Origin of the sequence: Erythrobacter donghaensis, from assembly GCF_002155425.1 — a bacterium.
In the GTDB taxonomy this organism is placed as follows: domain Bacteria; phylum Pseudomonadota; class Alphaproteobacteria; order Sphingomonadales; family Sphingomonadaceae; genus Erythrobacter; species Erythrobacter donghaensis.
This window is the reverse complement of the sequence record NZ_MUYG01000010.1, coordinates 57,672-115,342: the sequence shown is the minus strand read 5'-3', so window position 1 is coordinate 115,342 and position 57,671 is coordinate 57,672. Positions and strand designations below refer to the sequence as shown.

Below are 57,671 nucleotides of genomic sequence, written 5' to 3'. Positions count from 1 at the left end.
TTCACCGATCCCAAGGGCAAGTGGCAGCACCTCACCATGGTCGCCAGCATCATGGGCGAAGATGAACTGGAAGACGGCCTCATGTTCGACGGTTCGTCGATCGCCGGCTGGAAGGTCATCAACGAATCCGACATGATCCTGAAGCCCGACCTCAGCGAGACCTGGGTCGATCCCTTCAGCGCCACCCCGATGCTGATCATCAACTGCGACATCGTGGAACCGTCGACCGGCGACTGGTACAGCCGCGACCCGCGCACCACGGCGAAGCGCGCCGAGGCCTATCTCAAGTCGACCGGCCTGGGCGACACCGTCTATGTCGGCCCGGAAGCCGAATTCTTCATGTTCGACGACGTGCGCTTCGAGGATGGCTACTCGGGCTCGGGCTTCTCGATCGACGACATCGAACTGCCGACCAACACCGGCAAGGAATATGACCAGGGCAACATGGGCCACCGCCCGCGCGCCAAGGGCGGTTACTTCCCGGTCGCGCCGGTCGACAGCGCTGTGGACATCCGTGCCGAGATGGTTTCGACCATGCTCGAAATGGGCCTGCCCTGCGACAAGCACCACCACGAAGTCGCCGCCGCCCAGCACGAGCTGGGCCTGACCTTCGGCACGCTGGTGCAGACCGCCGACCGGATGCAGATCTACAAGTATGTCGTGCATCAGGTCGCGCATGCCTATGGCAAGACTGCGACCTTCATGCCCAAGCCGATCAAGGCCGATAATGGCTCGGGCATGCACACCCACATGTCGATCTGGAAGGACGGCAAGCCGATGTTTGCGGGCAATGAATATGCCGGCCTGTCGGAAATGTGCCTCTACTACATCGGCGGCGTGATCAAGCACGCCAAGGCGCTGAACGCCTTCACCAACCCAACCACCAACAGCTACAAGCGGCTGGTGCCGGGCTTCGAGGCGCCGGTGCTGCTGGCCTATTCGGCACGCAACCGCTCGGCCTCGTGCCGCATCCCCTACGGCAGCGGTGACAAGGCCAAGCGCGTCGAATTCCGCTTCCCCGATGCGATGGCCAACCCCTACCTCGCCTACTCGGCGCTGCTGATGGCGGGTCTCGACGGGATCGAGAACAAGATCCACCCGGGCGAGGCGATGGACAAGAACCTCTACGATCTGCCCCCGGCCGAACTCGCCGAAGTGCCGACCGTGTGCGGTTCGCTCCGCGAGGCGCTCGACAGCCTCGCCGCCGATCACGACTTCCTGCTCAAGGGCGACGTGTTCACCAAGGACCAGATCGAGGCCTATATGGAACTCAAGTGGGAAGAGGTGATCCGCACCGAAACCACCCCGTGCCCGGTCGAATTCGATATGTATTACTCGATGTAATACGCTCGGCCTCGCGCCAAAATTCAGAGCCCCGATCGCAAGGTCGGGGCTCTTTCCTTTTACAGAACCGAAGCTTCTGCTTTGACGCGAAATGCCTTTCCCGGCAAACCCTGATCGCATCGGCGATTCCCGATACCGTAGAAAGGCGGTGAGCGGTGGCAACTGGATTTCGATTAGTGTGCGGCCTCCTCGTGCTCGCTCTCGCCGTCACGCTTCGCCCCGCGCTGGCGCAGACCGCAGAGCCTGACGCTGCCCGGCTCGCCGCGCTCGAGGCCGGATGTGCGCAAGGCACCAACGCCGATTGCGAGGCGTTGCGGGTTCATTTCGGCCGTGGCATGGACACGCGCGAGAAGTTCGCCTTCTACACGCGCCGTGCGTGCGAGACGGGATCGGCACGTCAATGCACCGTCTATGCCGCCCGCTCGAGCGTGGGAGCCACGGGCTTTCCGCCCTCCAACCGCGCGCTTCAGGCCGAGTTTGCGCTGCGCGCCTGCCGGGGCGGTGACGCCGATGGCTGCGGCCTTGCCGGGCTCATGGCCAATCGGTCCAACCCCTATTCCGAAGCCGACCGCACCTTCATCCACAATCGCGTCTGCGAGATCGGGACGGCCAGCGACTGCGGCAAGGCTGCCTATGCCATGGGCGAAGCGCAGCAGTGGGAACGGGCCTACACGCCCGCCCAGCGCGCCTGTTCGCGCGGCGATGCCAATTCGTGCACCAATGTCGGGGCCTACCGTGCGCGTTCTGACAACGCGCAGCGTGCGCTCGCCCGGCGCGAGCAGGAACGGGCGCGCTCCGCGGCTCAATCCGCACCGCCGCCGCCGCCGAGCACAGCCAACACGGCCCCCAGCAGCAATGCCGCGGCCGGGATCGAATCCTGCATCACGCCGGCTGGCACACGCGGCACGCGTGCCTTTTCAACCTCCAACGGCCAGAGGATCCACGGCCGCTGTTCATGAATGACTGATCGATGCCTGGCTGGCTGTTGGCAGGCATACGCGTCTTGACTAGTCGTGTGATCGGCACCGGGTTCGTACGGCGGATGTGACCCGTGCATTCGCAAGCCGGAGGGAATGTGTCGCCATTCCCGCTCGATGGAGCAGCTTTGCAATGGCTTATCTTCTTGTTCTCGGTGGCCTCGTCCTGCTCGCGCTCGGCGGCGAGTTGCTGGTGCGCGGCGCGGTCGGGATGGCGGCGCGGATCGGGATTTCGCCGCTGCTGGCGGGGCTCACCATCGTCGGCTTCGGCACCTCGATGCCGGAACTGGCGACCAGCGTGCAGGCGGCCATGGCCGGAGCGCCGGGGATCGCGATGGGCAATGTGGTGGGATCGAACATCGCCAACATCCTGCTGATCCTCGGCGTGTCAGCGTTGATCGCCCCGCTGGCGGTGAACCCGCGCTCGTTCAAGCGGGACTCCATTGCGCTCGGCGGTAGCGCCTTGCTGTGCACCGGGGCGGTGCTGCTCGGCGTGATCGGGCGGCTGCCGGGGGTGGTGCTGCTCGCCTGTCTGGTCGGCTACATCTGGTATGCCTACAAGTCCGAGGCGGCGGCCGACGACGACGAGTGCCACCGCCACGAGGCCGAGGCCGAAGACCGCCCCGTGCCGCCCGATACCGGCCCGGTGGTGCTCGGCGCGATGATCGTCGCAGGGCTGGTGGCGGCGATTTTCGGCGCGGGCTGGCTGGTCGACGGGGCGACCGTGCTCGCCAGCGCGGCGGGGGTCTCGGAGAGCGTGATCGGGCTGACGGTGGTGGCGATCGGCACCTCCCTGCCCGAACTGATTGCCTGCGTGGTCGCGGTGATCCGCAAGCACGCCGATGTGGCGCTGGGCAATGTGGTGGGATCGTGCATCTACAACGTGATGGGCATTCTCGGCGCGACTGCGGTGATCCAGCCAATCGCCGTGCCGGCCGAGATCGCGGCCTTCGACATCTGGGCGATGCTGGGCGTGACCGCGCTGCTGCTGGTGCAGTTGCGGAGCGGATGGAAGCTCTCGCGGGGCGAAGGGGCGCTGCTGGTGGTGCTCTATGCCGGATACACGCTGTTTCTTGCGACACGCTGAGGCATTATTGCAACGCTACGCAATCAGATGTGACAAAGTCACAAAAGCGAATTGCCAGAACGGGTTGAGACGCTAGCGTGCAATCCATCGGCTGGCAGGGCAGCCACCCCTAATGGAGAGACGCACATGATATCCTCGCAGAATTCGCGCCGCAGCTTGCTGACCGGATCGGCTCTGGCTGCGCTGTCGCTGGCGGCTGTCGCCACACCCGCCATGGCCGTGGTGCCGAACGAGAACACCACCTCGGACGAAATCGTCGATACCGATGACGAGTTTCGCGGTGTCGGCATGTTCTTCCGCGCTGACGGGTTTGTGTGCTCGGGCACGCTGATCAACCCGCGCACCGTGCTGTTTGCCGCGCACTGCGTGAACGACCTGCCTGAAGAGGCCTACAACGCCGACGACATTCCGGCCGCCTGGTCGTTTAATGTCAACGCCCTGCCCGGCTTCCAGAACTGGTTCGCCAACAACTTCGCCAGCAACCCCAACCTCGGCGTGTTCAACATCAACCGCATCTTCTGGGATCCGCGCTCAACGCAGGACGCCTTCGGGCTCGGCTTCCTCGAAGCTGACATTGCGCTCGCCAGCCTCGATACCCCGGCGGCCGGCATCCCGACCTGGGCACTGCTGTTCACCACCCTGCCCGCGCCTGAAACCAGCGATCCTGTGCTTGGCACGGGGTATCACGTCAACATCGTCGGCTACGGCGCCACCGGCAACGCGGTTCAGGGCCCGGTCGGCGGCATCGACTTCCGCCGCCGCGCGGCCGAAAACATGCTGGGCGGCTTCTTCTCGCTCGATGACCAGGACGAATATCTGTTCGGCCCGGGCGATCCGACCTTCCCGCAGAACCTCTATCAGCTCGATTTCGACTCGCAGGATCGCAGCTTCTTCCGCGACATCAACATCCACCGCGACGATGCGCTGCCCAACGAAGGCACCACCGCAGGCGGGGACTCGGGCGGTCCGCTGATCCTTGATGCGGCCAACAACACCCTGTCGAACGAAGATCTAGTGATCGGCGTGCTGTCGGGCGGCTCGCGCATTCCGCAGCTCGGGCAGGCATTCAGCACGCTCGGTACCACCAGCTTTTATCAGCCGCTGTCGCTCTACTGGCAGTATATCGTCGAGAACAATCCCTACCGCTATGTCTCGGCCAAGGCCGGGAACGGCAACTGGGAAGATGCCAACCACTGGCAGACCGACCTCGACCCGATGTACCGGATCATCAATTCCGCCGGGCAAGTGGTGAACGGCCTGCCGACCACGCCCGAGCTCGGGCCGGATGGCACCGACGGCAAGTTCGGCGCGTTCTGCGTCGAATTCGAAGAGCCGGGTGACGAATGCTTCAACATCGGCACCGGCGAAATCATCGACACCTCGCCGACGCCCGCTGGCGGCAACCAGGCCGCCACGGCAACCGGCGAGCTGACCAGCGGCCGCGCACGGGTGTCGCTCGATGCCATTTCCGGCGGCGCCGCGATTACCGCGCTGCCGGGTGAAGTGGCGGCGCTCGACGCTGCGCTGGCCGGGCAGACTTCGAGCCGTCCTGACCGGGCCAGCAATCTTCAGGCGCAGAACGGCGCCGCGATGTTGCCCACCCCGACGCTGGCCAACGGCCTGCCGGGTGCGAGTGGCTTCGTGCCCAACAACATCGACGCGGTCACCACCGCCGAAGTGCGCGTCGATCCGCGCTACTTCGACGTGACCCTCAGCCGCGACGGCACCACCACGCTGAGCAGCGACGTCACCATTGACCGGCTGACCATCCGCGGCAATGCCGGGCTGACGGTGGCTGCGGCGGGCGATCTCACCTCGCTGATCGACATCAACCAGTTCGGCGGCCGGGTGAACGTCAATGGCGGCCTCACTTCGGTCGGCGATTACACGCTGTTTGCCGGGATGCTCGAAGGCACCGGCACGGTCACTGCGCCGTTCCTGACCAGCATCACCGGCGTGTTCTCGCCCGGCACAATGGGCACCACCGGCACGCTGACGATCGACGGCAATCTGGTGATGTCCTCGGGCACCCAGTTCAATGTCGACCTGGGCACCGGCAATATGTCGGATCGCCTCGCGGTGACCGGCATCGCCAATGTCGGCGGGATCGTGAACCTCGGCATGGGTGTGACCCAGCGGGTCAACGGCAACGGCCAGACCTACACCATCGTCACCGGCACTGATGGCGTCAGCGGCACCTTCACCGCCCGCCAACTTTCGGCGATCCTCAGCCAGCGCTTCATCTATCAGCCCAACGCGGTGCTGATGGAAGTGCGGGCGGAGAGCTATTCGTCGGTGATCGATCCGAACAACCCGGTGCAGGATGCCTATGCCCAGCTGTTCGACCAGAACCGTCCGAACGCGGCGCTCGCCGATCTCTACGGTCTCGACTTCGCTTCGGCCGATACCATCCGCAGCACCTTCGACGGGCTCGCCCCGGTGAACGAGCAGGCGGTGCGGTCGGTCTCGCAGCTGTCGGTCAACCTGCTCCAGAACTTCAACGATGCGCGGATGCGTGAGGCTGACAAGTCGCGCGCAGGCGGCAAGATTGCCGTCACCGGGCGTCCGCTGGATCTGGCGCAGATGAGCCTGGCGCCGGTGGGTGCCCCGCTCGGCGGTGCGATGATGGCGCTGCAGGACGGCGGCGAAACCGAAATGACCGAGAGCAGCCTGCCCGACAATGTCGGCATCTTCCTCTCGGGCGGCTATGTCAGCGGCGAGGCGGACAGCCTCCCCGGCTTCGCGCAGGAAACCGACATCACCGGCCTGTTCATCGCCGGCGGGATCGAGTTCTACCCGGGTGAAAACACCATGGTCGGCCTCTCGGGCTACTACAACGACCTCGAAGCCGACGTTCCGCTCGGCCAGCGGGTCGACAGCCAGACCTATGCCGCCTCGCTCTACCTGCGCCATGCCTTCACCGATGGTCCGGTGCTCGATGCGCAGTTCAGCATGGGCAGCCTCGGGCTCGACACCACCCGCGCGGTGCAGTTCCTCGGCGCGACGCAGACGCTGACCTCGTCGTCCGATGACCGGCTGATCTCGGGTGCGCTGGGCCTGTCCTACGACATCACCAGCGGCATCGGCACCATCTCGCCGGGGATCGAGGCGCGCTATGCCAGCGTCGACCTCAGCACCGTGCGCGAAACCGGCGGCACCACCGCGCTCGCCGTGTCGCGGGAGAATTACGAGAGCAAGCAGGCGCGCTTCGGCTTCGATTACGAAAAGCAGGGCAAGGGCGTGTCGATCAACGGCTCTGCCCAGCTGGTGTGGGAGTTCGAGGACGGCCCGCAGCTGCTCGGCGCCAACTTCGCGCAAGGGGTCGGCCCCAACGCCAACTTCGTGCTCGATCAGGGCGATCACACCTGGGGTGAAGTCGGCATCAGCGCGACCGTGGGCGATGGCCCGCTGCAGTTCAGCGTCGGCGCAGACACCACCATCGGCCGCACCACCGCCGATGCGCAGGTCTATCGCGGGACGATGACCTACCGCTTCTGATCCTCACCGGATCGCAGCCAAACGAAAGGGCGCCTGCCACGCGGCAGGCGCCCTTTTCATTGCCGACCGGGAGGCGCGCCCGTCAGCGCGGCCACAGCATCCCGCGCCGTCCTGCTGTGATGAAGGTCGCTGCGAGCACGAGCACATAGAAGGCGGTCAGCAGGTCAAGCGGCGCGGGCGCGGGCGCATAGCCCAGATGTGCGGCCATCGCCCAGCCGCCGACCCCCACCAGCACGAGGCCGTAGGTAAGCGCGCCCGCCTCGATATTGGTCGCCAGCATCAGCTCGTCCGCCGCGCGGTAACTCCGGATCGCGAACCACAGGCCCGCCAGCAGCCCGATCGCGCCGATCGCCAGCGCGGCGGGGGCCGCCAGCGGCCCGACGGGGACGGCGCAGGCCAGCGCCAACAGGGCAATCCCCCACAGCAGCATCGCGACCCCGGAATCGACGAATTGCGACTGCATCTCGCGCACCTCGTCGGCATCCTCGACGTTCAGCATCTTCGCGCCGAGCGAAGGGCTCGATGCGCCCACCAGCACGATGGCGGCGATCAGGATGTAGATTACCGCGACCAGTCCTGCGATCTCGACCGACAGCGGCAGGCGCTCAAGGCCGCGCGCAGCGGCGAAGTCGCCCGCGAAATGGCCCGCGCCATAACCGACAGCCCCGCCGAAAATCAGGCCGCCGGTCAGCTGCAAAAGCACCTTGCGCCACTTGGCCGGGGCGCGCGGGGGTGTGGTATCGCTGGTCATGCGTCGGGCTCCCAATGGTCGATGAACAGGTCAGGCACCGCCACCTCGAACAGGCGCGCCATGCGCAGCGCGAGCGGCAGCGAAGGATCATACTTGTCGGTCTCGACCGCGTTGATCGTCTGGCGCGACACGCCGAGCCGCCGGGCAAGCTCGCCCTGGCTCCAGCCGCGTGCCTCGCGGTAATGTTTCAGACGGTTTTCCAAGCGCGGGCAGACCTGTGCAGCGGTGGTTGGCATCCGGGCGGCGGGGATGCGGGTCGCCTGCCGCCCTGACAAGAGCTCTTTACAGTCAAGTACTCTTGTCAGTCAAGAGCTCTTGTCACCCCCGCGCGCGTTTGGGGTTTTCCTACTTGCCCGAACTGTGCCTAATTGTCCGGCCTCGCTGTTCCGCCAACCGCACCGGAGGCCCTGCCCCATGATCTTTCGCCCCGCTTCCTCGCTGCTGACGCTGCTGCGCCGGCTTCAATCCTTGTCCGCCGCCACAGCGCCGGAGTCCGCGCAAAGCCCCGCCGCGCCGGGCGAAGATTTTGTGCCTTCAGGCACTGTCTCATCTGTCTTCAACACGGCGGCGCCCACTGCTGTCGGCCCCGCGGGGATCGCGCTGATCAAGCGCTTCGAAGGCTGCGCGCGGCTGCGGAGCGACGGGCTGGTGGAGGCCTATCCCGATCCCGCCAGTGGGGGCGAGCCGTGGACCATCGGCTGGGGCGCGACCGGGCGTGACGGCTTCAACGGGGGACGGATCGGGCCTGCTACCCGCTGGACGCAGGCGCAATGCGATGACCGCTTGGCCGAGGATCTCGCGCGCTATGCCGCCGACGTCGCCGCCGCGCTGGGCAGCGCGCCCACCACCCAGAACCAGTTCGATGCGCTGGTCAGCTTCCACTACAACACCGGGGCGATTGCGCGCGCGACCCTTACCGCAAAGCATGTTGCAGGCGATCACGAAGGCGCGGCGCGCGAATTCGCCCGCTGGAACCGCGCCGCCGGACGGGTGCTCAAGGGCCTCGTCAACCGCCGTGCGGCCGAGGCGGAATTGTATCAGAGCGACAGGTGAGGGAATGCGCTGAAACGGCGGCGCAGCCGCCGCAAGCGCGACCGCGCGCCCGCAGCGCCGCAGGCGCGAGGAAACCGCACGCCGGATGGCGTGCGCAACAATCAGTAATCCCGGCTCACCTGCAACAGCACCGAATCGCGTCCGATGGTCGACACCGTGCCGAGCAGCGCCAGCCAGCTGGTGATCCGGTATTCGACCTGAGTCGCGCTGTAGCCGCGCCCGTCGGTGATCAGCTCGACGTAGATCTGGCGCGTGATGTTCTTGCCGATCGCCACCCCCGTCTCGCGGCCGATCAGTGGGTCGGCGCTGACGATGCGCAGCTGATCGAGCCCGATCGAGCGGCGCAGCTCGCCGATCGGGTCAATCCCTCCGCCCCCGCCCTGCAAGGACGCCAGCGCAGCGGCAAGCTGCACCGCGTCGGTCGCCGATAGCGAGGTGACCGAACCGCCGAACAGCAGCCGCGCGAGGATCTCCTCCTCGGGCAAGGCCGGGTCGGAGGAGAAGGTGATGGCGGGCGCGAGCGCGTTGCCAGTGATCGCGATGTCGACAATGGTGCCGTTCTTTGCGGTCTCGGCCAGCACGTCGAGGCGCGGGTTGATCGGCTCGTTCACGTCGAACAGGATGCGGCCGCGGGTGAGTTCGAAGCGGGTGCCTGCGAAGGTGTAGTCGCCGCGCACCAGTCGCGCGGTGCCGCCGATGCGCGGATCGGTGACGGTGCCGCGCAGCGCGATGTCGATGCCCCATTCGCTTTCAAGCCCGAGCCCTTCGACCGCGACCCGGCTGGGCGCGCTGGCGTTGACGAGGTAGCGCCAGCTGGCATCGCGGGCCGAGGCCTGGGTGCGGGTGCGCCCGCCCTCGCCATTGATCTCGCGGGTGGCGATCCGCGGCAGAGCGACATCCTCGGCCGCGGTGCCCAGCGCCCAGCGCGCCCGGTCGAGCGTGACGCGCCCGGCGATGATGCCGCCGCTGCCGTCGGAGACGATCCGCAACGGGCCGGTGATGGTCGCCTCGAGCCCGTTGCCGTCGAGCAGCCGCGCCCGGCTGGCCGCCGCCCGCAAATCGAGCGCGGGGCCGCGTGACGCGCTCATCCCGGCAAGGTCGATAGTGCCGCTGCCGCTGATCGACCCGCCGCCCGCGGTCGATCCGGCAAAGCGCACCAGCTCCAGCCGCGATCCGGCAAAGCGGCCGCGGGCGTTGACCTTGGTGATGCGGGTGCCGGTCAGCCCGCTCGACACCGTCAGATCGTCACTGGCGAGCGAGCCGTTGATGCGCGGGTCGGCGAGCGTGCCGGTGGCGCGTGCGGCGATGCGGACCGGGCCGGCGAGGTCGAAGGCCTCGACCGCGGCGAGCCGCCACAGCGTCTCAGCCGCACCGTCGAAGGCGAGACGCGCATCGAGCGACCCGCGCATCAGCCGATCGGTCAGCGCGCCATCGGGGGCGAGACCGGTGATCCCCACCGTCACATCCCCGCGCCGGTCCTCGCCCTCGAACAGGCGGGCCGCAGCGGTCAGGCGCTGCGGGCCGAGGTTGACCACGCCGAGCACATTGATCGGCTTGGACGAGACCACCAGCCCCGCGCGACTGAACCGGTCGATCCGCCCGCGCGCGCTGGCGGTCGGCGGTTCGCGGCCCGACTGGCGGTAGTCGATGACCCCGGTCAGCCGTCCGCCCAGCCCGAGATCCGCTCCCGCCAAATCGAGCAACCGCAAGGGCATACGCGACAGTTTGAGCTCTACCGCGGTCTCTCCGCCGCCGAGCTCGCCCGAGGCGATGGCGAAGCCGCCGCCGAAGCCGAACTGGGTCGGCGCGAGCGCCCAGCCGCCGTCGTCCTGCGCGGTGAGCACGGCACGGCGCGGCATGGTGATCTCGGCCCCGCCATAGCTCCCGCGCGCCACCGCAGCGATCCGCGACGGCGCGACATCGGCATCGAAGTTGAGCGCGAAGCGATCCGCCCGCCGCCCGGCGACATTGCCCGTCACCTTGCCCCGGCCATTGGTGATGGCCGCCTTGGCGGTAAGATTGGCAAGGCTGAGACTGCCGTAGCTGAACCCGGCAGCGGTGATGTCGGCCTCGACGCTGGTGTCGCCCTCGGCGACGCGCCCGGTCGCGGCGATATCGGCGCGGGCGATGCTGATCGGGGTTGCCCCGCCAAACTGCGCATCGCGCGCGGCCAGATCGACCGCGAAGCCCGTCGCCCCGCCGTTCTGCGGGCGGAAGCCGATGGTTCCGCTGACTCCGCCCCCCGCCAGCCTGAGATCGCCCGCAGGCCCGGCCTCGCCCAGCACAACGTCGCCGGTCACGGTAGTGCGATAGACGTCCAGCCGCTCGATCGCGATGCGGGTCGGTGCGTCCTCGGGCAGGAACAGCGCCAGCCGCCCGTCGAACGGCCCGAGCGTCGATCCGCCGCGCACGTCGAGCCCGAAGCCCTGCTCGCTCGGCGCGAGCGCGATGCGCACGTCGGTGAGCCCGGCGGCAGGATAGGGATCGGCCAGCACCAGCTCCCCGCTCGGCCCGTCGGCGGTGAATTCGGCGGCGACGGTGAAGGGGCCATACTGCGCCTGCCGCCCGCTGCCCGACAGCGCAGTGCGGGTGCCGCCGGTGCCGGGCACTACGCGGGTATCGAAGGTCGCCGTCAGCCGCGGCGCGGTGATCGCGGTGTTGCGCAGCACGATCGGCTGATCCGCGCCCATCCCGAGTTCGCCGTTGAACCGCACCTGCTCGCCCGCGAGATTGACCAGCGTGGTATTGCTGATCCCGCTCAGCACGCCCGCGAGATTGGCACGCAGGCTCCACGGCACGGCAGGGCCGAACTTGGCGAGGATCTTGGCATTGGCGGTGACATTGCCCGCGCCCTCGACCTTGAGCCCGCGCGCCGTGATCGGCCCGGCGATGGCATAGGCCCCGGCGGGGATATCGCCGCGCAGCGACAGCTCGGCCTCCAGCCCCCGGAAGGTGATCCGGGTCTGATCGGCAGCGAGCTTCTGGCCAGCGAAGTCATAGGTCAGCGCGCCATTCATCCGGCCCCGCATGAGGCGCGGATCGGCAAAGGCATCGCCGGTCACCACCTGCTCGGCGGTCAGCGCCAGCGGCACGCGCAGCACCGCGCCGTCCAGCCGGGCCGCGCCTTCCTGCGCGAGGCCGGTGGCGGTCACGCCCAGCGCGGTGAGGCGGCGCACGTCGATTTCGTGCCGGATCGCCAGATCATCGAAGGCGCCCGAGAGGCTGGCGACCAGCCTGCCGCCCTCGATCCGCACGGTCTCGCCCAGCAGATCGGGATCGCGCAGGGTGAAGGACACGCGCGCGCCATCAACCGCCTTGTCGGCGAGATCGGCGACCCCGGCGGCGCGCAGGTCGATCCCGCGCGACACGGCTGCGGCGCGCCCCTCGATCACGCTGTTCACCAGCGTGAAGCCTGCCGCGAGCGAGGTCGTCTCGCCCAGCGCGCGGCCTGTCACCGTGTCGGGCCCGAGCCCGGCGCGCAGCTGGCCGAGCACGCCATAAAGCCCCGCGTCATTGGTGATGCGGAAGGCAGCGACCGGCGGACCGGCCACGCCTTCTTGCCGCGCCACCGCCGCGCCGCGCCAGCGCTTCCAGCTGCCATCGCCGACGATCCGGCCGGAATAGCCCGCTTCCAGCCCTGCCAGTCCGGCGATCACGCCGCCTGCCGGGGCCATGGCATCGCCCGCCAGCACGAAGCGGTCGCCATCGGGCTCGGCATCAAGCAGCAGCGTGATGCGGTCGCGCGCGCCCAGCCGCGCCTTGGCGTCGATCAGCGCGCGGCCCTGACGGATATCGACCCCCGCGGTGAGATTGGCCCGCTCGTCACGCGCGGTGGCGAGGCCCTTGGCGATCACCAGATCCTCGATATTAAGCTGGTCCACCCGGATATCGAAATCGGGCAGCAGCGGCGCATCGGGATCGCCGGGCAGCAGTTCGGGCAACCGCGTCAGCCGTCCGCGCTTGGTGGTGATCTCGCGGATGTCGAGGCCATTCCACAGCCATTTGAGCGGTCGCCAGTCGAGCCGCACCTCGGGGATGGTGAGGAACGCGCCCTTGGGGTCGCTGACCGTCACCGTGCGCAGCACCGCCTGCGAATAGATGTCGCCCTCGATCCGCCCGACGGTGAAGCGCAGGCCCGAGGCTGGGGCCGCCGCCGCGATCTGATCGGCGATGAAACGTTTGCCGATCGGCGTCGCGAGGAAGCCTGCGACCAGCAGCACCGGGGCGAGCAGCAGCGCCAGCGCCCAGCCCAGCCGCTTGGCCCAGACGCGATTGCGCCGACCGCCCGGTGCAGGCGGGGGCGCTGCCTCGGGCGCAGGCGGCAGGGTCACCTCCTCGGCCATCAGAACGCCTGACCCAGACTGACATAGACCACCACCGGGCTATCGAACTGGCCGGGATTGATCGGGGTTGCGACATCGACGCGGATCGGGCCGAAGGTTGTCTTATAGCGGATGCCGATCCCCGCCCCCCAGCGGATCTCGTCGAAATCGGGTGTCGATCCGCGGCTGACCGAGCCGGCGTCGATGAAGGGCACGACCTCAAGCGCACCGTCGAACAGCGGGGTCTCCACCCGCGCCTCGAGTGCGAATTCGACCAGCGAGGCGCCGCCGGTGGGATTGCCCACGGCATCGCGCGGGCCGACACCCTGGAAGCCATAGCCGCGCACCGAGGCCCCGCCGCCGCCATACAGCCGCCGCGAGGGCGCGATCGCGTCGATTCCGGCGCCCTGAATGGTCGCCGCGCGCACCCGCCCCGCCAGCACCGCGGAGCCGAGCGACTGATAGTAGCTCGCATCGCCCTGCGCGCGCAGATAGAAGCTCTCCGACCCGCCCTGCCGCGAGACCTCGGGCGCGAGGAACACCGTGGCGCGATAACCTTGCGTGGGATCGAGCAGATCGTCGCTCTGGTCGAGGGTCAAGCTGCCGAACAGCCCGCCGATGAGGAAGGTGCGGCGCGGCAGCGGTGCGCCGGGCGCGATCCGCACGTTGCGGTTGCGTTCGTCGGTGTACAGCAATTCGGTGCCGATCTGCCAGCTGATCGGCTTCTGGAACAGGATGTTCGACACCTTCTCGAAGGTCGCGCGCATCCCGCCGCCGCGTGAATCCACCGCCTGCGTGGTGATGTCGCTGGCGAACAGGTCGACCGTCAGCACCTGATCGCGCCCGAGGAAATTGTTGCGCCGCACGCCCACGCTCGCCAGCGCCTCGCGCGTGCCGAGTATGCCGCGCAGCCGCAGCGCGCCTTCGGGTGGGAAGAGGTTGCGGTGTTCCCACCGGCCTTCGAGTTTGAAGCCGTCCTCGGTGCCGTAACCGATCGCCCCGGCGATGGTGCGCAAGGGTGCGCGTTCGAATTCGACATCGAGCGCGACTTCGCCGGGCTCGCCCCCTTCCGGCGGGCGAGTTTCGCGCGGGGTCACGGTGACGCTGGAGACGAGCCCCGTGGCGATGATCGCGCGCCTGAGATCGGTTTCGAGGCTCTGCTGGAACACGTCGCCGGCATCGAAGCGGGCGATGCGCGACAGGTGGCGGCCGGAGAGGAAGCGGTCATCGCTGCTGACCACCGGGCCGAACACGTATTTCCCGCCCGGCTCGACATCGAGCGTCAGATCGCCCTCGATCCGGGCGTGGTCGATCAGCAGTTCGGGCTCGCCGACCTCGGCGAAGGGATAGCCGGTCTCGCCCATCGCAACGCGCAGCTCCAGCTCGCGCTCGACGATGCGGTCGGCATAGAGCGGATCGCCCGGCTTGATCCCGAAGGCGGCGATCAACCGGCTGGCATCGGGTTCGGGCAGCGCGGGGAGCGCGCCGAGGCCGACCCGCCCGAAGCTGTAGCGCGGGCCGGGAAGGATATCGAAACGCACGCTCGGCTCGGCGGCGACGTCGGAACGCGGACCGTCATTCTCGTCATCGCGCGCGCGGCGGCCGCCCGACAATTGCCGCACCACCTCGCCGCTGTAATAGCCATAGGTGCGCAGGATATCGCCGAGCAGTTCCTGATCGGCGCGCGCGCGGGCGGCGATCTGCGGCACCGATTCGCCATCGTCATCCAGCGCGCGCAAGGTCGACAGCTCCCTGAAGCGCTGAATGAATTCGTCTTTTTCAGGGAAGGCCTCGGGGGCCTCGGGCAGCGCCAGCACCAGAGTCTTGCCGACCTTGGTTTCGGCCAGATCGGGCAGTTCGGCCATCACCGGCGCTTCGATGCTGGCGAGCGCTTCGAGCGCGGGATCGGGGGCGAGCGGCTGGGGATCTTCGAGCGCGAAGCCGGCAAAGGCGTCGCCCGCCATCGAGGGGGCCGTTGGGTCAATGCCGAACGGCGGTGCATCGGGTTCAAGCCCGGCTTCGGCCAGCGCGCTGTCGGCAAGCGGATCGTCGGGCACCACGACTGGCGACTGGTCCGCGACCCCGCCAGCGGCCCAGACTTCGGGATTGGCGAGTGCGTCTTCGGGGATCAGTGCGTCGAGATTGTCGGGCACGGCCTGGGGTTCGGGCGCGGGTTCGGGCGCCGGATCAGCCTGAGCAGGTGGCGACGCGGCTGGCGGCGGCGTGGCCGCGTCCGCTTGCTGATCCTCGCGATCGGCCTCTTGTTCGTTCTGTTCCTGAGCCTGAACGGGCGCAGCCGCCAACGCCAGCGCGCCGTGACCCAGTCCGGCGAGCAGCGCAATACCGAGCGTGAGACGTCGCCGGGCCCTAGCTGGCCGTGAATTTGACAGGCTGTCCATCCTTGCCCCGCGCGCCAGCGGGGATTTCGTCGGCGGTATTCCGCGGCGCCGTGGCGGCTGCGGTCAGGCGGCGCTGCTCCTCGGGATCGAGCAGCTGCCAGCCTTCGCGAGTCAGCCGCTCAAGCGGGCGATAGCGCACCTTGTACTGCATCCGCGGGCTGCCTTCGACCCAGTAGCCGAGATAGACATAGGGCAGCCCTTCGGCCGCCGCGCGGCGGATGTGATCGAGAATGATGTAATTGCCCAAGCCCGCACGACCGGGATGATCGGGTTCGTAGAAGGAATAGATCATCGACAGGCCATCGCCCTGCCGATCGGTCAGGCAGGCACCCACCAGCCGCCCCGGCTTGCCGTTGGGGCCGGGCTCGCGATATTCGGTGACCACGCTGTTGACCGGCGTGTGTTCGATCATATCGGCGTAGTCCATCTCGTCCATCGCCGACATCCCGCCATCGGGGTGACGCTGGCCAAGGTAGCGGGCGAGCAGCCCGAATTGCTCGTCGGTCGCCCAGGGGCGGCATTCATTGACGATGAGGTCGCTGTTGCGCTTCAGCTCGCGCTTCTGCGTGCCCGAGGGCTGGAACTGGTTCGCCAGCACCCGCACCGAGACGCAGGCCTGACAATCGAGGCAGGACGGGCGATAAGCGACCGTCTGGCTGCGCCGAAAGCCGATGCGGCCCAGCGCTTCGTTGAGCTGATCGGCGTGCGGGCCCTTCAGTTCGGTGAACACCTTCCGCTCGCTGCGACCCGGAAGATAGGGACAGGGCGCGGGGCTGGTCACGAAAAACCGAGGGAAGCGGATCGGTGCCGTCACGGGTGGGACCTGTCCTTGCTGCGAATGAATCGCGGTGGGCGAAAGTGTTAAGAAAATCTTATGCCCGCACAGGTGTTCCGGTAAAAGTCCCTTAACCATGAAAAAGTCGCGAAATATGCAGACACCCGCACGGCTCGCCGCAAAAGCGGGTCCGCTATGGTGCGAAAGGGGACTTTTGCACGCGTCATTGAAAAGGTGATCGGACGATGTCGGAGGCCGTCAGGGCCGAATGCCGGATGCAGCCTAGCCGAGTTCGACCAGCTGGACGGTATAGCCCTTGGCGCGCAGCCCCTCGACCAGCCGCTCGACCTGCTCGGCATCGCGCGCTTCGCATTCGATGTCGGTGATCAGGCCCTTGGCGGGCAGCGTGGTGAAGATGCGCTGGTGATAAATCTCGATGATGTTGACGTTGTGCTCGTCGAACAGGCGCATCACCTTGAACAGCGCGCCGGGTCGATCCTGCAAGGTGATCCTGAGCCGCGCGAGCCGGCCTTGCCGCGCCAGATCGCGCAGCAGCACATTGGCGAGCAGCCGAGTGTCGATATTGCCGCCGCACAGCGCAAGGCCGATCGACTTGCCCGCAAACCGCTTGGGGCTGCCCAGCACCGCCGCGAGGCCCGCCGCGCCTGCACCTTCAACCACGGTCTTTTCGATCTGGAGCAGCAGCGCCACCGCTTTCTCGAGCGCGGGCTCGTCCACCAGCAGGATGTCGTCGACACGCTCGGCAATCACCTTGGCGGTGAAGTCGCCCGGCACCTTGACCGCGATGCCTTCGGCCAGCGTGTCCCCGCCGCAGGGCAGGCTGCCGCCCTTGATCCGGTCGAACATCGACGGGAACAGCCCCGCCTGAACGCCGACGACTTCGATGTTCGGATTGAGCGCCTTGGCGACCGTCGCCATGCCTGAAATCAGCCCGCCCCCGCCGATCGGGGTGACGATGCAGTCGAGATCGGGCTTCACTTCCAGCATCTCTAGCGCAACCGTGCCTGCGCCCGCCGCCACATCGGGATCGTCGAAGGGGTGGACGAAGGTCAGGCCCAGCTCACCTTCGAGCTTTCTCGCATGGGCATAGGCTTCATCGAAGGTTTCGCCTTCCAATACCACCGTGCCGCCGACGCTTTCGGTCTGCATCACCTTCACCGTCGGCGTGGTGCGCGGCATGACGATGGTGACGGGCACGCCCAGCCGGGTGCCGTGATAGCTGAGCCCCTGCGAATGGTTCCCCGCCGAGGCCGCGATCACGCCGCGCCCGCGCTGTTCCTCGTTCAGCAGCAACAGCGCGTTCAATGCCCCGCGCTCCTTGTAGGCGGCGGTGAACTGGAGATTCTCGAACTTCAGCCAGATGTCCGCGCCGGTAATCTCCGACAGCGTGATCGAGTGCATCATCGGGGTCTTGACCACCGCGCCTTCGATCCGCGCGGCGGCGGCGCGGACGGTGTCGAGGGTCAGGTCGGCCGGGGTGGCGGCGGCGCCCTTGGGGCTCTGGGATGCGACGTGCGTTGCCATGGTGCCAGGGCGATTAGAGGCTTGCAGCCGTAAGGGCAATCAGCGCTGCGCCGATTTGGTCAAAAGGATTTCCTCGTGTCCGGAAAGTTGGCAATGCTGCGCGAAGGCGATAGGCATCGCCGCCGATCCCTTTGGCCTTCCTATCAAGGACCTCCATGCTGCTGACGCTCGCCCGCTCGCTTGCTGCCGTTTCCGCTCTGGCGCTCGCTGCCCCTGCCCTTGCCGATACGCTGGTCGACAATGTCGACGGGCTGACCATCGACGATAGCGGCGCGGTCAAGCGCTTCACGGGCCTCGTGTTCGATGATGACGGCAAGGTCACCACCTTGCTCGCGCGCGGCGAGGCGCGCCCGCGCACCGATTTCCTGATCGATGGCGAAGGCCGGGTAATGATCCCCGGCATGATCGACGCCCATGTGCACGTGATGGACATCGGCTTCGGCGCGCTGACGCTCGATCTGTCGGACACCACTTCGCTCGAAGACGCGCTGGCGAAGATCAAGGCCTTTGCCGAGGAGAACCCGGGCCGCCCGTGGATTCTCGGGCGCGGGTGGAATCAGGAGAAATGGGGCCTCGGGCGCTTCCCCACCGCCGCTGAACTGGATTCGGTGGTGGGGGACCGCCCGGTGTGGCTGGAGCGCGCGGACAATCACGCCAATTGGGGCAACACCCTCGCCATCACTACCGCAGGCGTCACCGCCAAGACGGCGGACCCTGCGGGCGGCAAAATCATCCGCGACTCCAAGGGCGCACCGGCAGGCGTGTTTGTCGACTATGCCGTGCAACTTGTCGGCAAGGTCGTCCCCCCGCCCCGACCCGAAGACCGCGACCTCGCCTTCATCAAGGCGCAGGAGGTGCTGCTCAAGTACGGCGTCACAGCGGTGGCCGACATGGGCACCGAGCTGGTCGACTGGAACACCTTCCGCCGCGCGGGCGATGCGGGGCGCTTGCAGATCCGCATCATGGCCTATGCCGATTCATTCGAGACGCTCGACACCGTCGCCGGGCCGGAGCCGACCGTGTGGCTCTATGACGACCGCCTGAGGATGGGCGGGATCAAGCTCTATCTCGACGGCGCGCTGGGATCGCGCGGGGCGACCCTCAAGGCGCCCTATCACGACGATCCGGGCGCGAAGGGCCTGCCGCTGCTCAGCCCCGCGCAGCTCAGGAACCTGATGAGCCGCGCGGCGATGGACAATTTCCAGACCGCCGTCCACGCGATCGGCGATGCCGCCAACAACGAGGTGCTCGGCGCGGTCGAGGAACTGTCCGAGACCTACAAGGGCGACCGGCGCTGGCGGATCGAGCATGCGCAGATCATTGATCCGGTGGACATCGCGCGGATGGGGCAGAACGGGGTGATCGCCTCGATGCAGCCGCTCCACCAGACCAGCGACCGGCTGATGGCCGAGGCGCGGCTGGGGCCCGACCGGCTGGAAGGCGCCTATCCGTGGCGCTCGGTGCTCAATGCGGGCGGGCGGCTGGCCTTCGGCTCGGATGCGCCGGTGGAGCCCGCCGACCCCTTCGCCGGGATGGCCGCCGCGATCAGCCGCACCGATGCGCAGGGCCAGCCCTTCGGCGGGTGGTTCCCGCAGGAAGCCGTCAGCCGCGAAACCGCGCTGGCAGGCTTCACGTCCGATGCCGCCTATGCCGGATTTGCCGAAGGGCGGTTCGGACGTCTGCTGCCGGGCGAGCGCGCGGACTTCCTGCTGGTCGACCGCGACCCGCTGCTCGCATCGCCCGACGCGCTGCGCCAGACGAAGGTGATCGGGGTGTGGATCGGTGGGGTCAAGGTGAAGGGGGAGTAATTACTCCGCCGCCGCGCGCTCGGCTGCTTCCTCGGCTTCGCGCGCGGCCTTGTCGGCCTCGACCGCCTTTTCCTGGAACCGCATCATCACCAGCGCGCCCTCGAACAGCAGCCACAGCGGCAACGCAAGGATCACCTGCGAGCCCGGATCGGGCGGCGTCACCACCGCCGCAATCACGAAGATCGCCACGATCACATAGCGCCGCGCCGCCGACATCTGCGCGCGGGTAATGATGCCTGCGCGGTGCAGCAACAGCAGCAGCACTGGCAGCAGGAAGGTCAGCCCGAAGGCGAGGATGAACTGCATCACCAGGTTGAGATATTCGCCCGCGCTCGGCAACGCCTCCAGCTTCATGCCCCCCGCCTCCCCGCCGAAGCCGAGGAAGAAGGTGAAAGCGATCGGCATCACCACGAAATAGGCCAGCGCCGCACCCGCACCGAACAGCACCGGGGTCGCCAGCAGAAACGGCAGGAAGGCCTTCTTCTCGCGCGCATAGAGCCCCGGCGCGACGAAAGCCCAGAGCTGGTTGGCGATCACCGGAAAACTGACCATGAAGCCCGCAAACAACGCGACCTTCAGTTCGACGAAGAACACCTCCGGCAGCTTGGTGAAGATCAGCTGGCCCTCGCCATTGGGGAAGGCCTGCTTGAGCGGCCAGACCAGCATCCCGAGGATTTCGTCGGCGAAATAGAGGCACACCCCAAAGCCCACCCCCAGCGCCAGCAACGCGCGGATAACGCGGGTGCGCAGTTCGATCAGGTGGTCGAGCAGCGGGGCGCGGGTCTCGTCGAGATCGTTGATTTTAAACATCGCCATTGCCCTTGGCGAGCGGCAGTTGCGGCTGCGCTTCGTCGGTATCTGGGGCGGTTGCGGGCGGCTCGGCGGCGGGCGGCGGAGGCGACTCGGGGGGCGAGAGTTTTTCCACCGGTGGCGGCCCCGTCATCACCGGCGCACCGGCTTCAGCCTCGGTCAAGGCGGCGGAGCGGCGCATGATCTCCTCGTTCTGCGCCTTCCACTTCTTTTCCATGTCCTCAAGCTCGGCCTCACGCACCATAGCGTCGATGCCGGAGCGGAAATGGGCCGAGACACGCCGGATCTTGCCGATCCAGCGACCAGCCGTCCGCATCGCCAGCGGCAGGTCCTTGGGCCCGATCGCCACCACCGCGACGATCAGGATGACCAGCAATTCTCCGATGCCGAGGTCGAACATAGGGGGGTGCGGTCAGCCCGCCTCCTTGGCAGGGGTCAGGCGCCGGGGGTGTCGGACTTGTCGAGCGTGGTCGGAGCCGGCGCTGCCGTCGGCGCGGGATCGGCGGCGGGCGGCTCGATCTGCCCCTTGGCCGGGGGATCTTGCGTCTCGCTCATCCCCTTCTTGAAGCTGGAGATGCCCTTGCCGAAATCGCCCATCATTTCCGAAATGCGCCCGCGGCCGAACAGGACCAGCACGACCAGTGCGATGATGAGAATTTGCCAGATACCGGGTTGCATAGTCCGAGACTCGTGTTGCTGTGGAAGCCCCATATAGGAGCCTTGGCGCGCCGATGCCACCCGGTGCGACGGATCAGGATGGGTCTTCGTCGTCGCTCTCGGCCTCGTCGGGCTCGTCGGGGTCGAAGCGCATCGCGGCCTCCATCGCCTCGTCCACCGGATCGAGCAGCCCGGCGGCGCGCAATTCGTCGATTCCGGAAAGATCGCGGCGGCTGGCGAGGCCGAAATGGTCGAGGAATTCGGGCGTCGTGGCGTAGATCACCGGGCGGCCCGGCACCTCGCGGCGACCGGCGGGCTTCACCCAGCCCGCCTCCATCAGCACGTCGAGCGTGCCTGCGCTGGTCTGCACGCCGCGGATCGATTCGATTTCCGCGCGGCTGACGGGCTCGTGATAGGCGATGATCGCCAGCACTTCGGTCGCCGCGCGGCTGAGGCGGCGCACCTGCTCCTTCTCGCGGCGCAGCAGATGGGCGAGGTCGGGCGCGGTTTCGAAGTGCCACCTGCCGCCGCGCTCAACCAGGTGCACCCCGCGCGGGCCATAGCGCGCTGTCAGCGTGGCCAGCGCCGCGCGCACATCGCCGGGGGCGGCATCGCCGAGATGGGCAGCGAGCGCATCGACCGTCATCGGCGCTTCGGCGGCGAACAAGGTCGCCTCGATTGCGCGTTCGAGCGGGTCGGGCTCGGCTTCGCTCATGCCCCCAGCCCTTGTCCTGTGCCGTCCTTCAGACGACGGATGCGCAGGGGGGCAAAGGCTGCTTCCTGCTCCAGCTCCGCGCGTCCGCGCTTGGCCAGCTCCAGCGCCGCGACGAAGCTGGAGGCCAGCGCCGAGCGCTTCAGTTCGGGCGAGGCGTGGGGCGGCAGGAAATCGCGGATTTCCATCCATTCGAGCGTCACGCCGAGCATCGCCGCGACCCGCTCCAGCGCCGAATCGAGCGTCATCACCGGGCGGTTCGCCACGTGATAGATGCGCGGCGCGGTGCGCGCCTTGACCTGCCCATAGGCCTGGATGAGGCTGAACAGGTCGGAGCGCCACACGGTCTTGCGGTCGGTGCGCAGGCCCTCGGGGCTCCCTCGCAGAAACACGTCGCGCCCGATCCGGTCGCGCCCCATCAACCGCCCCGCCGCCTCGCGCATCGCGCCGAGGCGCTGCAGCCGCAGTTGCAGGCGCAGCGCCAGTTCCTCGGGCGACGGGTCTTCCTGCTCCTCCTTCGGCAGCAGCATCGCCGACTTGAGGTAGGCGAGCCAGGCTGCCATCACGAGGTAATCGGCGGCCAGCTCCAGCTTCATCGCCCCGGCGCGCTCGATATAGGTGAGGTATTGATCGACCAGCGCGAGGATCGAGATCTGCCTGAGGTCGACTTTCTGCCGCCGCGCGAGATCGAGCAGCAGGTCGAGCGGCCCTTCCCACGCGCCCAGTTCGAGATAGAGCGCATCCGAATCGGGCCGCGACGCCTCGGGCGGGAACATGAAGGGCTGATCGGCCTCGCTCATGCCGCGGCTCCCGTCAGCGCCAGCAGCGCATCACGCTTGGACAGCAGCGCACCCGCCTCCGGGGCGAGCGTCGGGGCGATGCGGGTGCCTTCCAGCGCCCGCTCGAGCCGTGCGGCGGTGGTGGGAGGCATGGTGGGCAGCACCTCGCAAATCCCCTCCATGTCGTCCATCTTCGCCCAGCAATTGAGGATGATGTCGCACCCCGCCGCATGGGCCCGCGCCGCACGTTCGGGGATCGAGCCGCCCAGCGCCTCCATGTCGATATCGTCGGTCAGCAGCAGGCCATCAAAGCCGATTGCGCCGCGGATCACGTCGCGGATCACGGTTTCGGAGAGGGTCGCCGGGTTGTCGGCATCCCACGCGGTGAAGACCAAATGCCCGGTCATGCCGATCAGCGCATGGCTGAGCGTGCGGAACGGGGCGAGGTCGTCCTCAAGCTCCGCAGCCGAGGCTGTGACGGTGGGCAGCGCCTTGTGCGTGTCAACATCGGTGCGGCCGTGGCCGGGCATGTGCTTGACGCAACCGGTCACGCCGCCCGCCGCCAGCCCTTCGAGCACGGCGCGCCCGATCGCGGCCACGGCCACCGGGTCGCTGCCGAAAGCGCGGTCACCGATCACATCATGCGCGCCGGGCACGCGCAGGTCGAGCGGAGGGTGGTAATCGACCGTGATGCCCATATACGAAAGCTCCAGCCCCATCGCCGTGGCATTGGCCCGCGCCGCCTCGATCGCGCTGGCGGGCGCGATGGCATAGAGCCGTTCGAAGGCGGCCCCTGCGGGATAGCTGGCCCAGTGCGGCGGCCGCAGCCGCGCGACGCGCCCGCCTTCCTGATCGATCGAGATCAGCAGCCGGTCGCGCCCGTGGATGCTCCTGAGATCATCGGTCAGTGCGCGCAGTTGCTCGGGATCGACACAATTGCGCCCGAACAGGATGTAGCCCGCCGGATCGCAATCGCGGAAGAAGGCGCGCTCGTCAGGGGTAAGCTGCGGGCCGCCGAGGCCGAAGATTGCCGGAATCATGGTGGTGCCAGACTCGCACCCAAAGCCGGGGCTCGCAAGGGCAAGAGGGGCTCAAGACGGGGGCAGCACCCCGCCAATCCCCATCTATTTGACCTGACACTCGAGCCCGTCGGCCTTGATCGCGGCGCACAGGCGGTCGGCTTCGGCCCGGCTGCCGGTGACGGCCTGCAGGCGATAGACCGTGCCGATATCAACCTTGCCTTCGACCACGCGGTGCTTGATCCCGGCGAGCTTGTCGGTGCGGCGTTGCGCGTCGACCCAGCCCTGCTCGGCCCGCGCGCGGGTGCCATAGGCGGCGAGCTGCACGGCCGTGCCTGCCGCCGGAGCGGGTTCTGCCGCGGGCGTGACGGGCACCGGCTTGGTTGCGCCTGCCGAGGGCGTGGGCGCAGGCGCAGGCTTGCTGCCCGGCGTCCCGCCCGGAAGCGGCGGAAGGTTGGTATCGGCGACCACCGCGGGGCGCGATCCGCCCTCGCCCACGACGGGCGCGACATTGCCCGTGCCCGCGAAGGTCTTGCCGCCCGGATCGTCGGGCTTGGTCTTGACCGGCCCTTCGGGCGCGGAAATCACGCTGCCATCGGCGACCACATCGCCGCTTGCCGCACGATGGGAGACCCACCACACCCCGCCGACCACGACCGCGAGCAGCGCGACCATCAGGGTGAAGAACCCCGCGATCTGCATCATGTCGAAGCCGCCCGCGTCCTCGTCATCCTCGTCGGATTCTAGCCAGGGGAGATTGTCCGTGTCGGCCAGATCGAGCTCGTCGCCGAGCCCGTCGTTGCCGCCGTCCATCCCTTCGTCCAGTTCCTCGTATTCGGCGTCGATCATGGCGAAATTCCGGGCCCCCAAATGGCTCACATGCGCAAGATTACATGCTTTCGACCGCCTCGACACCCAAGACGCCGAGACCGCCGCAGATTACCTGCCCGATTGCGCTTGCAAGGAAAAGCCTTGCTGCCGTCAGAGCGGGGTCCTGTTCCACGATGAAGCGCTTTTCGGGCCGGTCGTTACCGAGGTTCCAGTAGGAATGGAGGTCGCCCGCCAGATCGTAGAGATAGAAAGCGATCCGGTGCGGTTCGCGCGCGCGGGCGGCGGCTTCGATCTCGCGCGGGAACTGCGCGGCGCGGGCGATCAGCGCCAGCTCCTCTGTCCCGAGCTTGTCGAGTGCCGCATCGGACGGCGTGATCCCCATGTCGGCCGCCTTGCGCAGGCTCGAGCGGATGCGCGCATGGGCATATTGCACGTAGAAGACAGGGTTGTCCTTCGAGGCTTCGACCACCTTGTCGAAGTCGAAATCCATTTGCGCATCGGGCTTGCGGGTCAGCATGGTGAAGCGCACCACATCCTTGCCGACCATGTCGACCACGTCGGCGAGCGTCACGAAATTGCCCGCGCGCTTCGACATCTTGAACGGCTGGCCGCCCTTCATCAGCTGCACCATCTGGACCAGCTTGACCTCGAAGGGCTTCGGGGAAGCGCCATCGGCACTGGTCAGCGCGGCGACTGCGGCCTTGATCCGCTTGACGGTGCCGGCATGGTCCGCGCCCCAGATGTCGACCAGCGCATCGGCGGTCTGGGCCTTCTGGAAGTGATAGGCGAGGTCGGCCCCGAAATAGGTCCACGCCCCGTTCGATTTCTTGATCGGGCGATCCTGATCGTCGCCGAACTTCGTCGAGCGGAACAGCGGGAGTTGGACGGGCTCCCAGTCCTCGGGCGGGGCCTTGCCCTTGGGGGCTTCGAGCACGCCGTCATAGACGAGATCGTGGTCGCGCAGCCACGCCTCGGCGGCATCGACCTTGCCCGAGGCCTGCAATTCGGCCTCGGACGAGAACAGATCGTGCGCGATGCCGAGCGTCGCGAGATCCTCGCGGATCATGTCCATCATCGCCGCCACCGCGCGGGTGCGGAACAGGATCAGCCATTCTTCTTCGGGGGCAGCGGCATATTTGTCGCCGAACTCGGCGGCAAGTTTCTGGCCGATATCGACAAGGTAATCGCCGGGATACAGGCCTTCGGGAATGGTGATACTCTCGCCAAGCGCCTCGCGATAACGCAAGTGCACCGAGCGGGCGAGCACATCGACCTGCGCGCCCGCATCGTTGACGTAGTATTCCTTGATGACCCTATGCCCGGCGAACTCCAGCAGCCCGGCGAGCGCATCGCCCACAACCGCGCCGCGGCAGTGGCCCATGTGCATCGGCCCGGTGGGGTTGGCCGAGACATATTCGACATTGACGGTCGCGCCCCCGCCCATCTGCGAGCGTCCGTAATCCGCGCCGAGGCTGGCGATGGCGCGCAGCTCGTCGAGCCATGCCTCGCCCGCGAGACGCAGGTTGATGAAGCCCGGCCCGGCAATGTCGGCGCTGGTGATGGAGGGCTGCACGGCGAGCTTTGCGGTGATCGCCTCGGCCAGCGCGCGCGGGTTCATGCCCGCAGGCTTGGCCAGCACCATCGCGGCATTGGTCGCCAGATCGCCGTGGCTGGGGTCGCGCGGCGGCTCAAGCGTGACATTGGCGAAGGAGGTGCCTGCGGGCAGCACGCCCTCGGCGACCAGATCGGTCAGCACGGTTTCGATCAGCGCGGTGTAGGCTGCGTAGAGGGTCTTGGGTGTGGTCATCGGTGTCTCGTGCGGTGTGCGCGGAAATATCGCGCGTGCAAGATAGGAAGCGGGGTCCCGGGTCAAGCCCGGGACGGGGGAGGAAGACGACTGCCCCACCTCACGAATGGCGCTGGCACGACGCCGACGGCGTCGCAAGCGCGACCGCGCGCCCGCAGGTGCTCTTGCGCGCAGCGCCGGAAACGCGCCGAGGATGCGGGCGCGGATGCGCCCGCACAAACTATCTCGTCACATTATACTTCAGCTGGTCCTCGGTCAGCTGGAAGCCGACCAGCATTTCGAACCGGGTGCGGGCGACGGCGGCCTTGACCTCGGGATCGGCCAGCGGATCGAGCGCCGCTTCGGCATCGCCCGCGCGTCGTCGCTTGGTGATCTTCTGGCGGATATCCTCGGGCAGCGCGGCGTCGGCGCGGTTGACGTAGCTCGCTGCCTTGCCGCTGGCGACCGCGCGGTCCTGCCCGTCGGCAAAGGCGATCGTCACCATGCCCACGCGCTTGCTGACCACGGCATTGCCGCCGCGCAGCACGGTCACGAAATAGGGCAGCTCGACCGTGCGCGCGCCGCGCGTGTCGCTGCGGCGGGCGTTGATGGTGAAGGTCGCCTCGGAATAGATCTTGTCGGTGCTGTCATTGCAGGTCGAGCGCAGATCGGTCATCGCCGCGCTCACATCGAGGCTGGCGACGGTGGTATCCCCGCCGGGGCGGAAGGTGGTGATATCGCCCGTATAGTCGGGAATCCCGACCGAGGGGCACAGCGTCAGTACGCTGGCAATGCCGACGCCCTGGTCGATCACCAGCTCGCCCTCGTTCGAACAGGCCGCAAGGCTCGCCACCAGTCCCAGAGCCACCAAGCCGCGCGCGCGAAGCATCATCAAAAGCCGTCCTTGCATATTCCGATCCCGTGCGCCCTAGCGAGGACGCGCACAAAGCGCTAGGGGGAGAGACATGAACGCGCCCTTTCCCGCCTCCGCCGCCGCGACCGCCGAGCGCCCGCAGCTCAACCTGTTGATTGCCGCCCCGCGCGGCTTCTGCGCCGGTGTCGACCGCGCAATCGAAATCGTCGAGAAGGCGCTCGAACGCTACGGCGCGCCGGTCTTTGTGCGGCACGAGATCGTCCACAACAAATATGTGGTCGAGCAGCTGAAGGCCAAGGGCGCGATCTTCGTCAAGGAACTGGACGAGGTGCCCGACGATGCGCCGGTGGTGTTCAGCGCCCACGGGGTGCCGAAGGCGGTCCCGGCTGAGGCGAAGCGCCGCCAGCTGCTCTATGTCGATGCCACCTGCCCGCTGGTGAGCAAGATCCACCGTCAGGCCGAACGCCAGATCGAAAAAGGCCGCCACATCATCTTCATCGGCCACGAGGGCCACCCCGAGGTGATCGGCACGATGGGTCAGGTCGAACCGGGCCAGATGACGCTGGTCGAGACGATCGAGGATGTCGACAAGCTGCCCTTCGATTCCGACGAGGAGCTCGCCTACCTCACCCAGACCACGCTGTCGGTGGACGACACACGCGAGGTGATTCAGGCGCTCGAATGGCGCTATCCCAACATCTCGGGCCCGCGCGCCGAAGACATCTGCTATGCCACCTCGAACCGGCAGGCGGCGGTCAAGGAACTGGCGCATGACTGCGATCTGGTGTTGGTGATCGGCGCGCCCAATTCGTCCAATTCGCTGCGGCTGGTCGAAGTGTCGGAACGGCTCGGCACTCCTGCCAAGCTGATTCAGCGCGCTTCGGAAATCGACTTTGCATGGCTGGAAGGCGTGGAAACGCTGGGGCTGACCGCGGGGGCCTCCGCACCCGAGATACTGGTGCGCGAAGTGGTCGCCGCGCTGGCGACGCGCCGCACGATCCAGGAAAAGGAAATCACCGCCACCGTCGAGAAGATGGTGTTCAAGCTGCCCCGCCAGCTGACCGAATAGGCTTTTCGGGCGGGGCGCATGGCGGTCTATACCCATCTCGGGGCAGAGGATCTCGCCCGGCTGATCGCGCATTACGATGTCGGCGCGCTGGTTTCGGCCAAGGGGATCGCCGAGGGCGTGTCCAATTCCAACTGGCTGGTCGAGACCACCGGGACGGCAGGATCGGGAACGCGCTTCATCCTGACGCTCTACGAACGGCGGATCGACTATGCCGATCTGCCCTATTTTCTGGAACTGCTGGATCACCTCGCCGCCAAGGGCTGCCCGGTGCCGCGCACGATGCACGACCGGACAGGCGGATCGTGGCGAATGGTCGAGGGCAAGGCGGCGGCGCTGATCGAGTTTCTGCCCGGCGTTTCGCCCACCCGGCCCACGCCGGAACAGGCCCACAGCGTCGGCGAGGTGCTCGCGCGGTTGCACTTGGCCGCGCAGGATTTCCCGCGCACCCGCGCCAATGCGATGGATTTCGCCGCCAGCGCCGCGATCCTGCGCGCTTGCGGGGCCGAGGCGCTGGCGACGATCGACCCCGCCCTCCCCGCGCTGCTCGCCGAGGCCGAGGCCGCCGCCGCGCTTGATCTCGCCGCGCTGCCGCGCTCGCAGACGCACACCGACCTCTTCCCCGACAATGTGCTGATGCTGGGCGACCGGGTGACCGGGCTGATCGACTTCTACTTCGCCTGCACCGGGCCGATGGTGCTCGATCTGGCAGTGACCCATGCGGCGTGGAGCTTCGATGCGGCGGGCGTGCATGACCCCGCCATCGGCAGTGCGCTGATCGCAGGCTATGAAAGCGTGCGCCCGCTGGAGCCGGCCGAGCGCGCGCTCTTCCCCGAAGTCGCCAAGGGCGCGTGCCTGCGCTTCGTCGCGAGCCGCGCCGAAGACTGGCTCGACACGCCCGACGATGCGCTCGTCACCCGCAAGGACCCGATGCAATTCGCGCGGCGGTGGCAGTTCTACGACGAAACCGGCTCCGCTCTGCTTGCAGGCTGAGCCAAGCGCGGCCAAGGTTGACGGCGATGAAACAGGTTCAGATCTTCACCGACGGCGCGTGCAAGGGCAATCCCGGCCCCGGCGGCTGGGGCGCGCTGCTGCGCATGGGCCCGCACGAAAAGGAACTGTCGGGCAACGAGGCCGACACAACCAACAACCGCATGGAGATGACCGCAGCAATCCGCGGCCTCAGTGCGCTGATCGAGCCGTGCAAGGTCGATCTCTATTCCGACAGCAAATATGTGCTCGACGGGATGCAGAAGTGGATTCACGGCTGGCAGAAGAACGGCTGGCTCAATGCCAGCAAGAAGCCGGTGCGCAATGCCGATCTGTGGCACGACCTGATCGAGGCCGCGCGCCCGCACCAGATCACCTGGCACTGGGTCAAGGGCCATAATGGTCACCCCGAAAACGAACGGGTCGACGCGCTGGCCAGTGCGGAGGCGGAGAAAGCGCGGGGTTGATTTGGATCAGCGGCCCGAAGTTTCGTCATTGCGAGCGAAGCGAAGCAATCCATGGACGAACCGCTCCGCGAGTGGGTGGCCCAGATGATGGATTGCTTCGTCGCCTCCGGTTCCTCGCAATGACGAGGTGCGGATCAATCAGGAATTATCTTCGACTTCCGCGCCGGGGCCGTTCTTCTTGATCGAATCGATGGCGTTCTGCGCACTCGCCTTGCTCGAATAGCCCTGGGTCGAGAACATCACTTCGGAATTGTACTTGAACCGCACCCGGAACTCGCCGGCGTTGTCCTTGTAGATTTCAAACTTGTGCGCCATTGCGGCCCCTCTCTTCTGGTTAATCCCATCGCAGGGATGGCAGATCAGCGGGCGCTTTTCCAGACCGATTGTTGCGCAAATGCCCGCTGAAATCGCTCAGGCGCATAGGCGGAGGCGTCGATCGGGGCGGTCATCGCGTCGGGCCCGGTTCCCAGCAGCAGCTGCGAGGCGAGCCGTGCGGCGGCAGGCGCGGTCTGGATGCCGAAGCCGCCCTGCCCGGCGAACCAGAAGAAACCAGCGGCCTCGGGGTCGTAGCCATAGACCGGCAGCCGGTCCGGTGCGAAGCTTCTGAGGCCCGCCCAGCGCCGCTCGACCGCCGCGATCCGCCAGTCCGTCACCTGCTGAAAGCGGTCGATGGCGACGGCGACGTCCAGCTCTTCGGGCGCCGCGTCGCAGGGGGCGGAGGGGATTTCGTCGTGCGGGCTGAGCCAGAGCCGCCCGCCATCGGGCTTGAAATAGAAGCCGCCGTTGATGTCGATCACCAGCGGCAGATCGGCGGGTGCGGGCGGATCGACCCGCAGCACCGCGACCGTGCGGCGCAGCGGCGCAATCCCGATGGCAGGCACCCCGGCCAGCGCCGCGATGGCATCTGCCCAGGCCCCGGCGGCATTGATGATGGTGGCCGCGCGCCATGTCTCGCCGCGCTCGGAGGTGATGGTCCAAACGCCGTCCGCCCAGTCGAGCCCGGTGATTCGCGCACGGCACACGGTCTCGGCCCCGTGGCGGCGCGCGAGGACGAGGTAATGCTGATGCAGCCCCGCCACGTCGATATCGGCCGAGGCGGGCTGATGCAGCCCATGGCTCCACTCGGGGCGAATCTGCGGCACCATCGCCGCCAGCGCCGCCCCTTCGAGCGGGGTGATCGCCACCCCGGTGCCTTCGTAACTGGCCCGGAACGCCGCCATCGCCGCCACATCCTCGCTCCGCCCGACATAAAGCGCGCCGCGATGGGTGAGAAAGCCGTGTTCATCAAGATAGGCGCCCGAAGCGCGCGTCAGCGGCACCACGCCGGGGCCGCCGTAGCATTCCTCCCAGAACGCCGCCGAGCGCCCGGTGGCGTGATAGCCCGGCGCGTCCTCTGCCTCCAGCAGCAGCACGCGGGCGTGGGGCGCTAGCTCGGCGGCAAGGCTCGCCCCGGCCATGCCGGCCCCGATGATGGCGATATCGTGGATCATGCGTCCTGCGAAACTGGCGGCGCGACTTGGGCGAGGAAGGCCTCGATCCGCGCCATGATCGGATTACGGACAGCGTCCGCCTCGCGCAGCACTTCGTGCGCAGCCTCTTCGCCCAGCGCCATGATCTCAGCCCTCGGCAGGCGGGCGGCGGCGCGCAGGTTGGCCGGGTGGCTCACCAGCTTGTCCGCCACGGTCGAGACGATCAGCACAGGCACCTCAACCGCCTCGAGCGCGCCGGGGCGTTCCAGCCCGATCCACGAGGCATAGGCCTGTTCGACCCAGCGCCAGCTCGCCGGGCCCATGACGAGCTCGGGGCGATGATCGCGCCACCATTGTTCGTCGGCATAGCGATCGGGATCGTGGGTGAGCAGCGTTGCGCGGCCCGTGGGCAACTCGCCCGGCTTCTCGCTCCACTTCCACGCCTGCCGCATCGGATCGCCGATCCGGCACATGGTCTGCGCGACCTTGTGCAGCAGGCCGAGTGGCAGCGGCGGGCCGGCGATGCCGGTCATCGGCGCGCTCAACACCACCGCATCGGGTGTGATGCGGCCCTCGGCGAGCGCGCGCAGCACCAGATGTCCGCCCATCGAATGGGCTGCCAGCACATGCGGCCCCGGAGTCGTCTCCACCCAGGCCGACCACAGCGCGGTCAGATCGTCGATCCAGATCGCGAAATCCTCGATATGCCCGGTGACCGCGTCGTTCCCGAGCCGCCCCGAGCCCGCCTGCCCGCGCCAGTCAGCCGCCGTCACCCGCCAGCCGGCGCGGTGCCATTCTTCCAGCGTTTCGAGGTATTTCTCGTAGAAGTCCCCGCGCCCGGGCAGGAACAGGATCGACCCGCGCAGAGGTGTGCCGCCCGGCCAGTCGATCCGGCGGATGGCATGACCATCGGCTGCGGCCCACACGCTCTCGCGCGCGTCGGCGGGGATCGCCCGGCGGTCGATCACCATCGCTTTCCCATCCGGGTCGGTATTGGTGCCGAGGGGCGGGCTTGGAGTGTGGTTACTATTTGGTAAGTCATGTTCTGTAGGTGTGTCCCAATCAAGGACGGCCGCTGCATCGTGCAGAGCCTTCCACGGGGCACGATGTCGATGAGTTTGATTTCCTACGGTCTGCTGGCGGGCTTGGCAATTGCGCTGGTGTTTGCCGCGCTCAGCGACATTCGCAGCCGCACGATCGCCAACCGTCTCAACCTCGCCATTGCGCTCGCCGCGCCCGCCTTCTGGTGGGCGAGCGGCCTGTCGCTGTGGCCGGGCGTGGCGATCCAGCTGGGCGTGGCGCTGGCGGCCTTCGCGGTCTTTGCCGGTCTGTTCGCGCTGAACATGATGGGCGGCGGCGATGTGAAGCTGCTGACCGCGCTCGCGCTGTGGGTCAGCCCTGCGCACTTCATGCAATTGCTGCTGGTGATGGCGCTGGCCGGCGGGGCGCTGACGATCGTCATGGCGGCCTGGCACGTGATGCGCCGCCAGAAAGACAAGCTCAAGATTCCCTACGGAGTCGCCATCGCATTCGGCGGCCTGTGGGTGCTGGCAATCAATTATCTGCCGCAGGGGCTCAACGCCGTTCAGGCAGCATAACCCGATTTTAACCAGTCAGGACTTACGAACTGCAACCATACCTGCCCGCTAACCAACCAAGGGCGATTACGAGGGGGCTTATTGAGCCATGGATAGGAAGAAACTGGTTCTGCTGCTCGGTGCGCTGATCATTGCGATCGGGACCGCTTTTGCCGCTCGCAGCATCTTCGCCGGAGGCGCTGCCCCCGATGCAGAAGCCGCTGTGCCCACCGGGCCGCGCGTGCTTGTCGCCAAGCGCGCGCTGACCGCGGGCACCATCATCACCGCCGATGCGCTGGGCTTCCAGCCCTGGCCCAAGGAGCTGGTGCAGGACGCGTACTTCATCGACGGCGAGGCCGACATGAACAAGCTGCTCGGCACCGTCGTGCGCTACCCGATCACCGCAGGTGAGCCGGTCACGCAGGGCTCGCTGGTGGCACCGGGCGACCGCGGCTTCCTTGCCGCTGCGCTCGGGCCGGGCATGCGGGCCGTGACTGTGCCGGTGTCGGCCCAGTCGGGCGTGGCAGGCTTCGTCTTCCCGGGTGACCGTGTGGACGTGGTGCTGACCCAGCAGGTCGAGGGCGCGTGTGACGATTGCACGCTCAAGACCGCTGAAACCGTGCTGCGCAACCTGCGGGTGCTCGCCACCGACCAGACCACCGAAAAGACCACCGACGAGAACGGCAAGACCGTGGTCGAGCAGTTCAGCACGGTGACTCTCGAAGTGACGCCCAAGATCGCCGAGAAGATCGCCGTGGCCCAGACCATCGGCACGATCAGCCTGGTGCTGCGCTCGATCGCCGACAGCCAGTCGGAGCTTGAGAAGGCGGTGGCTGCGGGCGACATCCAGATCCCGGCGGGCGCAACGCCCGAAGAGGAAGAAAAGATGCTCAAGGCCGCCATGGCGCGCCCGCTCGACAAGGGCACGACCTTTGTCACCGGCGGTGACGTGTCGCGCTTCCAGCGCTCGACGGTGCCGCCCAAGACCCGCCAGCAGGAAACGCAGGTGGCAGCGGCCCAGTCCGCGCCCCGTGCAAGCGGCGGTGGCGGTGCGGCAGCGCCGGTCTACACCGGGCCGAGCGTGCGGGTGACCCGCGGCAAGGAAACCACCGACACTCCGGTGAGCGCCAAGGCCAATGCCGGTGCCGTGCTCTCCGGCCAGTCGAGCGGCGTGCGCCGCGCCGGGCAGACCGTGCCCGCCGCCGGCATGACCGTGATCAACTGAGGGGCTGAAAGACCATGTCTGTGACCAACACCCGAAGTGCGCCTGCAATCCAGGCAATCCGTGGCAAACCCGAGGGGGGCCAACCCATGACGTCCAAGTTCAAGATCAAGCTGCTGCTGGCCGCCATGGCCGCCGTGCCGACGGCCGCCATGCCGGCCGCCACCGCCACCGCCCAGTCGGTTGCCAAGCCTTCGCAGGAAATCATCCTGTCGATCGGCAAGGGCGAGCTGGTGACGGTGCCCGGCACGATGGCCGATGTCTTCGTCGCCAACGAAGAAGTCGCCGATGTCCAGGTGAAGTCGCAGCGTCAGCTCTATGTCTTCGGCAAGGCCGGCGGCGAGACCACCATCTACGCCAGCAATGATCGCGGCGACGTGATCTTCTCGGCCAACATCCGGGTCGGCTCGAACATCGGCAGCATCGATCAGATGCTGGCGATGGCGATGCCCGATGCCAAGGTGAGCGTGTCGACCATGGGCACCAACACCGTGCTGCTGACCGGCACCGTGGGCGCTCCGGAAGATGCAGCCGAGGCCGAGCGTCTGGTGCAGGCCTTCCTCGGCGATGACGCCAATGTCATCAGCCGCCTGAAGACCGCGACCCCGCTGCAGGTCAACCTGCACGTCAAGTTCGCCGAAGTCAGCCGCAGCCTCGTTCGCGAGATCGGTGCCAACCTGACGACTGCGGATTCGACCAACGGCTTCCAGTTCGGTGTCGGCAACGGCCGCGGCGCGGTGGTGCAGTACAATCCGGGCGGCCCGGTCGGTGTGAACGTCACCGAAGGCGCCGACGGCACCTCGGTCATCACCAGCGCCGGAACGACGCTTGCCGGTCTGGGCAAGCTGTTCGGGATCGACATGGCGGGCACGCTCGACCTGTCGGAACGCCTCGGCCTGGTGACCACTATTACCGAACCGAACCTCACCGCGCTTTCGGGCGAAACCGCGACCTTCCTCGCGGGCGGTGAATTCCCGATCCCGATTTCGCAGGGTCTCGGCCAGGTTACGGTGCAGTTCCGCCAGTTCGGCGTGAGCCTCGCCTACACCCCCACCGTGCTCTCGAACGGCCGCATCTCAATGCGCGTGCGTCCGGAGGTCTCCGAACTGTCGACCCAGGGCGCGATCACGCTCAACGGGTTCCAGGTTCCGGCGATCACCACCCGCCGCACCGAAACCACCATCGAGCTGGGTTCGGGCCAGAGCTTCATGATCGCCGGGCTGATGAGCGCAAACGCGCAGAACCAGCTGGAAAAGGCGCCGGGTCTTGGCGACGTGCCGATCCTCGGTAACCTGTTCCGCAGCCGTCAGTTCCGCAAGGGCGAGACCGAGCTGGTGATCATCGTCACCCCCTATCTGGTCAAGCCGGTGGACGCCAAGGACATCAAGCTGCCGACCGATGGCTATGCCTCGGCCAATGAACTGCAGCAGCTGCTTGGCTATCAGAACCACGCCGGGGTGTCGGGCGCCGAACGTCCCGGCCCGACCGCGGCGGGCGGCGAGGATGCCCCTGCCCCCAAGGTGAGCCAGGCCGACCCGGCCGCGATCAGCCCGACCCAGCCGGAACAGCCGCGCCGGGCCGAAAAGAAGCGCCGCAAGGATGACCGCGCGGCCAGCGCCGATCCGGTCGCTGCGCCCGGCTTCAGCCTCTAACGTGAGAAAGGTGACTGTGATGCCGCATGCACAAGAAACCCGGCAGGCCAGCGTGCCCGCCTCCACCTTCGGGCGAGCCTCGAAAATCGCGATCGCGCTGGCGCTGGGCCTTGGCCTTGCCGGTTGCGGCGGGATGCCGATGAACAACACGCTCTACAGCGTCAAGCAGCCGGTGGTCGAACGCACCAACATGGTGCTGGATGTGACGACCAGCAGCGCGGGCCTGCCGATCTCCGAGCAGCAGCGCCTCAACGGCTGGTTCGAGACGATGGATCTGCGCTACGGCGATCGTATCGCGATCGAGAACCCCGGCCAGAACCCGGCGGTGACGGGCGCGATCCGCGATCTGGCGGCGCGTTACGGCCTGATGATCAGCGACACCGCGCCGGTGACGCCGGGATATCTCCAGCCGGGTCAGGCCCGTGTGGTGATCACCCGTGCCACCGCCAGCGTGCCGGGTTGCCCCGACTGGTCGGCGACTTCGGACATGAACTACAGCCATGGCCTCAGCCCGAATTTCGGTTGCGCCAACAACGGCAACCTGGCGGCGATGGTCGCTGATCCGATGGATCTGCTGGAAGGCAAGAAGGGTTCGAGCGAGACGGTCATCGCCACCTCGAACAAGGCGATTTCAACCTATCGCCAGGCAGAACCGACCGGCGCAGCCGGCCTGATGGAAGCTGGCGCGGCCGCTGGCGGCGGAGGAGGTAACTAAGCCATGAATGCTCCCTGGAAATCGGGCTTGCCCGGCAATCGCGATCCCTTTGCGGCCTATATCTGCGATGACAACGCGCTGGACGTGATCCGGCCCGTGGTGATCGAGCTCGGCTGGCAGCCCGAAAAGTGCAACAAGGGCGGCCTGCGCAACGCGGTGCAGTCGCTTTCGGTCAGCGCCTCCCCGGCGATCCTGCTGGTTGACCTGTCGGAAAGCGGCGATCCGCTAAACGACATCAACGCGCTCGCCGAAGTGTGCGAGCCGGGCACGGTGGTGATCGCGGTCGGCCAGGTCAATGACGTGCGCCTCTATCGCGACCTGCTCGCCAGCGGGATCCACGACTACCTGCTCAAGCCGCTCTCGCCGCAGCAGGTGCACGACGCGCTCAATCAGGCGCTGGCCGTGTTCATGAGCCCCAAGGGCGGCGACGGTGACGGGGTCAAGCGCCACGTCTCCACCGCCGTGGTGGGCACCCGCGGGGGTGTTGGCGCCTCGACGCTAGCGACCTCGCTCGCCTGGCTGTTTGCCGAGGCGCACAAGGCCCCGACCGCGCTGCTCGATCTGGATGTCCACTTCGGCACCGGCGCGCTGGCGCTCGATCTCGAACCGGGCCGCGGCCTGACCGACGCGATCGAGAACCCCAGCCGCATCGACCCGCTGTTCATCGAACGTGCCATGGTACGCGCCGGTGACAACCTGTCGATCCTTTCGGCCGAAGCCCCGATCAGCCAGCCGCTGATGACCGATGGTGCGGCTTTCGTGCAGCTGGAGGATGAATTCCGCCAGGCGTTCGAAATGACCGTGATCGATCTGCCGCGCAACATGCTGATCAACTTCCCGCAGCTGCTGGCTGACGTGAATCTGGTGCTGCTGACCTGCGAACTGACGCTGGCCTCGGCCCGCGACACGATCCGCCTGCTCTCGTGGCTCAAGACCAACGCCGCGCACGCGCATCCAATGATCGTCGCCAACAAGGTGCAGCCGGCGCTGGCCGAGATCAGCAAGGCCGACTTCGAAGCCTCGATCGAACGCAAGGTTGATTTCGTGGTGCCTTACGACATCAAGGCAGCCTCGAACGCGGCCAAGCTGGGTCAGGTCTTCGTCGACGCCAACCGGTCGAGCAAGGCCACAGCCGCGATCCGCCACATCGCCGAACGGGTGATGGGCGCGAGCGAGGACGAGCAGTTCGACGGCGGCAGCGGCGAAAAGAAGTCGCTGCTGGGCAATTTCGACTTCAAGTCGATGCTGTCCAAGAAGCCCAAGGTTGACCTCTCAAAGGTCGACTGAACCGATTGCCGCACGCGGGGAGCGGTCGCTGACAAGCCGCCCCGCTCCCCGCGCGGCACCCTTTGTTGATGTAATCCGCCGCTCGCCGGCGCAGCCAGGCAGGACATACCGAGATGGACTTTTTCCAAACCCTGCTGATCACGCTCGTGATCTTCGCCGTTCTGGTGCTGGGCTATTCGGTCATCGCCGGATCGGGCGCGACCAAGGCTCAGAAGCGCCGGATGGAATCGGTGCGTCACCGCCACTCGGAAAGCCTCGACGCCAAGGTCGATGCCCAGTTCAAGCGGGCGATCGCGGCGCGCAAGCCCAAGACCTATCGGGTCGCAGGCTCCGGTTCGCGGACCGAAGCCCTCGCCATGCGGCTCAACCGCACCGGCAAGGACTGGACGGTGTCGCAGTATATCTACGCCTCGATCGGTCTGGCGCTCGCGGTTACGGTGGTCATGTTCGTGCTGACCAAGTCCGCACTGCTTTCGGCGGGCGTGGGCCTGTTTCTGGGCGCCGGGCTCCCGCACCTGGTGGTCGGCAGCCTGATCAACAAGCGCACCAATGCCTTCGTCTCCAAGTTCCCCGACGGGATCGAGCTTCTCGTGCGCGGCCTGCGCTCCGGCCTGCCGGTGACCGAGACGCTCGCAATCGTATCGACCGAAGTGCCCGGCCCGGTCGGCTTTGAATTCAAGGCCGTGATCGACCGGATCAAGGTCGGCAAGACCATGGAAGACGCGCTGCAGGACACGGCCGACAAGCTCGGTATCCCCGAATTCAACTTCTTCACCATCACGCTTGCGATCCAGCGCGAGACCGGCGGTAACCTTGCCGAAACGCTCTCGAACCTCGCCAACGTGCTGCGCCAGCGGGCCCAGATGAAGCTGAAGATCAGGGCGATGAGCGCCGAATCCAAGGCCTCGGCCTATATCGTCGGCTCGCTGCCGTTCCTGGTGTTCGGGATGATCCTCTACATCAACCCGGAATATATGAGCGGGTTCTTCAACGACGACCGCCTGATCGTGACCGGCCTCGGGGCCGGGGTGTGGATGGCAATCGGCGTCGCCATGATGGCCAAGATGGTCAACTTCGAAATCTGATCGCGGGGGCAAGAGAACCATGATCCAACAACCCAGCGGCCCGACGCTCCTCGGCTTCGACGTCATCCTTGTCGGCTCCCTGCTTGCAGGTCTGGCGGCCTTCGCGGTGATGCTGGCGATCTACGCCGCGGTCACCATCCGCGATCCCATGGCCAAGCGCGTCAAGGCGCTGGAAGCCCGGCGCGAACAGCTCAAGGCCGGGATCGTCACCGCGGGCACGAAGAAGCGCACCAGCCTGGTGCGCCGCACCGACACGACCGACAAGGTCAAGAGCAGCCTCGGGCGCCTCAACGTCCTGCAGGAAAGCCAGATCAAGGACATCCAGCAGAAGCTGGCGCACGCGGGCTACCGCAACAAGGAACTGGCGGTTGTCATCATCGGCGCCCGCGCGATCCTGCCGATTCTGGTCGGCGGGTTGATGGGCACGCTGATCTACCTCGTCGACTTCTGGCCCGACTGGAGCCCGATGTTCCGCCTGATCGTGTTCGGCGGCAGCGTGTGGGCTTCCTACAAGGGCCCGGAAATCTTCCTCAGCAATAAGGCGAGCAAGCGCACCAAGGAAATCCAGAAGGGCCTGCCCGACGCGCTCGACCTGCTGGTGATCTGCGCCGAAGCCGGTCTGACCGTCGACGCCGCCTTCAACCGCGTCGCCAAGGAACTGGGCCGCGCCTATCCCGAACTGGGCGACGAATTCGCTCTGACCGCGATCGAGCTCAGCTTCCTCAACGAGCGCAAGCACGCCTTCAACAACCTCGCCTACCGCGTCAATCTTGAAGCGGTGAAGGGCGTGGTGACGACCATGATCCAGACCGAGCGTTACGGCACCCCGCTCGCTTCGGCGCTGCGCGTGCTCTCGGCGGAATTCCGCAACGAGCGCATGATGCGCGCCGAAGAGAAGGCCGCGCGTCTTCCGGCGATCATGACCGTGCCGCTGATCGTGTTCATTCTGCCGACGCTGTTCGTCGTGATCCTTGGTCCGGCGGCCTGTTCGATCTCCGACAACCTCGTCAACAAGTAGGGCAGTCGCCATCACGGAAGGGCCGGAGCGGGGACTACCCCTGCTCCGGCCCTTCCTGCGTATGGCCAGCCAGCCGCAGCGCCCGCCCGCGCAAGCCGGCGAGCAGGCGGCGCAGCACAGCCTCTTCCTCGGGCGCGAGGCCGGCGAGGAGTTCCGCTTCGGTCGCGCGGGCGAGCGGCATGACCTCGGCGTGGATCGCCTCGCCCTCCCCCGTCAGCGCCAGCAGGTGCGAGCGGCCGTCACCCGGATTGGGCACCCGCGCGATCAGCCCGCGTTCCTCCAGCACCTTGACTGCGCGGTTGACCGCGACCTTGTCCATCACCGTCGCCGCAGTCAGCGCGCGCTGAGTCATCCGCCCGCTGTCGCCTAGCACCGCCATCACCCGCCATTCGGGGATCTTGAGCCCGAAGCGCTTGCGATATCGCTCGGCGATGAGGCCGCTGACCGCGTTGGAGGTGACCGAGAGCTGGTAGGGCAGGAACCCCGCGAGCTGGCCGCCGACGGTGTCGGCAGGCTCATTCATAGGGGCGTTCGTCCCACCAGGGGTAGAAATCGGGCATGTCGGCGCTGACCCTGCCTGGATAGGCAGGCGCGCGCTTTTCAAGGAAGCTGGCGATGCCCTCCTTCGCGTCGGCCCCGCGGCTGAGGCGGTAGATCGCGCGGCTGTCGATCTTGTGCGCTTCCATCGGGTGATCGGTGGCCGAAAGCCGCCACATCATCGCCCGCGTCATCGCCACCGACACGCCCGAAGTGTTGTCGGCGATCTCGCGCGCCAGCGCCGTGGCGGCGGGCAGCAGATCGCCGGGAGCATGGACCGAACGCACCAACCCGCCCGCCTGCGCCTCGGCAGCATCGAACACGCGCCCGGTGTAACACCACTCCAGAGCCTGCTGGATGCCGACGATGCGCGGCAAGAACCAGCTCGAGGCGGCCTCGGGCACGATCCCGCGCCGCGCGAAGACAAAGCCATAGCGCGCGGTCTCGCTCGCAAGGCGGATGTCCATCGCCAGCTGCATCGTCGCGCCCACGCCCACCGCCACGCCGTTGCAGGCCGAGATCAGCGGTTTCCTGCTCTCGAACAGCCGTAGCGTCAGCAAGCCCCCGCCGTCGCGCACCTTGGGGTCGGACAGGTCGGCGACCTCGCTGGGGTCGGAGAACACGTGCCCTCCGCCCTCCGGCGTGAGATCAGCCCCGGCGCAGAACGCGCGCTCCCCGCTGCCGGTGAAGATCACGGCGCGCACCGCATCATCAGCGTCGATATCGTCCATCGCCGCCATGATCTCCGCGCCCATGGTGCGGGTATAGGCGTTCATCTTGTCGGGACGGTTCAGCGTGATCGTGGCGATGCCATCGGCCTTGGTGACGATGATCTGGGTGTATTCGGTCATGCCCGCGCTCTCTCTCGTGTCCGGGCTTGGGCGCCCGTGTTGGAAACACATGAGACACTGTCCAGGAAACGAAAACAAGCCTCAGGCGCATGCGCGTTTTTGGCAGGGTTTGGGCGAAGCGCGGGAGCATCGCGGCGGGCATGGGCAAGGGGCTATCCGCAGCGATGCGAGTTGAAAAGCCGGGTGAGGCGCACCGGATGCATCGACCGTCTGTCGTGGCAGCGCCTCGGCCCGTCCCTCAAACCGCGTCCGCGCGCCGGGCGGCGGAACATCTGCGGCGCGCGCCTCTTAGCCTTGCAACACCCACCGCAATGCTCCGGTGCCGGGCCCGGTCGCAACCCCCTTGCGGCCGCTCGCCCCCGCGCGCGCCGTGACACCGCATTGCCCAGCAAGAGGCTATTCATGTCCACCATCGAAACCCGCAACCCCGCCACCGACACGCGCATTGCCACCTACGACCTGATGAGCAAGGACGAAGCCTTCGCCATCGTCGAGGCTGCCCACACCGCCTTCGAAGACTGGCGCACCCGCAGCTTCGAAGAGCGTGCCCCGGTGCTGCGCAAGATCGCGGGCAAGCTGCGCGACAAAAGTGACCGCATCGCCGAGCTGATGACCCACGAAGTCGGCAAGCTGCTGCGCGACGGCAAGACCGAAGTCGAACTCTGCGCCCGCCTGTTCGAATATGCCGCCGACAACGGCGCCGAGGAACTCGCCGACGAAGAACGCACCCATTCGGGCGGCAAGAAGCGCGGGATCGTCACCTATCAGCCGATCGGCGTGCTCTATTCGATCCAGCCGTGGAACTTCCCGCTGTATCAGCCGGTGCGCGTGCTCGCCGATAACCTGATGGCAGGCAACGCCTGCGTGTTGAAGCACGCGACGATCTGCACCGGCACCGGGCTGCTGCTGCGCGATCTGTGCCTTGAAGCGGGCCTGCCCAAGGGGCTGTTCGATGTGATCCTGGTCGATCACGATGTCTCGGACGAAATCATCGCGCATGACAAGATCCGCGCCGTCACCATGACCGGCAGCGACGGCGCAGGCGCGCATATCGGCAAGACCGCCGCCGCCGCGCGCAAGAAGACCGTGCTCGAACTGGGCTCGAATGACGCCTATCTGGTGCTGGAAGACGCTGACATCGAACTGGCGGCGAAAACCTCGGTCACGGGCCGTCTCTACAATAATGGCGAGACCTGCGTCTCGGCCAAGCGCTTTATCGTCACCGACGCGGTGTATGAGGAGTTCGTCGCCGCCTTTGTCGAGCGGATGAAGAGCGCCAGGATGGGCGATCCGATGAAGGAGGACACCCAGCTCGGCCCGCTTTCGAGCGAAGACCAGTATCGCACGATCTGCGAGCAGGTCGAAAAGAGCGTCGCGGGCGGTGCCACCCTGCTGTGCGGCGGCGACCCGGACGAGAGCGCGACAGGCTGGTATTACCCGGCCACCGTGCTCGCCGACTGCAAGCCCGGCACGCCCGCCTATGACGACGAATTGTTCGGCCCCGTAGCCTCGGTGATCCGCGCCAAGGACGATGAAGACGCGATGCGCATCGCCAATGACAGCCGCTATGGCCTTGGCGGCGGGATCTTCTCGACGGATGAGGACAAGGCCATCCGCCTCGCCCGCGACCACTTCGACACCGGGATGGTGCGGATCAACTCCTTCGGTGCGGCGGACCCCAACATGCCCTTCGGAGGGGTGAAGAACTCGGGCTACGGCCGCGAGCATGGCGGGTTCGGGATGAAGGAATTCGTCAACGCCAAGGCGATCTTCCTGCCCTGATCCCAGCCCCCGACACACCCCGATACAAGGAGACTTTCCATGAACATTCTCATCGCCGGAGCCACCGGCAACACCGGCCTGCGCCTGACCCGTGAGCTCGCCAAGCGCGGCCACGACACTGTCGCGCTGGTGCGCGAAAGCTCGGACACCGTAGGCCTGCCCAAGTCGACCACCCAGCGGCTGGCCGACCTCACCGATCTTGACGACAGCGTCACCGAAGGTTGCGATGTCGTGATCTTCGCCGCCGGATCGGGCGGCGGGACGAGCGAGGAAATGACCGACAAGGTCGACCGCGACGGCGCGATCCGCCTGATCGAAATCGCCGAGAAGACGGGCGTGAAGCGCTTCGTGATGCTGAGCTCGGTCGGCGCGGGCGATCCCCCGGCAGAAAGCGACCTCAAGCACTATCTCGAAGCCAAACACGCCGCCGACGAGCGGCTGATGGCAAGCAGCCTCGAATACGCGATCCTGCGCCCGGTGAGCCTCACCGAAGACGGCCCCACCGGCGATGTGCTGTTGGGCGATGATGTCGACCCCAGCGCCACGGCGACGCGCGGCGATGTCGCGATGCTGCTCGCCGATGCGGCCGAAAGCGACGACTGGGTCGGCAAGGTGACGCTGATGCAGACCGCCGACTGATCTCCACAACCGCCAAAATGAAAACGCCGCCCGCTGGTATCCCGGCGGGCGGCGTTTGTTTGTGCCTTGCTCGGCTTAGCGCGGGGCCATGCGGCCAACCTTCGCGATCAGCGCGGCGCCATCCGGATCGCGCCGTCGAGGCGCACGTCCTCGCCGTTGAAATAGCCGGTCTCGATCATGCACATGGCGAGCTTGGCGTATTCGGTCGGGATGCCGAGGCGCTTGGGGAACGGCACCGAAGCCGCCAGCGCATCGCGCACGTTCTGCGGCGCGGCGGCGAGCAGCGGGGTGTCGAAGATGCCCGGCAGGATGGTGTTGACTCGGATACCCTCGTTCATCAGGTCGCGCGCGATGGGGAGGGTCATGCCGATCACGCCCGCCTTCGATGCCGAATAGGCCGCCTGGCCGATCTGGCCGTCTTCGCCCGCGACGCTCGCGGTGTTGACGATCGCGCCGCGCTCGCCGTTCTCGTCAAGCGGGTCGAGCGTCAGCATCCCCGCCGCCGACTTGGCGATGCAGCGGAAGGTGCCGATCAGGTTGACCTGAATGACGAAATCGAACGCCGAGATGGGGAAGTGCTTGATCGAGCCGTCTTCCTTCGAGCGGCTGGCGGTCTTGATCGCGTTGCCGATGCCTGCGCAGTTGACGAGGATACGCTCCTGCCCGTGCGCAGCGCGAGCCTTGGCGAAGCCGGCGTCGACGTCCTCGTCCTTGGTCACGTTGACGAGGCAGAACACCCCGCCGATCTCAGCCGCGAGCGCTTCGCCCTTTTCGGCATTCATGTCGAAGATCGCGACCTTGGCGCCCTTGGCTGCCAGCGCGCGGGCGGTCGCCGCGCCGAGGCCCGAGGCACCGCCGGTGACGACGGCGGGGGTATTGGCTGAAACTTCCATTTTCGTTTTCCCTTGTTGGTGCGCCCCCGCGCAGGCGGGGGCCTCAGTCGTTTACGGACGAGATCCCCGCCTTCGCGGGGACTCACGAATTTCTAGAGCGCCTCGATAATCGTCACGTTGGCGACGCCGCCGCCTTCGCACATGGTCTGGAGGCCATATTTCTTGCCATGGCGCTTCAGCGCATGGACCAGCGTCGCCATCAGCTTGGTGCCGCTCGCACCCAGCGGGTGGCCGAGCGCGATCGCACCGCCGTGGACGTTCAGCCGCTCGGGGTCCGCCCCGGTGTGCTTGAGCCACGCCAGCGGCACAGAAGCGAAGGCCTCGTTCACTTCGAACAGATCGATATCGTCGATGCCGAGCCCGGCGCGCTGCAACGCACGGTCGGTCGCGAACAGCGGCTCCTCGAGCATGATCACCGGATCGCCCGCGGTGACGGTGAGGTTGTGGATGCGCGCCAGCGGGGTGAGGCCGTGGGCCTTCAGCGCCGCCTCGCTCACCACCAGCACCGCGGAAGACCCGTCGCAGATCTGGCTGGAGGAAGCCGCGGTCAGCGCACCATCGGGTGACAGCAGCTTGACGCCCGCGATCCCTTCAAGGCTGGAATCAAAGCGGATGCCTTCATCGACCGTGTGCATCGCAGTACCCTCGGGCGTTTCGATCTCGACCGGCACGATCTCACCTTCGAACGCGCCTGCCTGCGTTGCGGCAATCGCCTTGCGGTGGCTGTCATAGGCGAATTGATCGAGCTGATCCTTGGTGAAGCCGTGCTTCCTGACGATCATCTCGGCGCCCATGAACTGGCTGAAGTTGATGCCGGGCCACTTCGCCTCGATCCCCTCGGCCTTGTGATAAAGGCCTTCCTTCATGTGCAGCGTGACGTTGGAGCCCATCGGCACGCGGGTCATGCTTTCCACGCCGCTGGCGATCACCACGTCCTGCGTGCCGCTCATTACCGCCTGCGCGGCGAACTGGATCGCCTGCTGGCTGGAGCCGCACTGCCGATCAATGGTGACGGCGGGGGTCGATTGCGGAAGCAGCTTCGAGGCGAGCACACCCATTCGCCCGACCTGCAAGGCCTGCTCACCCGCCTGACTGACGCAGCCCGTCACCACATCGTCGATCGCCTTGGGGTCAATCCCGCTGCGCGCGACGATGGCATCGAGCGACTTCGCCAGCAAATCAACCGGATGCACCCCGGCCAGGCGCCCGCCCCGGCGCCCGCCGGCGGTGCGGACAGCTTCGACAATATAGGCTGTGGTCATGACTCTCTCCCTGATCGGACCGACCCGGCCGGCCCCGTTGCGAGCGGTGCGAAATCAGTTTCGTATCACTACTCGCTTGTCCTCCCAGCGCCTATTCAAGCGCCCGGGGCAAATCAAGCGACCAAATTGATGGTGCCCGCAAGGCACTGTCCCAAAGGGTATCTTCAGACTGTGGCAGAAGCGTAACAGGTTCGCTGCAAGCGCGCGGCTAAGGGTGAATTGGGTTTGCACTCGCCAAGGGGTTGGCGCATTCGGCACCTCGGAGAGGGCTATAAGGTGCATTGTCACCAGCCCTTGACGTTTGAAGTGTCATTTGACCTGGTCAAACCTAAAGGAGGAAGACCACCATGAAGAAGCACGCGCTTCTCAAGGCCGGTGCGGCAACTGCCGTCATCGCCCTGACCGTTGGCGCCCCTGCATTTGCGCAGGATGCCGACGTCACCACCGATAACGCTGCCGAGGCTGAAGAAGTCCAGGCGATCGTCGTCACCGGGACCCGTCTGCGCTCGCCGAACCTAGAATCGGCCAGCCCCGTCACCGTCGTGACCGCGGAAGAATTCGCCCTTACCGGGACGACCCGCGTCGAAGACCTCATCAACTCGCTGCCGCAGGTGTTCGCTGCCCAGGGCGGCAACATCGCCAACGGCGCGAGCGGTATCGCCACCCTCAACCTGCGCGGCCTCGGGCCCGAGCGTACGCTCGTTCTCGTCAACGGCCGCCGCATGGCGCCCGGCACGCCCTCGACTTCGGCGGCCGACATCAACTTCATCCCCGCCGCTCTGATCGAGCGCGTGGACGTGCTGACCGGCGGTGCTTCGTCGGTGTATGGTGCGGACGCGGTTGCGGGCGTTGTGAACTTCGTGCTCGATACCGACTTCGAAGGCTTCAAGATCAACGCCAACTACGGTGTCTACAACCACAACAACCGGGCCTCGGCCGACATCCGCGCCGCCAATGACGCGCGCGGCTTCGGCTATCCGACCGGCACTGTCACCGATGGCGGCACCTTCGATGCCACCGTTGCCTTTGGCGCCAGCTTCGACGACGGCCGCGGCCGCGTCACCGCCTACGCCGGCTACCGCAAGATCGATCCGGTGCTTCAGGCCCGTCGCGACTACTCGTCGTGCGTGCTGCAGGCGACCACCGCTGCTGCGGTCGCGGGCGGCGGACGTCGTTACAACTGCGGCGGTTCGGCCACCTCGGCTGTCGGCACCGCGATCTACTACGACGATTTCGATGACACGACCGATGCCGATGGCGACGGCGTTGCGGATTCGCTGACCTCGACCCTGTCGCAGTTCGGCCCGAACCGCACCCTGCTGCCGGGCTTCACCGCGTTCAACTTCGGCCCGCTGAACTACTACCAGCGCCCGGATGAACGCTACACCGCCGGTGTCTTCGCGGACTACGAAATCTCGAGCGCGATCAAGCCCTACATGGAGTTCATGTTCATGGACGACCGCACGGTCGCCCAGATCGCTCCGTCGGGTGACTTCGGCAACACCCTGTCGATCAACTGCGACAACCCGCTGCTCGGCGCTGGTCAGGTTGCGCAGTTCTGCGATGATGAAAACCTGCTGGTCAGCCCGCTGCCCGGCGACGCGTTCTTCGTGACCGGTAACGTTGCGGCTGAAAACGCGGCCCGTATCGATCGTGGCCTGGGTGAACCCCTGCTGCCGACCACGCCGTTCGATTTCATCGATCCGCTGACCGGCAACACCTACAACCGTGGCTTCCTGCAGCTGCTGCGTCGTAACGTCGAAGGCGGTCCGCGTCAGGACGATCTCCAGCACGTCTCCTATCGCGCCGTCATCGGTGTGAAGGGCGATCTGTCGCCGGCATGGTCGTATGATGCTTACTACCAGTACGGCCGCAACAACTACAACCAGACCTACCTCAACGACTTCTCGGTCACGCGCCTCGGCCGTGCCCTTGACGTGGTGAACGGTCCGGGTGGCACCCCGGTGTGCCGTTCGACGCTCGATGGTTCGGACACGAACTGCGTGCCGTGGGACATCTTCTCGCCGGGTACGGTCGCTCCCTCGCAGGCAGCGGTTCAGTATCTCTCGACCCCGGGCTTTTCGCGCGGTGTCGTGAGCCAGCAGGTCGCAAGCGCATACGTTTCGGGTTCGCTGGGTGAATACGGCCTCAAGACTCCCTGGGCCGACCAGGGCGTGGATGTCGTGTTCGGTGCCGAATACCGCAAGGAAAGCCTCGAGTTCAATTCGGACTCCGCCTTCAGCACCGGCGACCTTGCCGGTCAGGGCGCGGCGACCCTTCCGGTGGCCGGCAGCTTCGACGTGAAGGAATTCTTCACCGAAGTCCGTCTGCCGATCGCGCAGGACAGCTGGGTGTATGACTTCACCATCACCGGCGGCTATCGCTATTCGGACTACAGCACCGGCGTGAGCACCGACACCTACAAGATCGAAGGTGAATTCGCCCCGACCCGCGACTTCCGCATCCGCGGTGGTTACAACCGGGCCGTTCGTGCACCGACGGTGCAGGATCTGTTCGCGCCGAACCGCGTGGCTCTGGACGGCTCGTCCGATCCGTGCTCGGGCTTCACCATCACTGCTGCAGACACCGGCTGTCTGGCGCAGGGCTTGACGGTTGGCCAGTTCGTCGCTCCGAACCCGGCTGACCAGTACAACGGGTTTGTTGGCGGTAACCTCAACCTCACCCCCGAAGTGGCCGACACCTACACCGGTGGTGTGGTGCTGACCCCGACCTTCCTGCCTGGCTTCACCGCCAGCGTCGATTACTTCAACATCGACATCACGCAGGCGATCGGCGGGATCGGTTCGGACACCATTCTGGCGGCCTGTACCGCGACGGCGGATCCGTTCTTCTGCGGCCTCATCAACCGCGATCCCTCGGGCTCGCTGTGGCGCTCGGCGGCTGGTTTCACGACCAACGTCACGCAGAACATCGGTGGCTTCTCGACCTCGGGTGTTGACGCTCAGGTGAACTACACCACCGAAATCGGTGATCTGGGTACCCTGACCTTCAACTTCCTCGGCACCTACCTCGATGAGCTGGTGACCGACACAGGGGTTGCGATCCCGGGTCTCGACCAGACCTTCGATTGCGTCGGTCTCTACGGGAACGTTTGCGGCCAGCCCAACCCGCAGTGGCGCCACCAGGCCCGCCTCGGGTTCAACCTCCGCAGCGGCATCGGTGCCTCGCTGCGTTGGCGTTACTTCGACAGCGTCACCCTCGACGCCGTCGAAGCCAACACCAACCTGAGCAGCACCGGTCCCTCGGGTCCGGCTCCGGGCGGCACCGCCCGTCCGGGTGTTGCCGGGTTCGACTCGGTCAACTACTTCGACCTGACGTTCACCTTCGAAGCAGGGGACAACTTCAACTTCGTCCTCGGCGCGAACAACGTGCTCGACAAGTCTCCGCCGGTTGTCGGCTCGCAGGCTTGCCCTGCCGGTTCGTGCAACGGCAACGTCTACGCGCAGCAGTATGACGCCCTCGGGCGCTACATCTTTGCGGGTGTGACGCTTGATTTCTAAGCGTTACCGTCGCTAGACAACGAATGGCGGGCCGAAAGGCCCGCCATTTTCGTTTGGGGAACCTGACCGCGTGCAACTCGCCGAAGCCCAAGCCCGGATCGCGCAGTTCCCGCTCCACGATCCCGCCGCCGCGCTCGGTACGGGCGTGGCGCTGATCAATGCCGACTATCCCGAGCTCCTGTTCCCCCACGCCCGCACCCTCGCCGCGCGCCATCCAGGCAGCGCCAAGGCGCAGCAATTGCTCGGCCTCGCCGCCCGTGCCTGCGGGGAAAGCCTGATCGCGGCCGAAGCTTTCGCCGCCGCCGCCAGCGCCGCCCCGCAGGACGCGCTGATCGCCCATTCGCGGGCCCGCACCGCACTCGAGGCCGGGCAGCCCGCGGCTGCCCTGTTCGCCGCCGCTGCGCGCCTCGCGCCGCAGGACGGCGGCGTCATCCTCGGCCACGCCGCCGCGCTGCTGCACGAGGGTCGCGCGGACGAGGCCACCGCCCTGCTCAGCCGCACCCTCGCCGCCAACCCGCTGTGGCTCGCCGGGCACCGCAGCCTCGCCGCGATTGCCGGGCAGATGGGCGAAGACCCGCTCGCCAGCGTCACCGCAGCGCTCGCCCGCCACCCGCGCACGCCCGAACTGCACCACTGCGCCATCTCGCTGGCGCTGCAAGCCCGCGACCTGCCGCGCGCTGCCGCAGCCGTGGCAGCGGCCACCGCCGCCCTCGGCACGCCTGCATGGCTCACGCTGATGGCCGGGCACGTCGCCTCGGAACAGGGCGATCTCGCCGCCGCCGATGCGCACTTTGCCACGGCAGCGCCCGCCGCCGCCGATCCCGCCTCGGCATGGATGCACGCGCGCCACCTGATCCGCGCGAACGCCCCCGATCGCGCCGCTGCACTCCTCGAGCCCCTCGTCGGTCAGCCCGGCGCCGCCGCGCTGTGGCCCTACCTGTCGCTCGCATGGCGGATGCGCGGCGATCCCCGTGCGGACTGGCTGGAAGGCGATGCCCGGCTGGTCGGCGTTTACGATATCGGCCTGTCCGAAGCCGAGCTGACCGCGCTCGCCGAGCACCTGCGCGGCCTGCATTTCGCCCGCAGCGCCCCGCTCGACCAATCGGTGCGCGGTGGCACGCAGACCGACGGCAACCTGCTGCTGCGCACCGAGGCCCCGATCCGCGACCTCAAGGCGCGCCTGCTCGCGCTGGTGGAGCGGCACGTCGCACAGCTTCCGCCCCCAGATCCGGGCCACCCCACCCTCCTCGCCCGCCGCGCGCCGCTGCGCATCGCCGGGGCATGGTCGGTGCGGCTGGAGCAGGCAGGGTTCCACACCGATCATGTCCACCCGCAGGGCTGGTTCAGCTCGGCGCTCTACGTAGCCCTGCCCGAAACGCTCGGGAAAGGCGGAGAGGATCATGCCGGGTGGCTCAGCCTCGGCGAGGCGCGCGATCTGGTGCCGGGGCTGCCGCCCAGCCAGCTGATCGAGCCCAAGCCGGGGCGGCTGGTGCTGTTCCCATCGACCATGTGGCATGGTACGCGCCCCTTCCCCCACGGCGAGCGGTTGACGGTCGCCTTCGACATTGCCCGACTCCGACAGGATTAACCCCATGCAACAGGCCACCCCCACCGACACGCTCGCCCCCGCAATTGCGGAGGCCCTGCGCCTGCGGCAGGCCGGGGATGCGGCTGGCGCGCTGGCGCTGGCCGAACGTCATGCCGCGCCGACCGAAGAGGGCGCGCCCTTTCTGGCGATTGCGGGCCTCGCCGCGATGGAGCTGGGCGATCCTGCGCGTGCGCTGACCCATCTGGAGCCGCTGGCCTGGATGCGCCCCGATGACCTCGAAATCCGCGCCGATCACGCGCGCGCGCTGCTCGCCGCCGGGCGCGAGGATGAGGCGCTGGCGCTGTCCGAAGGGGCGTCGCTCCCCGCGCTCGCCCGGATCGAGGGCTGGATCCGCCAGCAGCGCGGCGACCTCAGGCAGGCCCACGCCGCCTTCGCGCGCGTCCTTCAGGCCGAGCCGACCGATGCTGCCAGCTGGAACAGCCTCGGCAATATCCATGATGCCGCAGGGCACATCGACCGCGCGATCCACGCCTTCGAAAACGCCATCACCTATCAGCCCGATGAGCCGGGGATGTATCTCAACCTCGCCGATGTGCTGCGCCGGGCGGATCGCGGCGTGGCGCGCTTGAAGGTCGCGCGCGATGTCGCCGCCATCGCACCCGATCGCCGCGACGTGCAGACCGAGCTTGCCATGGCGCTCGCCCATAACGAAGAGCTCGAAGAAGCCATCGCGGTGCTCGAGGCTGCGGTGCAGCGCTGGCCCGAATTCGGCGAATCCCATCTCGAACTAGGGCGGCTTTACGAAGCGACCAACCGCACCGAGGCGCTGGCCGCCTTCCTCGCGGGCCTCGATCTTGCCGCCTGCCCGCCCGAGGTCGCCTTCCTCCACGCCTGGCTCGCCCAGCGCGAAGGGCGTTTCGAAGACGCAATGCGCCATGCCGAGGCGATCCCGCCGACCATTCACCCGATGCGGCGCGAGGCGCTGATCGGCAACATCGCCGAACGGCTTGGCGATGCCCCGCGCGCCTTTGCCGCCTTCAGCGCGATGAACGCCGCCGCCATGGCCGAAGCCCCGTCCCTGTCCGGGCCGAGTTACCGCGCCAGCGTGGAAGCCGATTGCGCCCGCTGGAGCGCCGACTGGGCCGCGCGCTGGACGCCGCAGCTCACCCCCGATCCCGCCCAGCGCGATCCGGTGTTTCTCGTCGGCTTCCCGCGTTCGGGCACGACCCTGCTCGACACCATGCTGATGGGCCTGCCAGACGTGCAGGTGCTGGAAGAGCGCCCGATGATCGCCGGCATTCAGCGTCAGATCGGTGAGGCCGATCTGGCCGCGCTGACCGCCGACCAGTGCCGCAGCCTGCGCGACACCTATTTCGCCAGCGCCGCCGCGCATGGATGGGACGGCCAGCGCTGGCTGATCGACAAGCACCCGCTCAACATGGCCCGTGCGCCGCTGATCCACCGCCTGTTCCCGAACGCGCGCTTCATCCTTGCCGAGCGACACCCGGCCGACGCGGTGCTGAGCTGTTTCATGGCGAACTTCACGCTCAACCACGCAATGCGCAGCTTCACCGATCTTGAAGAGGCCGCGCGCACTTACGACGCGGTGTTCAGCGCGTGGACGCAGGCCAATGCGCTGCTGCCGATCGCTGCCCATGCGGTTCGCTACGAGAGGCTGGTCGAAGGCCCGCGCGGCGAATTGCAGCCGCTGACGCAGTGGCTCGGCCTTGACTGGGACGACCGCCTGCTGGCGCATGAGGACACGGCGCGCAGCCGCGGCCGGGTGCGCACCGCAAGCTATGCGCAGATTTCCGAGCCGCTCTACACCCGCGCCAAGGGTCGCTGGCGGCGCTATGCCGATCAGCTCGCCCCGGTGATGCCGATCCTTGCGCCCTGGGCGACACGGATGGGTTACGACCTCTGATCGCCTCCGCACCGATTGCCTTGGCGGCGGCGCGGCGGTAATCAGACAGGCGAAGGACGAGGCTGCAACCGGCCTTGCGAGGGAGAGACGCGCCATGACCATGATCCGTGCCGCCGGTGCCGCCTGCGCTCTGATGACTGCCGTCATCGCCGCGCCCGGCCATGCCGAGGACAAGCCCGACGAAAGCGCCTATGTCAGCGCCCTGCGCGCCTGTCAGGGCAAGACCGACGATGCCGAGCGGCTCGCCTGTTTCGACACCGCCGTCGCCTCGATCGTGGCGGCCAGCACCGAAGGCGAAGTGCGGGTGGTCGACCGCGAGGAGGTGCGTGAGACGCGGCGCAAGCTGTTCGGCTTTGCCCTGCCCGATTTCGGCATTTTCGGCGGCAAGAGCGACAAGGACGACCCCGAAGCGGCGGAGGAATTCACCACGCTCAACACCACGATCACCGGCGTGCGCACCAGCAGCGGCAAATATGTGCTGGTCACCGAAGAAGGAGCGCAGTGGCAGCTTGACGAGATGCCCGCGCGGCTGATGAAGCCCAAGGTCGGCCAGCCGCTCGAGATCAAGAAGGGGGCGCTCAGCAGCTATTTCCTGCGGATTAACGGGCAGAAGGGCGTCAAGGGCCGCCGCTTGCAATAGGCGCAGCAAGGGGCGGGGCTCCAAAGCAAAAGGGCGCGGCCATCGCTGGCCGCGCCCTTTGTGTTTGGTCCTTGTCGCGCCGCTTAGAGCCCGCCGGGGCCGCAATCATTCGCGAGGTAATCGAGCATCTTGGTGTAGAGCTGCTGCTGGTGGTTGTACATCAGCGTGTTGTAGAAGTGATCAGCCCCTTCCAGCGTGATGAACTCGCCGGTCTTGCCCGCCGCCTGGAAGGCCTTCTGATAGTCCTTCAGGTGGTAATACATCACGCGGCGATCGACGTTGCCGTGGATCATCAGCAGCGGAATGTTGACCTTGCTGACTTCATTCATCGGGTTCACCCCGATCATCCCGCGCCGCTTGGACCATTCGTCCAGCGCCTTGAGGTCGGGGCTGCGGCGGCCCATGTACTGCTTTTCGGGATCAGCCACCGCCGCGCCGGCAACGGCGCATTGGTACAGCTGCTCGTCCCGGCTCAGCGAGACCAATGCGGCATAGCCACCGTACGACCAGCCGAAGAAGGCCACCCGCTCGGGATCGACCAGACCTTGCTCGACAAGGTATTTGACCCCGTCATCCTTGTCGTCCTGCATCTTGCCGCCATGCTCGCCATAGCCGGCGTCGAAATGCTTCTGGCCCCAGCCGACCGAGATGCGGTTGTCCGGGTGCAGCACCATGTAGCCCGCATTGGCGAGCATCTGGCCCCATTCGTCGTAGCCGACCATGCCGTTGACGTGTGGGCCGCCATTGTGCTGGACGATCAGCGGGAACGGCGGCTTGCCCTTGGGCACCGTCACCCACGCCGGGATCATCAGCCCGTCACGCGCGGGGTAGCGGATGTATTTCACATCGGCGAGCTGTTCGGGATTGACCAGCGGGTTGCGGCTGCCGAGCTTGGCCAGTTTGCCGTCCTTGACCAGCCAGAACGAGCCCGGATCATGCGGCCCGCGATTCGTCACCACCATCGACTTGCCGTCGAGCGAACGGCTCGAGATCGTCAGCTGGTGCGAATAGGGGATCTGCTGCTCCAGCGCTTCGTGCAGCGCCTTTTCCTCCTCGTCGAACCAGTGCCGCTCCATCCGCGCGCCGGGATAGCGGGCCGCGACAAGCTTGTCGTTGCCGGGGATCGAGTGGAGCTGGATGCCCATGACATCGGCGTCAGTGTCCTGAAACAGCTTCTTGCCGATCTGGCCGGTCGCGAAGTCGAACTCGTAGAGCCCGGCCTTGTCCTCGCCATTAGGGTTGTCGATCATGTAGCCGAGGTTGGGGTTATCGGGATCGAAGCCGGCGATACCGTGGATCCCGCCCAGCACCCGGTAGAGGTTGGCCGGATCGTTGAGATCGAGCTCCATCAGCTTGGTCCAGTCGCCGTCACCCGGCTTGCGGTAATAGGAAATCACCTTGCCGGCCTGGGTGTCCTGCACCTGCGTGAAGCGCGGGTTGCCCTTGTTGTCCCAGGTGGACACGAAGGGGATCTTGCCCCCACCGCGCAGCACCAGCTCGCGCGCGCCGGTGTTGAGGTTGAAGCGATAATAGGAGCGCGGGCGGATCGAAGCATAGGGATCGACTCCGGTCGCATCGGGAATCGTCGTGCCGGTCGACACGAGCACGTGGTCAGGCTCGTCGGGCAGTAGGTTGACGATGCCGAAATTGCCATCGATCGAGGTGAACTTGTTGGTCGACAGCTTGTAGGCATAGGTGCGGTAATCGCGCACGTCTTCCTCGGGACCCTTCACGGTCTTGCGGTTGACCTGCCAGGCTGAGCCGAAAATCACGTCGTTGCTGACCCACTGGGCCGCGGTGATCTCCATCGGATCGGCGTTGAGCCGCCGCAGTGGCTTTGACAGATCGCTCGTCTCGTAGATTTCGAGGAGGTATTCGCCGTCCTTGCTTTCGACCTTGTGCACCAGCAGGTGCTTGCCATCGGGCGAAATCTGCACCGCGTTCACGACATCGCGCAGCGCCCAGACATCGACCGGCACGGTGCCTTGCGCCTGACTGGGCGCGGGGCCGGCGGTGACGAGGCCGAGCGAGGAAATACCGATCAGTGCGGCGGCGAGCGAGGTCTTGAGAAGTTTCATGATCTGTACCTGTCCCGAGGTCATTGCAGAAACTGGGCGGGAGCCGGTGCGGCTAGGGGGCCAGAGCCCCGCCCACTTACGAAAATGCGGCCTCTCGGCAGGTGCCGGGAGGCCGCATTGTTCAGTCAATCAGGCCATTTTCGATCAGAAGCGATAGAGCAGCTGAGCGAAGTATTCGCGGCCATCAAGGTTGTAACCGCCACCCAGCGGGGTGTTGCCGATCGCCAGCACTTCCGAGCTGTCGACCCGCGGCGGGGTGACATTGAAGATGTTGTTGACGCCCGCGATGATGCGGAAGTCGCCGTTGTCCCAGCGGATCGAGGCGGTGTGTTCGAAGTATTCCTTGGCAAAACCAACGTCGGCGCAGAACACATTGTCGCCCGGCACGATACCGTTCAGCTGACCGGCATTGGCCGTGCCCGCCGGGTTGCGCGAACCGCTGCCGAGGCAGGTGTCGGAGACAAAGCCAGTCGCGACCCCGTCAGGACCGAAACCGAAAGCATCCGAGAACGGGTCGACACCAGCCGGATCCTGCGACACGTCACCGATATAGCGGGTCTGCCAGGTGAACAGGAAGTCGCTGTAACGGATGTTGAAGGTCGCACGACCAATCCAGCTCGGGAAGAAGAACCGACCCGCAAAGTTGTCGGTCAGACGGTTGCCATTGGCATCGCGCGTGGTGGTCGACCGCTCGATCAGGTGGTTCGCAGTTAGGTTCAGCGTCAGGTCGAATTCTTCCTGACCGATCATCACCGGATAGCTGAAGGTGGTGTTGATATCGATACCACGCACCGACTCTTCGTCGAGGTTGATGAAAGCCGCCTGCACCTGGCTGATCAGGAAACGCGCGGATTGCTGATCGCTGGCAGTGATACGATCGCAGAACGGGCTGCGACCACCGTCGAGACGGCTGAAGCAGTCGTCCACGATGAAGCCACCGCCGGCCTCAACGATCGAGTCCTTCAACTTGATGTCGAAGTAGTTGAAGTTGAAGGCAAACTCGAAGCCGCTTGCCCAATCTTCTTCGAACGCGAAGCCGGTCGTGATCGAGCGCGAGGTTTCCGGATCGATGTCGAGCGAACCACCGCTGAAGACCTGCACGCTGCTCGCCTGCAACGAGTTGCCGAGCAGCGGATCGGTGCCGACGCGGGTCGGGTCACGACCCTCACGGCGGCAGTTTTCGAGGATCTGCGGGTCACGGGTGTCGTCTGCGGCGCTGTAGCCGTTCACACTGAACGCTACCGAGGGCACCGCGCAGGGGTCGAAGATGTTCCCGAAGCCCGACTGGCTCTTCAAGAAGTTCTCACGCAGGTTCGGCGCACGGAACGAGGTACCGTAGCTGAACTTGATCAGCAGCGGAGCCACCGGACGCCAGCCCATGCCGAGCGAGAAGGTGCCGTTGGTGCCGTAGAACTGCTCGTCAGTGAGACGACCCGCAGCCTTGACCGTCAGCTCTTCCACCAGCGTTTCACCGGCCAACAGCGGCAGATCGATTTCGCCGTAGAGTTCGCGGATCCACTTGGAACCGGTCGCGCCGCCGTCAGCGAAGAAGCCCCAGAACAGGCCGTTCGATGCCACGAAGTTCGGCTGCGAGTCGATCGAGTCTTCGCGCCATTCGCCACCGAGCACCACGCCCACCGGACCAGCCGGCAGTTCGAACAGGTCACCGGTGATGTAGCCCGAGATGATCTTCTGTTCGTAGACGGTGTTGAAGCTGCGCTCACCGAACAGGTAATCACGCTCCGCCTGGGAGGCGAAATCGCCGATGGCGGTGCCCCCGGCCCCCGGCGTCCCGTAGAGCGACGGTGCGAACAGGTTCACCGGGACACAGCCCGCCAGCAGGTCAGGTGCCGCGAAGGTCGGGTTGCGCAGACCGGCCCCGTTGCACGGCGTGCCAGCGGCAACACCGGTGGTCGCCAGCAGCATCGGGCTCACCTGGAGGCTGATGTAGTCGTCGGCGATGCCGTCGCCATCATTGTCGAAGGTGTTGGGCGGGCTGCCGGTCGGGTTGAAGTCCGCCGTCGGGTCGATACCGAGCGAAAGCGCGAGCTTGTCCTCACGAATACCGCGACGGACGGTCTTACCGATCGAGCGCGAGTAGACACCCGAGACGTCGAAAGTCCAGCTCGAACCGATGAAGGGCAGGTCGCCGCGGACGCCGAGCACGCCACGATACTGCTCCTGCTCGACTTCCACGTTGTTGCGGTCGCCGCGAACGAAGGGAATCGGACGAACCGCGAGCGAAGTCACCGAAGCCAGCGGACCTGCGCGCCCTGCATTGGGCTGGCCGGGCAGGATCTGCTGGAAGTTGTTGTCGAGCGCACGGCAGTCAACACCGCCGGCCGCCTGGTTACAGGGGTTGAAGGCATTTTCGGCCGGCACCCACGGGAAGAACTGCGGGGTACGGCCGTTCCGCGTGG

General features: G+C 66.8%; 46 protein-coding genes (2 of these 46 cut by a window edge). 22 read left to right on the top strand and 24 right to left on the bottom strand.

What is annotated here, in order from left to right:
* The 4 genes from glnA to BZF59_RS08935 form a co-directional block, all read left to right on the top strand.
* Nucleotides 1–1,344 carry the 3' portion of a type I glutamate--ammonia ligase gene (glnA, locus tag BZF59_RS08950; protein WP_086607924.1) on the top strand. The gene continues 66 nt to the left of window position 1, outside the view, so 1,344 of the gene's 1,410 nt are visible here — the last part of the coding sequence; the start codon falls outside the window, past its left edge; it ends in the stop codon at nucleotides 1,342–1,344.
* A 191-nt stretch (nucleotides 1,345–1,535) separates the two neighbouring features.
* On the top strand, nucleotides 1,536–2,303 hold the full coding sequence (locus BZF59_RS08945) for a hypothetical protein (RefSeq protein ID WP_143738131.1): 768 nt from the start codon (nucleotides 1,536–1,538) through the stop codon (nucleotides 2,301–2,303).
* A gap of 151 nt (nucleotides 2,304–2,454) precedes the next feature.
* The gene (locus BZF59_RS08940; protein ID WP_086607922.1) at nucleotides 2,455–3,408 is read left to right on the top strand and encodes a calcium/sodium antiporter; all 954 of its coding nucleotides are present in this window, start codon (nucleotides 2,455–2,457) and stop codon (nucleotides 3,406–3,408) included.
* Nucleotides 3,409–3,534: 126 nt separating this feature from the next.
* Nucleotides 3,535–6,906, top strand: a complete 3,372-nt coding sequence (locus BZF59_RS08935; RefSeq protein WP_086607921.1) for an autotransporter domain-containing protein — start codon at nucleotides 3,535–3,537, stop codon at nucleotides 6,904–6,906.
* Between the two features lie 82 nt (nucleotides 6,907–6,988).
* Here BZF59_RS08935 and BZF59_RS08930 read toward each other — a convergent pair whose 3' ends face one another.
* Together BZF59_RS08930 and BZF59_RS08925 are read right to left on the bottom strand one after the other, a co-directional pair.
* Nucleotides 6,989–7,657, bottom strand: coding sequence for a hypothetical protein (locus BZF59_RS08930; protein WP_086607920.1), 669 nt, complete (start codon nucleotides 7,655–7,657; stop codon nucleotides 6,989–6,991).
* Entirely contained in the window at nucleotides 7,654–7,860 is a 207-nt protein-coding gene (locus BZF59_RS08925; protein ID WP_086608396.1) for a helix-turn-helix transcriptional regulator, read from the bottom strand. Before BZF59_RS08925 ends, BZF59_RS08930 begins: the two co-directional genes overlap by 4 nt.
* A gap of 211 nt (nucleotides 7,861–8,071) precedes the next feature.
* Here BZF59_RS08925 and BZF59_RS08920 point away from each other — a divergent pair, with 211 nt between their 5' ends.
* Nucleotides 8,072–8,710 (top strand): lysozyme, encoded by a 639-nt coding sequence (locus tag BZF59_RS08920; protein ID WP_086607919.1) that lies wholly within the window; start codon nucleotides 8,072–8,074, stop codon nucleotides 8,708–8,710.
* 101 nt (nucleotides 8,711–8,811) lie between these two features.
* Here BZF59_RS08920 and BZF59_RS08915 read toward each other — a convergent pair whose 3' ends face one another.
* The 4 genes from BZF59_RS08915 to BZF59_RS08900 all read right to left on the bottom strand — a co-directional run bounded on the left by BZF59_RS08915 (nucleotide 8,812) and on the right by BZF59_RS08900 (nucleotide 17,751).
* Nucleotides 8,812–13,053 (bottom strand): translocation/assembly module TamB domain-containing protein, encoded by a 4,242-nt coding sequence (locus BZF59_RS08915; RefSeq protein ID WP_086607918.1) that lies wholly within the window; start codon nucleotides 13,051–13,053, stop codon nucleotides 8,812–8,814.
* Nucleotides 13,053–15,431, bottom strand: coding sequence for an autotransporter assembly complex protein TamA (locus BZF59_RS08910; RefSeq protein WP_245806088.1), 2,379 nt, complete (start codon nucleotides 15,429–15,431; stop codon nucleotides 13,053–13,055). The genes BZF59_RS08915 and BZF59_RS08910 overlap by 1 nt, the downstream gene beginning before the upstream one ends.
* Nucleotides 15,400–16,245 carry an arginyltransferase gene (locus BZF59_RS08905; RefSeq protein WP_086607917.1) on the bottom strand — a complete coding sequence of 282 codons (846 nt, stop codon included), beginning with the start codon at nucleotides 16,243–16,245 and terminating at the stop codon, nucleotides 15,400–15,402. Before BZF59_RS08905 ends, BZF59_RS08910 begins: the two co-directional genes overlap by 32 nt.
* A gap of 243 nt (nucleotides 16,246–16,488) precedes the next feature.
* Nucleotides 16,489–17,751, bottom strand: coding sequence for a threonine ammonia-lyase (locus tag BZF59_RS08900; RefSeq protein ID WP_086607916.1), 1,263 nt, complete (start codon nucleotides 17,749–17,751; stop codon nucleotides 16,489–16,491).
* 155 nt (nucleotides 17,752–17,906) lie between these two features.
* Between BZF59_RS08900 and BZF59_RS08895 the strand changes: the two genes are divergently transcribed.
* Complete coding sequence (locus tag BZF59_RS08895; protein WP_086607915.1) at nucleotides 17,907–19,559, top strand: amidohydrolase; 1,653 nt, start codon at nucleotides 17,907–17,909, stop codon at nucleotides 19,557–19,559.
* Here BZF59_RS08895 and tatC read toward each other — a convergent pair whose 3' ends face one another.
* The 9 genes from tatC to BZF59_RS08850 form a co-directional block, all read right to left on the bottom strand.
* The gene (gene tatC / locus BZF59_RS08890) at nucleotides 19,560–20,369 is read right to left on the bottom strand and encodes a twin-arginine translocase subunit TatC (protein WP_086608394.1); all 810 of its coding nucleotides are present in this window, start codon (nucleotides 20,367–20,369) and stop codon (nucleotides 19,560–19,562) included.
* Complete coding sequence (gene tatB / locus BZF59_RS08885) at nucleotides 20,362–20,769, bottom strand: Sec-independent protein translocase protein TatB (RefSeq protein ID WP_086607914.1); 408 nt, start codon at nucleotides 20,767–20,769, stop codon at nucleotides 20,362–20,364. The genes tatC and tatB overlap by 8 nt, the downstream gene beginning before the upstream one ends.
* Nucleotides 20,770–20,804: 35 nt before the next feature.
* Entirely contained in the window at nucleotides 20,805–21,047 is a 243-nt protein-coding gene (gene tatA / locus BZF59_RS08880; RefSeq protein WP_086607913.1) for a twin-arginine translocase TatA/TatE family subunit, read from the bottom strand.
* A 73-nt stretch (nucleotides 21,048–21,120) separates the two neighbouring features.
* Nucleotides 21,121–21,741, bottom strand: a complete 621-nt coding sequence (gene scpB, locus BZF59_RS08875; RefSeq protein WP_086607912.1) for an SMC-Scp complex subunit ScpB — start codon at nucleotides 21,739–21,741, stop codon at nucleotides 21,121–21,123.
* A complete protein-coding gene (locus tag BZF59_RS08870; protein WP_086607911.1) occupies nucleotides 21,738–22,538 on the bottom strand; it encodes a segregation and condensation protein A in 801 nt (266 codons plus the stop codon). The genes scpB and BZF59_RS08870 overlap by 4 nt, the downstream gene beginning before the upstream one ends.
* A complete protein-coding gene (gene nagZ / locus BZF59_RS08865; RefSeq protein WP_086607910.1) occupies nucleotides 22,535–23,557 on the bottom strand; it encodes a beta-N-acetylhexosaminidase in 1,023 nt (340 codons plus the stop codon). Before nagZ ends, BZF59_RS08870 begins: the two co-directional genes overlap by 4 nt.
* 84 nt (nucleotides 23,558–23,641) lie before the next feature.
* Nucleotides 23,642–24,385 carry an SPOR domain-containing protein gene (locus BZF59_RS08860; protein ID WP_086607909.1) on the bottom strand — a complete coding sequence of 248 codons (744 nt, stop codon included), beginning with the start codon at nucleotides 24,383–24,385 and terminating at the stop codon, nucleotides 23,642–23,644.
* Between the two features lie 40 nt (nucleotides 24,386–24,425).
* Nucleotides 24,426–26,174, bottom strand: coding sequence for an arginine--tRNA ligase (gene argS, locus BZF59_RS08855; protein ID WP_086607908.1), 1,749 nt, complete (start codon nucleotides 26,172–26,174; stop codon nucleotides 24,426–24,428).
* A 220-nt stretch (nucleotides 26,175–26,394) separates the two neighbouring features.
* Nucleotides 26,395–27,045, bottom strand: coding sequence for a hypothetical protein (locus BZF59_RS08850; protein ID WP_086607907.1), 651 nt, complete (start codon nucleotides 27,043–27,045; stop codon nucleotides 26,395–26,397).
* A gap of 73 nt (nucleotides 27,046–27,118) precedes the next feature.
* Between BZF59_RS08850 and ispH the strand changes: the two genes are divergently transcribed.
* From ispH to rnhA, 3 genes are read left to right on the top strand one after another with little or no spacing between them, the layout of a single operon-like run.
* Nucleotides 27,119–28,096 (top strand): 4-hydroxy-3-methylbut-2-enyl diphosphate reductase, encoded by a 978-nt coding sequence (gene ispH, locus BZF59_RS08845; protein ID WP_086607906.1) that lies wholly within the window; start codon nucleotides 27,119–27,121, stop codon nucleotides 28,094–28,096.
* 18 nt (nucleotides 28,097–28,114) lie between these two features.
* The gene (locus BZF59_RS08840) at nucleotides 28,115–29,086 is read left to right on the top strand and encodes a homoserine kinase (RefSeq protein ID WP_086607905.1); all 972 of its coding nucleotides are present in this window, start codon (nucleotides 28,115–28,117) and stop codon (nucleotides 29,084–29,086) included.
* Nucleotides 29,087–29,112: 26 nt separating this feature from the next.
* Complete coding sequence (gene rnhA, locus BZF59_RS08835) at nucleotides 29,113–29,550, top strand: ribonuclease HI (protein WP_086607904.1); 438 nt, start codon at nucleotides 29,113–29,115, stop codon at nucleotides 29,548–29,550.
* 138 nt (nucleotides 29,551–29,688) lie between these two features.
* Here the strand turns inward: rnhA and BZF59_RS08830 are convergent, their stop codons facing one another.
* From BZF59_RS08830 to BZF59_RS08820, 3 genes are read right to left on the bottom strand one after another with little or no spacing between them, the layout of a single operon-like run.
* Nucleotides 29,689–29,865 carry a YegP family protein gene (locus tag BZF59_RS08830; protein WP_086607903.1) on the bottom strand — a complete coding sequence of 59 codons (177 nt, stop codon included), beginning with the start codon at nucleotides 29,863–29,865 and terminating at the stop codon, nucleotides 29,689–29,691.
* 44 nt (nucleotides 29,866–29,909) lie between these two features.
* Nucleotides 29,910–31,040, bottom strand: coding sequence for an NAD(P)/FAD-dependent oxidoreductase (locus tag BZF59_RS08825; protein WP_086607902.1), 1,131 nt, complete (start codon nucleotides 31,038–31,040; stop codon nucleotides 29,910–29,912).
* On the bottom strand, nucleotides 31,037–31,990 hold the full coding sequence (locus tag BZF59_RS08820; protein WP_086607901.1) for an alpha/beta hydrolase: 954 nt from the start codon (nucleotides 31,988–31,990) through the stop codon (nucleotides 31,037–31,039). Before BZF59_RS08820 ends, BZF59_RS08825 begins: the two co-directional genes overlap by 4 nt.
* 135 nt (nucleotides 31,991–32,125) lie before the next feature.
* Here BZF59_RS08820 and BZF59_RS08815 point away from each other — a divergent pair, with 135 nt between their 5' ends.
* The 7 genes from BZF59_RS08815 (at nucleotide 32,126) to BZF59_RS08785 (ending at nucleotide 39,575) form a co-directional block, all read left to right on the top strand.
* Nucleotides 32,126–32,617 (top strand): A24 family peptidase, encoded by a 492-nt coding sequence (locus BZF59_RS08815; RefSeq protein WP_086607900.1) that lies wholly within the window; start codon nucleotides 32,126–32,128, stop codon nucleotides 32,615–32,617.
* An 88-nt stretch (nucleotides 32,618–32,705) separates the two neighbouring features.
* A complete protein-coding gene (cpaB, locus tag BZF59_RS08810) occupies nucleotides 32,706–33,821 on the top strand; it encodes a Flp pilus assembly protein CpaB (protein ID WP_086607899.1) in 1,116 nt (371 codons plus the stop codon).
* 86 nt (nucleotides 33,822–33,907) lie between these two features.
* The gene (locus tag BZF59_RS08805) at nucleotides 33,908–35,470 is read left to right on the top strand and encodes a type II and III secretion system protein family protein (protein WP_086607898.1); all 1,563 of its coding nucleotides are present in this window, start codon (nucleotides 33,908–33,910) and stop codon (nucleotides 35,468–35,470) included.
* A gap of 19 nt (nucleotides 35,471–35,489) precedes the next feature.
* Complete coding sequence (locus BZF59_RS08800) at nucleotides 35,490–36,185, top strand: CpaD family pilus assembly protein (RefSeq protein ID WP_086607897.1); 696 nt, start codon at nucleotides 35,490–35,492, stop codon at nucleotides 36,183–36,185.
* Between the two features lie 3 nt (nucleotides 36,186–36,188).
* Nucleotides 36,189–37,472 carry a P-loop NTPase family protein gene (locus BZF59_RS08795; RefSeq protein WP_086607896.1) on the top strand — a complete coding sequence of 428 codons (1,284 nt, stop codon included), beginning with the start codon at nucleotides 36,189–36,191 and terminating at the stop codon, nucleotides 37,470–37,472.
* A 113-nt stretch (nucleotides 37,473–37,585) separates the two neighbouring features.
* Entirely contained in the window at nucleotides 37,586–38,557 is a 972-nt protein-coding gene (locus tag BZF59_RS08790; RefSeq protein WP_086607895.1) for a type II secretion system F family protein, read from the top strand.
* A gap of 19 nt (nucleotides 38,558–38,576) precedes the next feature.
* On the top strand, nucleotides 38,577–39,575 hold the full coding sequence (locus tag BZF59_RS08785) for a type II secretion system F family protein (RefSeq protein ID WP_086607894.1): 999 nt from the start codon (nucleotides 38,577–38,579) through the stop codon (nucleotides 39,573–39,575).
* 34 nt (nucleotides 39,576–39,609) lie between these two features.
* Here the strand turns inward: BZF59_RS08785 and BZF59_RS08780 are convergent, their stop codons facing one another.
* Both BZF59_RS08780 and BZF59_RS08775 read right to left on the bottom strand, forming a co-directional pair.
* Nucleotides 39,610–40,098: a MarR family winged helix-turn-helix transcriptional regulator gene (locus BZF59_RS08780; RefSeq protein WP_086607893.1), complete on the bottom strand. Its 489-nt coding sequence runs from the start codon at nucleotides 40,096–40,098 to the stop codon at nucleotides 39,610–39,612.
* Entirely contained in the window at nucleotides 40,091–40,963 is an 873-nt protein-coding gene (locus BZF59_RS08775; protein WP_086607892.1) for a crotonase/enoyl-CoA hydratase family protein, read from the bottom strand. Before BZF59_RS08775 ends, BZF59_RS08780 begins: the two co-directional genes overlap by 8 nt.
* Nucleotides 40,964–41,365: 402 nt before the next feature.
* Between BZF59_RS08775 and BZF59_RS08770 the strand changes: the two genes are divergently transcribed.
* Together BZF59_RS08770 and BZF59_RS08765 are read left to right on the top strand one after the other, a co-directional pair.
* On the top strand, nucleotides 41,366–42,745 hold the full coding sequence (locus BZF59_RS08770; RefSeq protein ID WP_086607891.1) for an NAD-dependent succinate-semialdehyde dehydrogenase: 1,380 nt from the start codon (nucleotides 41,366–41,368) through the stop codon (nucleotides 42,743–42,745).
* A gap of 39 nt (nucleotides 42,746–42,784) precedes the next feature.
* A complete protein-coding gene (locus tag BZF59_RS08765) occupies nucleotides 42,785–43,384 on the top strand; it encodes an SDR family oxidoreductase (RefSeq protein ID WP_086607890.1) in 600 nt (199 codons plus the stop codon).
* A gap of 107 nt (nucleotides 43,385–43,491) precedes the next feature.
* Here the strand turns inward: BZF59_RS08765 and BZF59_RS08760 are convergent, their stop codons facing one another.
* Nucleotides 43,492–44,277, bottom strand: a complete 786-nt coding sequence (locus BZF59_RS08760; protein ID WP_086607889.1) for an SDR family NAD(P)-dependent oxidoreductase — start codon at nucleotides 44,275–44,277, stop codon at nucleotides 43,492–43,494.
* Nucleotides 44,278–44,369: 92 nt separating this feature from the next.
* Entirely contained in the window at nucleotides 44,370–45,539 is a 1,170-nt protein-coding gene (locus BZF59_RS08755; RefSeq protein WP_086607888.1) for an acetyl-CoA C-acetyltransferase, read from the bottom strand.
* Between the two features lie 347 nt (nucleotides 45,540–45,886).
* Here BZF59_RS08755 and BZF59_RS08750 point away from each other — a divergent pair, with 347 nt between their 5' ends.
* The 4 genes from BZF59_RS08750 (at nucleotide 45,887) to BZF59_RS08735 (ending at nucleotide 53,173) form a co-directional block, all read left to right on the top strand.
* On the top strand, nucleotides 45,887–49,060 hold the full coding sequence (locus BZF59_RS08750) for a TonB-dependent receptor domain-containing protein (protein ID WP_086607887.1): 3,174 nt from the start codon (nucleotides 45,887–45,889) through the stop codon (nucleotides 49,058–49,060).
* Between the two features lie 70 nt (nucleotides 49,061–49,130).
* Nucleotides 49,131–50,648, top strand: coding sequence for a putative 2OG-Fe(II) oxygenase (locus tag BZF59_RS08745; protein WP_086607886.1), 1,518 nt, complete (start codon nucleotides 49,131–49,133; stop codon nucleotides 50,646–50,648).
* A 4-nt stretch (nucleotides 50,649–50,652) separates the two neighbouring features.
* Nucleotides 50,653–52,533 (top strand): tetratricopeptide repeat-containing sulfotransferase family protein, encoded by a 1,881-nt coding sequence (locus BZF59_RS08740; protein WP_086607885.1) that lies wholly within the window; start codon nucleotides 50,653–50,655, stop codon nucleotides 52,531–52,533.
* Between the two features lie 94 nt (nucleotides 52,534–52,627).
* Entirely contained in the window at nucleotides 52,628–53,173 is a 546-nt protein-coding gene (locus BZF59_RS08735) for a hypothetical protein (protein ID WP_086607884.1), read from the top strand.
* A gap of 83 nt (nucleotides 53,174–53,256) precedes the next feature.
* On the opposite strand, the gene BZF59_RS08730 is transcribed toward BZF59_RS08735, so the two are convergent.
* Together BZF59_RS08730 and BZF59_RS08725 are read right to left on the bottom strand one after the other, a co-directional pair.
* A complete protein-coding gene (locus BZF59_RS08730) occupies nucleotides 53,257–55,251 on the bottom strand; it encodes an alpha/beta hydrolase family protein (RefSeq protein WP_086608393.1) in 1,995 nt (664 codons plus the stop codon).
* Nucleotides 55,252–55,395: 144 nt separating this feature from the next.
* Nucleotides 55,396–57,671 carry the 3' portion of a TonB-dependent receptor domain-containing protein gene (locus tag BZF59_RS08725; RefSeq protein ID WP_245806086.1) on the bottom strand. It continues 1,294 nt past the right edge of the window, so 2,276 of the gene's 3,570 nt are visible here — the last part of the coding sequence; its start codon lies beyond the right edge, outside the window; it ends in the stop codon at nucleotides 55,396–55,398.

Excerpts from the sequence above, each read along its gene's own strand:
- BZF59_RS08940 (WP_086607922.1), top strand. The coding sequence starts at position 2,455 with ATGGCTTATCTTCTTGTTCTCGGTGGCCTCGTCCTGCTCGCGCTCGGC.
- BZF59_RS08935 (WP_086607921.1), top strand. The coding sequence starts at position 3,535 with ATGATATCCTCGCAGAATTCGCGCCGCAGCTTGCTGACCGGATCGGCT.
- BZF59_RS08930 (WP_086607920.1), bottom strand. The coding sequence starts at position 7,657 with ATGACCAGCGATACCACACCCCCGCGCGCCCCGGCCAAGTGGCGCAAG.
- BZF59_RS08920 (WP_086607919.1), top strand. The coding sequence starts at position 8,072 with ATGATCTTTCGCCCCGCTTCCTCGCTGCTGACGCTGCTGCGCCGGCTT.
- BZF59_RS08915 (WP_086607918.1), bottom strand. The coding sequence starts at position 13,053 with ATGGCCGAGGAGGTGACCCTGCCGCCTGCGCCCGAGGCAGCGCCCCCG.
- BZF59_RS08910 (WP_245806088.1), bottom strand. The coding sequence starts at position 15,431 with ATGGACAGCCTGTCAAATTCACGGCCAGCTAGGGCCCGGCGACGTCTC.
- BZF59_RS08900 (WP_086607916.1), bottom strand. The coding sequence starts at position 17,751 with ATGGCAACGCACGTCGCATCCCAGAGCCCCAAGGGCGCCGCCGCCACC.
- BZF59_RS08895 (WP_086607915.1), top strand. The coding sequence starts at position 17,907 with ATGCTGCTGACGCTCGCCCGCTCGCTTGCTGCCGTTTCCGCTCTGGCG.
- tatC (WP_086608394.1), bottom strand. The coding sequence starts at position 20,369 with ATGTTTAAAATCAACGATCTCGACGAGACCCGCGCCCCGCTGCTCGAC.
- tatB (WP_086607914.1), bottom strand. The coding sequence starts at position 20,769 with ATGTTCGACCTCGGCATCGGAGAATTGCTGGTCATCCTGATCGTCGCG.
- tatA (WP_086607913.1), bottom strand. The coding sequence starts at position 21,047 with ATGCAACCCGGTATCTGGCAAATTCTCATCATCGCACTGGTCGTGCTG.
- scpB (WP_086607912.1), bottom strand. The coding sequence starts at position 21,741 with ATGAGCGAAGCCGAGCCCGACCCGCTCGAACGCGCAATCGAGGCGACC.
- BZF59_RS08870 (WP_086607911.1), bottom strand. The coding sequence starts at position 22,538 with ATGAGCGAGGCCGATCAGCCCTTCATGTTCCCGCCCGAGGCGTCGCGG.
- nagZ (WP_086607910.1), bottom strand. The coding sequence starts at position 23,557 with ATGATTCCGGCAATCTTCGGCCTCGGCGGCCCGCAGCTTACCCCTGAC.
- BZF59_RS08860 (WP_086607909.1), bottom strand. The coding sequence starts at position 24,385 with ATGATCGACGCCGAATACGAGGAACTGGACGAAGGGATGGACGGCGGC.
- argS (WP_086607908.1), bottom strand. The coding sequence starts at position 26,174 with ATGACCACACCCAAGACCCTCTACGCAGCCTACACCGCGCTGATCGAA.
- BZF59_RS08850 (WP_086607907.1), bottom strand. The coding sequence starts at position 27,045 with ATGATGCTTCGCGCGCGCGGCTTGGTGGCTCTGGGACTGGTGGCGAGC.
- ispH (WP_086607906.1), top strand. The coding sequence starts at position 27,119 with ATGAACGCGCCCTTTCCCGCCTCCGCCGCCGCGACCGCCGAGCGCCCG.
- BZF59_RS08840 (WP_086607905.1), top strand. The coding sequence starts at position 28,115 with ATGGCGGTCTATACCCATCTCGGGGCAGAGGATCTCGCCCGGCTGATC.
- rnhA (WP_086607904.1), top strand. The coding sequence starts at position 29,113 with ATGAAACAGGTTCAGATCTTCACCGACGGCGCGTGCAAGGGCAATCCC.
- BZF59_RS08830 (WP_086607903.1), bottom strand. The coding sequence starts at position 29,865 with ATGGCGCACAAGTTTGAAATCTACAAGGACAACGCCGGCGAGTTCCGG.
- BZF59_RS08825 (WP_086607902.1), bottom strand. The coding sequence starts at position 31,040 with ATGATCCACGATATCGCCATCATCGGGGCCGGCATGGCCGGGGCGAGC.
- BZF59_RS08820 (WP_086607901.1), bottom strand. The coding sequence starts at position 31,990 with ATGGTGATCGACCGCCGGGCGATCCCCGCCGACGCGCGCGAGAGCGTG.
- BZF59_RS08815 (WP_086607900.1), top strand. The coding sequence starts at position 32,126 with ATGTCGATGAGTTTGATTTCCTACGGTCTGCTGGCGGGCTTGGCAATT.
- cpaB (WP_086607899.1), top strand. The coding sequence starts at position 32,706 with ATGGATAGGAAGAAACTGGTTCTGCTGCTCGGTGCGCTGATCATTGCG.
- BZF59_RS08805 (WP_086607898.1), top strand. The coding sequence starts at position 33,908 with ATGACGTCCAAGTTCAAGATCAAGCTGCTGCTGGCCGCCATGGCCGCC.
- BZF59_RS08800 (WP_086607897.1), top strand. The coding sequence starts at position 35,490 with ATGCCGCATGCACAAGAAACCCGGCAGGCCAGCGTGCCCGCCTCCACC.
- BZF59_RS08795 (WP_086607896.1), top strand. The coding sequence starts at position 36,189 with ATGAATGCTCCCTGGAAATCGGGCTTGCCCGGCAATCGCGATCCCTTT.
- BZF59_RS08790 (WP_086607895.1), top strand. The coding sequence starts at position 37,586 with ATGGACTTTTTCCAAACCCTGCTGATCACGCTCGTGATCTTCGCCGTT.
- BZF59_RS08785 (WP_086607894.1), top strand. The coding sequence starts at position 38,577 with ATGATCCAACAACCCAGCGGCCCGACGCTCCTCGGCTTCGACGTCATC.
- BZF59_RS08780 (WP_086607893.1), bottom strand. The coding sequence starts at position 40,098 with ATGAATGAGCCTGCCGACACCGTCGGCGGCCAGCTCGCGGGGTTCCTG.
- BZF59_RS08775 (WP_086607892.1), bottom strand. The coding sequence starts at position 40,963 with ATGACCGAATACACCCAGATCATCGTCACCAAGGCCGATGGCATCGCC.
- BZF59_RS08770 (WP_086607891.1), top strand. The coding sequence starts at position 41,366 with ATGTCCACCATCGAAACCCGCAACCCCGCCACCGACACGCGCATTGCC.
- BZF59_RS08765 (WP_086607890.1), top strand. The coding sequence starts at position 42,785 with ATGAACATTCTCATCGCCGGAGCCACCGGCAACACCGGCCTGCGCCTG.
- BZF59_RS08760 (WP_086607889.1), bottom strand. The coding sequence starts at position 44,277 with ATGGAAGTTTCAGCCAATACCCCCGCCGTCGTCACCGGCGGTGCCTCG.
- BZF59_RS08755 (WP_086607888.1), bottom strand. The coding sequence starts at position 45,539 with ATGACCACAGCCTATATTGTCGAAGCTGTCCGCACCGCCGGCGGGCGC.
- BZF59_RS08750 (WP_086607887.1), top strand. The coding sequence starts at position 45,887 with ATGAAGAAGCACGCGCTTCTCAAGGCCGGTGCGGCAACTGCCGTCATC.
- BZF59_RS08740 (WP_086607885.1), top strand. The coding sequence starts at position 50,653 with ATGCAACAGGCCACCCCCACCGACACGCTCGCCCCCGCAATTGCGGAG.
- BZF59_RS08735 (WP_086607884.1), top strand. The coding sequence starts at position 52,628 with ATGACCATGATCCGTGCCGCCGGTGCCGCCTGCGCTCTGATGACTGCC.
- BZF59_RS08730 (WP_086608393.1), bottom strand. The coding sequence starts at position 55,251 with ATGAAACTTCTCAAGACCTCGCTCGCCGCCGCACTGATCGGTATTTCC.